Annotated in this window: 44 protein-coding genes and 6 pseudogenes; 29 read left to right on the forward strand and 21 right to left on the reverse strand. The window is 51.8% G+C overall.

The window, feature by feature from the left end; translation table 11 throughout:
• Positions 1-116, reverse strand: a pseudogene (locus tag D8U82_RS28635) (YebG family protein); the annotation flags it as partial.
• Between the two features lie 466 nt (positions 117-582).
• Between D8U82_RS28635 and D8U82_RS00005 the strand changes: the two are divergent.
• The 6 genes from D8U82_RS00005 (at position 583) to D8U82_RS00025 (ending at position 8,607) form a co-directional block, all read left to right on the forward strand.
• A complete protein-coding gene (locus tag D8U82_RS00005; RefSeq protein WP_177434090.1) occupies positions 583-1,743 on the forward strand; it encodes a tyrosine-type recombinase/integrase in 1,161 nt (386 codons plus the stop codon).
• Positions 1,733-3,208: a site-specific integrase gene (locus tag D8U82_RS00010; protein ID WP_177434091.1), complete on the forward strand. Its 1,476-nt coding sequence runs from the start codon at positions 1,733-1,735 to the stop codon at positions 3,206-3,208. The genes D8U82_RS00005 and D8U82_RS00010 overlap by 11 nt, the downstream gene beginning before the upstream one ends.
• Before the next feature lie 8 nt (positions 3,209-3,216).
• Positions 3,217-5,367 (forward strand): hypothetical protein, encoded by a 2,151-nt coding sequence (locus tag D8U82_RS00015; protein WP_130901411.1) that lies wholly within the window; start codon positions 3,217-3,219, stop codon positions 5,365-5,367.
• A 1,232-nt stretch (positions 5,368-6,599) separates the two neighbouring features.
• Positions 6,600-6,728 (forward strand): hypothetical protein, encoded by a 129-nt coding sequence (locus D8U82_RS28570; protein WP_277751184.1) that lies wholly within the window; start codon positions 6,600-6,602, stop codon positions 6,726-6,728.
• 255 nt (positions 6,729-6,983) lie between these two features.
• A complete protein-coding gene (locus D8U82_RS00020; protein WP_130901412.1) occupies positions 6,984-8,102 on the forward strand; it encodes a hypothetical protein in 1,119 nt (372 codons plus the stop codon).
• Positions 8,103-8,238: 136 nt separating this feature from the next.
• Positions 8,239-8,607: a hypothetical protein gene (locus tag D8U82_RS00025; protein ID WP_130901413.1), complete on the forward strand. Its 369-nt coding sequence runs from the start codon at positions 8,239-8,241 to the stop codon at positions 8,605-8,607.
• Between the two features lie 280 nt (positions 8,608-8,887).
• Here the strand turns inward: D8U82_RS00025 and D8U82_RS00030 are convergent, their stop codons facing one another.
• The 4 genes from D8U82_RS00030 to D8U82_RS00045 form a co-directional block, all read right to left on the reverse strand.
• Positions 8,888-9,487, reverse strand: a complete 600-nt coding sequence (locus D8U82_RS00030) for a DUF6088 family protein (RefSeq protein ID WP_130901414.1) — start codon at positions 9,485-9,487, stop codon at positions 8,888-8,890.
• A 239-nt stretch (positions 9,488-9,726) separates the two neighbouring features.
• Positions 9,727-10,941, reverse strand: coding sequence for a cytochrome c biogenesis protein DipZ (locus tag D8U82_RS00035; RefSeq protein WP_130901415.1), 1,215 nt, complete (start codon positions 10,939-10,941; stop codon positions 9,727-9,729).
• 77 nt (positions 10,942-11,018) lie between these two features.
• The gene (locus D8U82_RS00040; protein ID WP_347238732.1) at positions 11,019-11,480 is read right to left on the reverse strand and encodes a hypothetical protein; all 462 of its coding nucleotides are present in this window, start codon (positions 11,478-11,480) and stop codon (positions 11,019-11,021) included.
• Entirely contained in the window at positions 11,467-11,736 is a 270-nt protein-coding gene (locus D8U82_RS00045; protein WP_130901417.1) for a DUF2790 domain-containing protein, read from the reverse strand. Before D8U82_RS00045 ends, D8U82_RS00040 begins: the two co-directional genes overlap by 14 nt.
• 304 nt (positions 11,737-12,040) lie before the next feature.
• Here D8U82_RS00045 and D8U82_RS00050 point away from each other — a divergent pair, with 304 nt between their 5' ends.
• Positions 12,041-12,781: a response regulator gene (locus D8U82_RS00050; protein ID WP_130901418.1), complete on the forward strand. Its 741-nt coding sequence runs from the start codon at positions 12,041-12,043 to the stop codon at positions 12,779-12,781.
• On the forward strand, positions 12,778-14,115 hold the full coding sequence (locus D8U82_RS00055) for a HAMP domain-containing sensor histidine kinase (RefSeq protein WP_130901419.1): 1,338 nt from the start codon (positions 12,778-12,780) through the stop codon (positions 14,113-14,115). Before D8U82_RS00050 ends, D8U82_RS00055 begins: the two co-directional genes overlap by 4 nt.
• Before the next feature lie 376 nt (positions 14,116-14,491).
• Here D8U82_RS00055 and D8U82_RS00060 read toward each other — a convergent pair whose 3' ends face one another.
• Entirely contained in the window at positions 14,492-15,043 is a 552-nt protein-coding gene (locus D8U82_RS00060; protein WP_130901420.1) for an XRE family transcriptional regulator, read from the reverse strand.
• Positions 15,044-15,193: 150 nt separating this feature from the next.
• On the opposite strand from D8U82_RS00060, the gene D8U82_RS00065 reads away from it, so the two are divergent.
• Positions 15,194-15,976, forward strand: coding sequence for an aldolase (locus tag D8U82_RS00065; RefSeq protein WP_130901421.1), 783 nt, complete (start codon positions 15,194-15,196; stop codon positions 15,974-15,976).
• 24 nt (positions 15,977-16,000) lie between these two features.
• Positions 16,001-16,885 (forward strand): dihydrodipicolinate synthase family protein, encoded by an 885-nt coding sequence (locus D8U82_RS00070; RefSeq protein WP_130901422.1) that lies wholly within the window; start codon positions 16,001-16,003, stop codon positions 16,883-16,885.
• A 124-nt stretch (positions 16,886-17,009) separates the two neighbouring features.
• Here D8U82_RS00070 and D8U82_RS00075 read toward each other — a convergent pair whose 3' ends face one another.
• Complete coding sequence (locus tag D8U82_RS00075) at positions 17,010-17,213, reverse strand: YbdD/YjiX family protein (RefSeq protein ID WP_130901423.1); 204 nt, start codon at positions 17,211-17,213, stop codon at positions 17,010-17,012.
• A gap of 632 nt (positions 17,214-17,845) precedes the next feature.
• Between D8U82_RS00075 and D8U82_RS00080 the strand changes: the two genes are divergently transcribed.
• The gene (locus D8U82_RS00080; RefSeq protein WP_206663318.1) at positions 17,846-18,352 is read left to right on the forward strand and encodes a RidA family protein; all 507 of its coding nucleotides are present in this window, start codon (positions 17,846-17,848) and stop codon (positions 18,350-18,352) included.
• 2,029 nt (positions 18,353-20,381) lie between these two features.
• Here the strand turns inward: D8U82_RS00080 and D8U82_RS00085 are convergent.
• Positions 20,382-20,798, reverse strand: a complete 417-nt coding sequence (locus D8U82_RS00085) for an organic hydroperoxide resistance protein (RefSeq protein WP_130901424.1) — start codon at positions 20,796-20,798, stop codon at positions 20,382-20,384.
• A gap of 1,430 nt (positions 20,799-22,228) precedes the next feature.
• Between D8U82_RS00085 and D8U82_RS00090 the strand changes: the two genes are divergently transcribed.
• Positions 22,229-23,545: an epoxide hydrolase gene (locus D8U82_RS00090; RefSeq protein WP_130901425.1), complete on the forward strand. Its 1,317-nt coding sequence runs from the start codon at positions 22,229-22,231 to the stop codon at positions 23,543-23,545.
• A gap of 228 nt (positions 23,546-23,773) precedes the next feature.
• Positions 23,774-25,093, forward strand: a complete 1,320-nt coding sequence (locus D8U82_RS00095) for an acetamidase/formamidase family protein (RefSeq protein WP_130901426.1) — start codon at positions 23,774-23,776, stop codon at positions 25,091-25,093.
• Between the two features lie 811 nt (positions 25,094-25,904).
• Here D8U82_RS00095 and D8U82_RS28320 read toward each other — a convergent pair.
• A pseudogene (locus D8U82_RS28320) lies at positions 25,905-26,067 on the reverse strand (cupin domain-containing protein); the annotation flags it as partial.
• Here D8U82_RS28320 and D8U82_RS00105 point away from each other — a divergent pair.
• Both D8U82_RS00105 and D8U82_RS00110 read left to right on the forward strand, forming a co-directional pair.
• Positions 26,067-26,276, forward strand: a pseudogene (locus D8U82_RS00105) (low affinity iron permease family protein); the annotation flags it as partial. The pseudogenes D8U82_RS28320 and D8U82_RS00105 overlap by 1 nt on opposite strands.
• 68 nt (positions 26,277-26,344) lie before the next feature.
• Complete coding sequence (locus D8U82_RS00110) at positions 26,345-26,710, forward strand: histone-like nucleoid-structuring protein, MvaT/MvaU family (protein ID WP_130901428.1); 366 nt, start codon at positions 26,345-26,347, stop codon at positions 26,708-26,710.
• 103 nt (positions 26,711-26,813) lie between these two features.
• On the opposite strand, the gene D8U82_RS00115 is transcribed toward D8U82_RS00110, so the two are convergent.
• The 3 genes and pseudogenes from D8U82_RS00115 to D8U82_RS00125 form a co-directional block, all read right to left on the reverse strand.
• A complete protein-coding gene (locus D8U82_RS00115; RefSeq protein WP_130901429.1) occupies positions 26,814-27,506 on the reverse strand; it encodes a YetF domain-containing protein in 693 nt (230 codons plus the stop codon).
• 152 nt (positions 27,507-27,658) lie between these two features.
• A pseudogene (locus tag D8U82_RS00120) lies at positions 27,659-27,885 on the reverse strand (DUF6555 family protein).
• 164 nt (positions 27,886-28,049) lie between these two features.
• Positions 28,050-28,460, reverse strand: coding sequence for a response regulator (locus D8U82_RS00125; protein ID WP_130901430.1), 411 nt, complete (start codon positions 28,458-28,460; stop codon positions 28,050-28,052).
• A gap of 188 nt (positions 28,461-28,648) precedes the next feature.
• Between D8U82_RS00125 and D8U82_RS28325 the strand changes: the two are divergent.
• Positions 28,649-28,893 (forward strand): annotated as a pseudogene (locus D8U82_RS28325) (hypothetical protein).
• Here the strand turns inward: D8U82_RS28325 and D8U82_RS28330 are convergent.
• Entirely contained in the window at positions 28,884-29,108 is a 225-nt protein-coding gene (locus D8U82_RS28330) for a hypothetical protein (protein ID WP_241668022.1), read from the reverse strand. The pseudogene D8U82_RS28325 and the gene D8U82_RS28330 overlap by 10 nt on opposite strands.
• Before the next feature lie 496 nt (positions 29,109-29,604).
• Here D8U82_RS28330 and D8U82_RS00140 point away from each other — a divergent pair, with 496 nt between their 5' ends.
• The 4 genes from D8U82_RS00140 (at position 29,605) to D8U82_RS00155 (ending at position 33,296) form a co-directional block, all read left to right on the forward strand.
• The gene (locus D8U82_RS00140; protein WP_130901431.1) at positions 29,605-30,444 is read left to right on the forward strand and encodes an alpha/beta hydrolase; all 840 of its coding nucleotides are present in this window, start codon (positions 29,605-29,607) and stop codon (positions 30,442-30,444) included.
• A 187-nt stretch (positions 30,445-30,631) separates the two neighbouring features.
• Positions 30,632-30,856, forward strand: a complete 225-nt coding sequence (locus tag D8U82_RS00145; RefSeq protein ID WP_130901432.1) for a DUF2188 domain-containing protein — start codon at positions 30,632-30,634, stop codon at positions 30,854-30,856.
• A gap of 114 nt (positions 30,857-30,970) precedes the next feature.
• The gene (locus tag D8U82_RS00150) at positions 30,971-31,774 is read left to right on the forward strand and encodes a hypothetical protein (protein WP_206663319.1); all 804 of its coding nucleotides are present in this window, start codon (positions 30,971-30,973) and stop codon (positions 31,772-31,774) included.
• Positions 31,775-31,784: 10 nt separating this feature from the next.
• The gene (locus D8U82_RS00155; protein ID WP_130901433.1) at positions 31,785-33,296 is read left to right on the forward strand and encodes a diguanylate cyclase; all 1,512 of its coding nucleotides are present in this window, start codon (positions 31,785-31,787) and stop codon (positions 33,294-33,296) included.
• Between the two features lie 573 nt (positions 33,297-33,869).
• On the opposite strand, the gene D8U82_RS00160 is transcribed toward D8U82_RS00155, so the two are convergent.
• Together D8U82_RS00160 and D8U82_RS00165 are read right to left on the reverse strand one after the other, a co-directional pair.
• The gene (locus D8U82_RS00160) at positions 33,870-34,751 is read right to left on the reverse strand and encodes a manganese catalase family protein (RefSeq protein ID WP_130901434.1); all 882 of its coding nucleotides are present in this window, start codon (positions 34,749-34,751) and stop codon (positions 33,870-33,872) included.
• Between the two features lie 185 nt (positions 34,752-34,936).
• The gene (locus D8U82_RS00165) at positions 34,937-35,446 is read right to left on the reverse strand and encodes a DUF892 family protein (protein ID WP_130901435.1); all 510 of its coding nucleotides are present in this window, start codon (positions 35,444-35,446) and stop codon (positions 34,937-34,939) included.
• Positions 35,447-37,173: 1,727 nt separating this feature from the next.
• Between D8U82_RS00165 and dsr1 the strand changes: the two genes are divergently transcribed.
• Positions 37,174-41,007: an anti-phage defense-associated sirtuin Dsr1 gene (gene dsr1 / locus D8U82_RS00170; protein ID WP_130901436.1), complete on the forward strand. Its 3,834-nt coding sequence runs from the start codon at positions 37,174-37,176 to the stop codon at positions 41,005-41,007.
• 390 nt (positions 41,008-41,397) lie between these two features.
• Positions 41,398-41,724: a hypothetical protein gene (locus tag D8U82_RS00175; protein ID WP_130901437.1), complete on the forward strand. Its 327-nt coding sequence runs from the start codon at positions 41,398-41,400 to the stop codon at positions 41,722-41,724.
• 217 nt (positions 41,725-41,941) lie between these two features.
• On the opposite strand, the gene D8U82_RS00180 is transcribed toward D8U82_RS00175, so the two are convergent.
• The gene (locus tag D8U82_RS00180; protein ID WP_130901438.1) at positions 41,942-42,292 is read right to left on the reverse strand and encodes a hypothetical protein; all 351 of its coding nucleotides are present in this window, start codon (positions 42,290-42,292) and stop codon (positions 41,942-41,944) included.
• Between the two features lie 210 nt (positions 42,293-42,502).
• Positions 42,503-42,868 carry a hypothetical protein gene (locus D8U82_RS00185; protein WP_130901439.1) on the reverse strand — a complete coding sequence of 122 codons (366 nt, stop codon included), beginning with the start codon at positions 42,866-42,868 and terminating at the stop codon, positions 42,503-42,505.
• A 353-nt stretch (positions 42,869-43,221) separates the two neighbouring features.
• On the opposite strand from D8U82_RS00185, the gene D8U82_RS00190 reads away from it, so the two are divergent.
• On the forward strand, positions 43,222-46,125 hold the full coding sequence (locus D8U82_RS00190; protein ID WP_130901440.1) for a winged helix-turn-helix domain-containing protein: 2,904 nt from the start codon (positions 43,222-43,224) through the stop codon (positions 46,123-46,125).
• A 42-nt stretch (positions 46,126-46,167) separates the two neighbouring features.
• On the opposite strand, the gene D8U82_RS00195 is transcribed toward D8U82_RS00190, so the two are convergent.
• The 3 genes from D8U82_RS00195 to D8U82_RS00205 form a co-directional block, all read right to left on the reverse strand.
• On the reverse strand, positions 46,168-46,785 hold the full coding sequence (locus tag D8U82_RS00195) for a response regulator (protein ID WP_130901441.1): 618 nt from the start codon (positions 46,783-46,785) through the stop codon (positions 46,168-46,170).
• 73 nt (positions 46,786-46,858) lie between these two features.
• Positions 46,859-47,230: a response regulator gene (locus tag D8U82_RS00200; RefSeq protein WP_130901442.1), complete on the reverse strand. Its 372-nt coding sequence runs from the start codon at positions 47,228-47,230 to the stop codon at positions 46,859-46,861.
• Positions 47,230-50,073, reverse strand: coding sequence for a PAS domain-containing protein (locus D8U82_RS00205; RefSeq protein WP_130901443.1), 2,844 nt, complete (start codon positions 50,071-50,073; stop codon positions 47,230-47,232). The genes D8U82_RS00200 and D8U82_RS00205 overlap by 1 nt, the downstream gene beginning before the upstream one ends.
• Positions 50,074-50,422: 349 nt before the next feature.
• Here D8U82_RS00205 and D8U82_RS00210 point away from each other — a divergent pair, with 349 nt between their 5' ends.
• Positions 50,423-51,388 carry a quinone oxidoreductase gene (locus tag D8U82_RS00210; RefSeq protein WP_130901444.1) on the forward strand — a complete coding sequence of 322 codons (966 nt, stop codon included), beginning with the start codon at positions 50,423-50,425 and terminating at the stop codon, positions 51,386-51,388.
• A gap of 70 nt (positions 51,389-51,458) precedes the next feature.
• On the opposite strand, the gene D8U82_RS00215 is transcribed toward D8U82_RS00210, so the two are convergent.
• The gene (locus D8U82_RS00215) at positions 51,459-52,715 is read right to left on the reverse strand and encodes an MFS transporter (RefSeq protein WP_130901445.1); all 1,257 of its coding nucleotides are present in this window, start codon (positions 52,713-52,715) and stop codon (positions 51,459-51,461) included.
• Between the two features lie 293 nt (positions 52,716-53,008).
• On the opposite strand from D8U82_RS00215, the gene D8U82_RS00220 reads away from it, so the two are divergent.
• From D8U82_RS00220 to D8U82_RS00240, 5 genes and pseudogenes are all read left to right on the forward strand, one after another.
• Complete coding sequence (locus tag D8U82_RS00220) at positions 53,009-54,361, forward strand: epoxide hydrolase family protein (protein WP_130901446.1); 1,353 nt, start codon at positions 53,009-53,011, stop codon at positions 54,359-54,361.
• Positions 54,362-54,427: 66 nt separating this feature from the next.
• Complete coding sequence (locus tag D8U82_RS00225) at positions 54,428-55,501, forward strand: alpha/beta hydrolase (RefSeq protein WP_130901447.1); 1,074 nt, start codon at positions 54,428-54,430, stop codon at positions 55,499-55,501.
• 24 nt (positions 55,502-55,525) lie between these two features.
• On the forward strand, positions 55,526-56,035 hold the full coding sequence (locus D8U82_RS00230; RefSeq protein WP_130901448.1) for a cytochrome P460 family protein: 510 nt from the start codon (positions 55,526-55,528) through the stop codon (positions 56,033-56,035).
• A 25-nt stretch (positions 56,036-56,060) separates the two neighbouring features.
• Positions 56,061-56,837 carry an alpha/beta hydrolase gene (locus D8U82_RS00235; RefSeq protein ID WP_130901449.1) on the forward strand — a complete coding sequence of 259 codons (777 nt, stop codon included), beginning with the start codon at positions 56,061-56,063 and terminating at the stop codon, positions 56,835-56,837.
• 55 nt (positions 56,838-56,892) lie between these two features.
• Positions 56,893-57,642, forward strand: a pseudogene (locus D8U82_RS00240) (3-oxoacyl-ACP reductase family protein).
• Positions 57,643-57,671 lie beyond the last annotated feature (29 nt).

Consider the following 57,671-nt stretch of genomic DNA (forward strand, 5'->3'; position numbering starts at 1 on the left):
TATTCGGCCAGTTCGAGCATTTTGTCATGACGATCAGCTTCGGCTTTATCCATGATTTACTGCAATCTTGGGTGCCTAGATATTCGGTAGGAGTGCTTTGGAGTCTCTCTAACCATTGATCAGAGGGGGTTGATTATCACTATTCGACGGTCTACCTTGAACAACAGTGCCAATGAAGCACCTAGGGTATTTGGATAGCAGATAGACGACGGAATCATCCGCGGCTTCGCATCTGTGCCCCCATGACTGTAATATTGTCGGGGTGCAGATTCATGAGTAAATATTGGCCCGTATCGATTCGCTGTTTTTTTCGGGTACTATCCTTTAGCGTCTCGCCGCTGATTGTCAAAGCTTACAAATTCGTTTTTTCTCTCTTAAAGTTTCGGATCCCGAAATGTCCTTTATTCTCTAGCGTTTGCTTGCAGGATGCGAAAATTTGCCATCTGGTTAGGTGTGTGGCTTTAGCTGGCTTATGCGAGGCAAAAGTTTATGCTTGAGTTCGCTAGCAATAACCTATCCACTAGGCTCTTCGGTCTAAAGTACAAAGTTATAAAGTACTCAGATGGTCGCTTGGCTAGATACATGTTAACGTCAGTTGAAACATGTGTTCCAAGTTTAAGTGCAAGTGTGTACGAAGTGGCGTATTCAATGGGTGGTCGGAGATATAAGTCAAGTATAAGGGCAATATTTTATCATATTGCATTTTTGTTCACTTGGGCAAAAGTAAGTTGTATCGATATAGAGGTAATGCTGCTAGAAGGAATTGGTCTAGATTTTAAAAGCATTAAAAATTTTTCTCGTTGGCTTGAGAAAGGTATATCTCCTCCCCAAGACGGCGACCAGATAAATCGATATGTAACCAAAATTCTTCATAGCTGTAGCTCATTTTGCTTATGGTTTGTTGAGAACTATACTCCGCTTGTAAGCAGTCTCGTCGACAGTAATATCAATTATATGAAACTAATAGAGAGTCATAAGAAGGCGTGGAGTGATGTGATGAGTGGCCGGGAATCTGATCCCGTTGCCCAAGATCTTACTGATGCTGAATTACGCTTGATTGAAGAATATCTGAAAAACAGGTTGCATAATGCTGCTGATAAGCGGGGCATGCATTTGCGGAATTATATTTTATGGCGTCTGGTTCTTAGGTTTGGTCTAAGGATTGGTGAAGCGCTCGCTATTCGGCTTCAGGATCTAGACCTAACAGGGCCTCATCCGTCTTTGGAGATCATTCGTATAGAGGAGCGAGGTAGAGATTATGTGGATCCGCGGACGCCAAATAACCCGCTCGTCAAAACCTATGGGCGGTTACTTTATTTCGCTCCGGAAGATGAGGATATCATCGGGTACATCGAAGCATACGTTTCTGAATATAGAGTAAAGGCTAACAAAATAAAACGCTCTACCATATTTCTGTTGCACGATTTTCTGTTCGTTTCTCATGGCCCATCCAATGCTGGCAGCCCACTTTCATGCTCTTCGGCGAGCAAGATATCAAAGGATATACGCTTGGAGTGCGTCAGTGTTTTTCACTGGCATATTGTCCGACATGCTGTCTTCAATCGACTTTACGAAGCGGCAGCCTCAATCGAAAATAATGCTACCGAAATTGATCATATAGTTTACATGGGGGGCTGGGGCAGTCCGAATTCACTGAACCGTTATGCAAAGCGGGCGATCAGAGATCTCACTAGAGCCCGGTTGCTTAAAAACAACAAGGACAGGGTTGAAAATGGCCATTGAGTTGAATGATCTCGGAGAGTTTCTTGATGAGTCTGGCAGGTTATACATTGAATGCAGGGCGGACTCGTTAAATCCATTTTTTATCGACGTTACTACGCATAAAATCGAAGCGGTGTGGAGAAGGCGGAGGCGCTCAATAGATTTGAGTAAGTATAGTCTACCAGACCCGATCATCAATGCAGCAAAGGAATACTTGAAAGCTAAACTTGTGTCGGTCAGTCCTGGTATTTTGGTTGATTTTTGTTCTGTTCTGTCGGATTTGGAAACTAAATGGAATGCATCGTGGGCGGATTTTTCATATTTGTCCTTAGGAGATTTGTTTAATATAACGTTGACATCATCGCATGGGCGGTCGGGATTCAGATCGTTTTATAGGTACGCAGCGTTGAAAGGCTTGGCCGGTGCGGATGAAGTCCACGCTTTAGAGTTGGATGCGATTAAAGTTAATAAAAACAATGCGTCGAAAAAAATAGTTCTTGAGTGGCATGAAACTAGAGGTGCTCTGACCAGTTCGGAGATTGAAATAGTCCGGCGCGCTATGATGACAGGGCCTCCAGATGAGTCCATATCGGATACAGCGAACCGGCTACTCACGTGGATTACTTTCGAAACATTAAAGCGACCCATTCAACTTGCTGAAATGTTAAATGACGCTTTATGGGTGCCAGATGCCACGGCAGTTGATCAGCAGTTTTTTCTGAGAATTCCAAAAGCTAAGAAACAAAGAGGGCAGACGCCAGAGCTCTGGCCTATTACTGAGCAATTAGCTTTAGCTATACGAACCTATTCAGCTAAGCCTTGTATAAAGATCTTGCAAGACAAGTATAAAACCTTGCTTGTAAATATGAAGGAGCGTCTCACACCGGGCTTCGGGCGTGGCTTATCGTCGTGGAGCAGAAGGCTAGGGCTTATTAGCCCTCGAACCAAACGGCTTTTGGTTTTAACGCCATATCGTGTTCGTCATAGCGGAGCTACTCAAATGGCTGCTCAAGGTGCGTCCAGAGACGAGATTCAATATGTGTTAGAACATGATTCTGTTACTTCGGCAGATTGGTACATTGATTGTTTAGCATCGGAGTTCTGCCCGCTGCTAGAGCGAGCAAACAAACAGCTCGGTGGAGTATTTTCAGAGCTAAATGGAATTTTTTTTAACGGCCGAGTTGGTGCCCGAGGGGTAGGCTCACCCATTCTGATTCCCGTCGTACAGCAACCAGCACTTGTCGGTGAATGTGGCAATAGTGGAATCTGCGGTCAACATCCTTTTTTTAGTTGTTACAACGGTTGTAGGTATTTTGTTGCGTGGCGAGATGCTGACCATCAAAAATCGTTGGAATACTTGGGCGCGGAGCTTGCTAGGTGGGATAGCGTTGAAGGCGGTAAAGAGAGAAGTAAAATTCTGAAAGATCTAGAAAGGGTTTACCAATCCGTGAAGGATGTTATAGACAGAATAAAAAATGGGGAGTGACTGTTTACATGGAATCCATGATGACAAACGTGCCTAGCGCACTTCGCGAGCTTGCAGATTCACTTGCGTATGCTTTAAGCCCAGAGATAGATATCTATAGTGACGAATGGGATATCTTGGATTGGGTAGCAAGGCCAGGAAATTTGACGAGTTTAAATCTTCGCTTCGGGCGGATAAAAAATCTTGATCTAAGGATGGTGACCAAAATCTACATTGCCGCAAAGCGAGTACAAATAGGAATTGCCGATGGTGGAGCTTTTGGCATTATTGAAGCGCTCGTAAGGCTAGATTCAGTAATAGGTATTAAAGATATTTACAAGCTGAATCTCCTTGATTTTATTGCTGTTGAGAAAACTTATATTGAACGTGGTGTTGTGGGTAAGGTATCAAGCTTGTCGGTTCTCCAAGCTTTCTCTAAATGGCTGCAGATGAGGCTTGGCTTAAGGATATTGTATGCGGCACCAAAGGCTCGCCCTAAGTACGGTAGACATGGCTCTGAAGAGGGAAGGCAGAAGAAGCTGCTTCCAACCGAAGTTCTACGAGATATCGTGGCGCTAGCAAATCACCAGGAGCTGTCACTCCGTGACAGGTTTTTCATAAATGCCTTAGTCATAAATATTGTGTTGGGCGGTAGGGTCAATGAACTAGCTTGTCTCCCTCTAAACTGTCTAATTAAACTTCAAGGAAAATGGGTGCTTAAAGTTTTTCCTGAAAAAGGGGGGGCGCTTTTTTATAGGCCGTTCCCTCAAGAAATGTACCCCGCTGTGAAAGCGGCCGTAGATTTCATCACCCAGCATACTTCTGAGGGGCGAGAAATAGTAAAAATGTTACGGGCAACTCCAGGGCTAAATTGGAAAAAAATATTCAGTACCGAACGATCTCTACGTTATTTTTTACAAAAATTTTCCTCGGAATGGACACTGGAACATAGTTTGTTTACTCCAAAAGGAAGCTATTTTTTTCGCACTGGGCAATTTGTTGACGCTATAGGGCTACTAGTTCGGTTCAAAAAACCGTGCAAGGCAGCCGCGTATCTGAATACGACAACCAGTGTGTTTAACAGGTTGTATTACAGCCAGATAGCGATGTCAGAGAAGATTTATTTATATCAAGATGAGTCGAATAAGCTTTCTCCTGTGACCTTTGAAGTTAAAAATTGGCAGAAGAAGCTTCGGAATCATCCACATGCCATCACCGCGAAGTGTATGGAGATGAGTTGTGGAATTACTCTCTCTGCGAATAGTTTTATGCGAAATGTAGTGGCTGATGTCTTTGAACAGGCTTTGTCATGCCAACTTCAAGATAAGGTTTTTCCATTTGAACGCGATCTGGAGTACGAGAAGGGTTTTTGTTACTCCATTTCACCCACAGTTAGAGTTGGTTCGGAAACATTGTTAGAGCCAGAAAATTCGTTGTTTGTTATTTCGCGGAACCTTTTATCGTTTTCAAAGTCCACACGGTCTAATCAGTTTAGAAAGGTGAGTGATAAAGTATTCATCCAGTGGCTAAACGGTACTTCAGGAAAAGAAGATTCTTTATTCAAAAGGTTCGATGTTCTTGATCCTCGGACTGGCGCCGTCGCGGAATTTACTTGGCATGATATTCGTCATTGGTTGAACACCGCATATAAACAGGGTGGTTTATCTGACGCTCAGGTGAATGTTATCTTGGGGAGGACCGAATATGCTCAAGCTCACGTATATGACCATACTTCAGCTCTAAGTAGGTCGTTGATGCTTCAACAGATGATGCAGCGCGTTAGGGAGGACAAAACGGTAGGGCTGATACAGACTACATTCAATAAGCTTAAAATAGCAGACCGTGAATCGGCCGAGAGTTATTTGACTGCTGCTATTCGTGTTATCAATCCGATGCCTCATGGTGGATGTGCACATAATCTCGCGCTTAAACCTTGTCATAATCATCTTTCATGTTTGGCTAAGGGTAAAGATGGTAAACCATGTGAGGTGCTGATCGTAGATTCGCAAAGTGATAAGCAAAGGTCCGAAATACAGCAGATTGCTCACGCAGCTACTTTGTTAAAGGTGCACATAGTAGATGCTGGAGGAGAATCAAGTCCACAGTTTAAGCACTTTGAAAATGTAGAGGACTCTGCTAATTATTTGTTGGCAGAGATTTTTAAGAAAATTGATTGCTGAGGCTTTTGGGAATGCACTGTAGAGGCGATAGACTAAAAAAACATTTAAAATTTAAGCTGCTTGAGCTTGTTGAAAGATATAGCGATCGTAAGCAGGGGTACACATATAGTCAAAAAGAGTTTTCCGTTTATGCCGGCGTATCGAGAGAGACGGTCAGAAAGTATCAGGCAGAAATTGATATCGTATTGGAGTCTTCACGTGTCCCGAAACGCACATTTGATAGGGACGCGAAATGTAGGAACCTGCAACGGAAGAATTTGAAGCTCCAAAGTGATTTGCTCAGGAGTGAAGCTATGTATTTTGCACTGCGACATCAGTATATTGCTATCTTAGAAGCGCTATTAAGTAACTCAATTGACGTTCGTGCCCTAGTAATTCGCACCCCTGCAGCGCTTAAGGTCGAGCAAGCGTATCGCGAGTGTATCTTATGTAATTCTGTTGTTGGTAATGGACATCCTTTGTGTTGAGTCAACATGCGATTTCCATTGCCTCATGCAGCGAGGTGTTGCCCCCGTTTTTGTCGAGGTTTTTGACGATGTGTCTCTTATCACACAGTATTACCGGGTACCTGTTTTGGCAGGTTGATGGGTAAATGCATAGCCCACTAAACATAGACACCAGATTCAATCTGGGTTGAGAGCGTCTCCCCACGCATATACCCTGATCCTGATGTAATCATGCTGTGCCATCAAATTACCCTGTCAGTATGCTGGGTCGTGGAACCAGCGGTCGGCGTTCTTCCGTGTTTCAAATACACGTACGGCGAGCCTCAATATATGCTTACACCTCCGATAAAGCACCTGTGCGTGATGCTCCAGCACCCAGATGGAGGGGAAGGGCAAACGCCGGTATTTAAGGCTGATTCATTCAGGATATCTCGGGGGAATTAACCTTTTTACGCCGCATACAGCCCCAACCGACTCCAACTCTTGCCCTATAGCACAGCAGTATCCGCGGTTTCGCATGCTTACCGGACCTGCTCAGCAATCGCTTCCGTGTCTCGATCTCCAACGCGAATCTCGTATGCCACTGATGCTGGGGCGAAGGCTTGACATAAAACCCACCAATCGGTGGTTTTTTGTTGATGTCATGCATTGTGATAACCGTGGAATTTTAGTCTTGCATGTTCTTCGCCAAAGCTGCTGTCTCTTCGATTTATCGGTGCAAGAGGCTTCAGCAAGATCGATGCAGGTCTTTTGCTGCGGCGCTCTCTGCTTGGAAGCTGATTTTCGATGCTTGTCGCTGCACTGATCTTCTCAGGCATCCTGTCTGGCGTTGGCTTCCCGATTGGCGCCACCATCGACGGCTTGGCGCACGCAATTAATGCGGTGCTTGGTCTGGCCAACAACCGTCTGATTTAGAGTTATGTCGTAGCGGTCACCAGGCTCTCTATACGGCCAATCACTGGCTCAAACATGTTGATCGTCAGAGCTATAAGAATGAGCGGTGCACAGACACGAGAGGATTGAAATCAGCTTTCGGTGAGGAACGCAACTCCGGTATTGAACTAATAATATGCCATCATTGTGCCAAGCTTTTTACCGTTCCCCTCCATAAGACACAGACATTGCCACCTGACCGAATATTGGCAACATCACGTAACGAGGAAGCAATACATGAAGGATCTCGGAGACATCACCCGGCAGTTCTCGATGGAAGGCGCTACACATCTCTATTCCAGCTTACCGGCCATAATCACGCCGGCGGATCTTTATCGCGTCAGAGACAATCTAGCGCATACAGAAGCGCTTTTAGCCTGCAACATCTACCTCATCGCTCGCCGGCCACGGATTTTCATCAAGCCGGAAGGATGTTCCTTAAATGGTCGAACGTTCATTGGCGAGTTCTTGGTGTTGCGTGAAAACGGTATGACCGCGGTTCCCTTTGCCTACGAGATCAGTCCTTCGTCGATCCCTGTAGACGTACCCATCGAAGATATAGCGGTAGCTCTCAACGGCACGTCACTCATCATCATTACGCCAGCGGGAAAACAATTCATTGCGGTGAACGCGATTATCGCCGTGGCAAGGAGCTTGCTCACGCCACACGACACCGATCTTGAGGTGCTCTATGTGGGTCAGGCTGTTGGCCGGACCAAGCCTCGCAATGCTCTGGATCGTTTGCTATCGCACAACAAGCTTCAGCAGATCCTCGCCGAAACCTCAACGCATTTTCCCGAACGAGAGGTTTTGCTGTTGCTGTATCGATTCGAACATGGCAGAACGATCATCAGTAACGGAGGCGATTTCAATGTCGAGGCACAGGCGTCTGACGAACAAGATGCTGCTCATATGGAGCGCTTGCGAAACGTTCAGTTAAGTAGAAGGGAGGTGGTGTCCCTGGCTGAAGCGGGGCTGATCAATTACTTTAAACCGCACTACAACACCCTGATCAAGGCGACGAACTTCTCCTCTAAGGGCAAACTTAAGGTTTTGACGCAGCTGCTGACGAAGGGAATTACCGGCCTGGTGGTGGAGCTTTGCTCAATAAACTTACGATCACGGATTGGTACAGTCCACGCGCAGCCCATCGACCTTACTAATTTCATGCCGGCCGAGGTCTTAGACGGCCGCAATCTTGAGAGTGAAGGCTTGAAGGAGCAGTTGCAAGAACAGTTGAGGCAGATGGCACACACGCACTACGCCAGGTTTCCTCTAACCACCACGCACGAAAGGAACACGTTCCTGCATGGCACTGCCTTCATCGGACAAACCGAGGAACCGTTGAGTTGGTAGGTCTATGGCAATTTTAGGCTAGCTCTTTCAGTCCTGCAGCCAGCTTATTCTTGAAACAGCGCCAGACGCCCTTTCTTGTCCGGGTTTTGGCGCTCGTCTATTTCTTGAGCTAGAAACACATCAAAACGGGGAGCCAATGGAAGAAGAGACTCAGCGCGCGTTGAGCTATAACGCCGCAGTTGAGGCTGGGCTAGAGCTCGCCTCGTATGAATATAAGAATGTTCCAGAGGGTGTGTGGGCAACACTACTCGACTTCGAGGTTTGGCCAAATCAGACTGCAGCCGGCCACCTTAGGTGCTACTTCACATCACTTGCTGACGATTGCCGTTATCTGCTTCCTGCATTCCGTCCAAATCAGCTCGGCAGCCCGCGCTATTCGCCTAGGGATGACTGCATGGATTTCTTCCAGCCTGGACTAAATTGGCAGACGTCTCTGTTGGAAGTCGGTAGAAATGCGAAAGGCAATGTTTTATGGATCGGCGCGGAGTTTGATGAACGAGCCTGAGGTATTTCTGAGGGCGAGCATGAGCTGGCGACTTGTGACGAACGACGCGATAGTGCTGTAGCCGTATCACAACATGTTGAGGAGATGGTTGTTTAGAACCTAGGTGGGCGTCGTCTTGAAAACACCGCCTACCCGTTGACTGAGCGGACGGCACCTTTCTATCAGTCGAAAACGTGTTTGTAGGGTGCATCAGCGAAACGACAGTAGAGATAGTTTCCGCTGCACGCCCGACTAGACACAATCCCGGCTGCTCAGAAACTGTCTTGTTCGCGGTTATTCTCTAGCGCGAATTTCTAGCGCAGTTGGACAGTGCTGAGCGCATCCATTTAGGCATTTTGCATTCCATGAGTTTGTTGAACTCTTCATCATTGAGCGAGTTTGCAATTTTGCTTGCGACCTCCTCATTCACCCCATTTTTTCCAAGATAAAAAAATGCGGTCAGGGCCGTCCCTATTCGCGTTCCTGCCCGCTGGAGTCGTTGCTGAGACGCATGGCGCAGCCGGACAACCGCGTTACCGACCTTGATCTCACGGGTCGCTCCGCTGGTATAGAAGGTAGGCAGAACCTGCATCTGAACACTTAATCCCAGTCGACGAACAGCCTCTGCACCATGGATCTGGATAGTCTCGCCTCTTGCCCTGGCAACGGCTTCCAATACAGAAATCGGGTTGGCTCGAACCCTTTTGCCAGAATATTGGCTGTACTTGGGACGCATGTAAACTCCGCGGGAAATGCGCTCCAGGATACCCCTAAACACCATCTGAGACAGAGCTTTGTTTACCGCGGAGCGGGAGCCCGTTCGCTGGAATACCGCCCTGACAAAGGGCCTCCCCTTGGGCATACGCTTGATACGTTTTGAAATACATTCTGCAATAGACACAGCTAATCCAATATCAGACGGGTTGTGGACACTTCCTTAGGCATGGAGCCTAGCGACGTTAGACGCAGACACCATGCTCAACTTGCCCTAGAAGCGCACTACTAGCCTGATCACCTGTCAGTGACGGCAAGCATTGCCAGCACGACAAATGAGGTTGAATCGTGCTGGCGCAGCTTCTTGCGTATGACAGAGTATAAGGGCTCACGACGCGATGCCTGTGAGCCATTGATTTTGCCAGTTTACGTATTGGCTACTTTGGCCTCTTGCAGTAATTGCTGGATCATTTTCTCTTGCGCGTCGTAGCGGCCTTCGCCGAAGTGGGTGTAGCGCACCTGACCCTTTGCATCGATCAGGTAATGCGCCGGCCAATATTGGTTATCGAAGTTGCGCCAGATCGCGTAGTTGTTGTCGATCGCCACCGGATAGGTGATCCCCAGCTTGCGCACTTGGTCCTTGACGTTGTCGATGATCCGCTCATAGCCGTATTCAGGGGTGTGCACGCCAATCACCACCAGTCCGTCCTTGCCGTACTTCTTCTCCCACTCTTTCACGTACGGCAGCGTGTGCTGGCAGTTGATGCAGTCGTAGGTCCAGAAGTCCACCAGCACCACTTTGCCTCGCAACGATTTTGCACTCAGCTCCGGGGAGTTGAGCCATTGCACCGCACCGTTGAGCGACGGCATAGCGCCCTTGCGGGCCTCGTCCTGAGTAGAGTCGGCGCGCACTTTGCTGATGAAGTAGTCGATGATTTTCGGCGCGTTCTTCAGCACGCTTTTCTCGACACTGGCGACGCCTTCGGACGACGTGTTCGCTAGCAGCGTCTTGTCGGCACCCGTTGCAATCACCGCGGCGCCAGCCAGCACCGCGACGCCAGCACCCCGACGGAACAAACCGGTGAAGGGGATTGAGCGTTTCAGGCGATGGAGCAGTCCGTGACCGGCGAAGATCAGTGTGCCCAGCGACAACGCACTGCCTGCCGCATAGGCCAACAGCAACAGGCTGGTCTGGGCGTTGGCGCCTTGCAGCATCGCGCCGCTCAGGATCACGCCAAGGATCGGCCCGGCGCACGGCGCCCATAGCAAGCCGGTGGCGACACCGATCATGATCGAGGTGATCGGCCCGGACGGCTTGCGGCTGTCCGGATCGAGGCGATTGCCCAGCCGCACAAACGGCCGCGCTAGCCATTCACCGATCCGCGCCGACACCAGTGACAGGGCGAAGAGTACCATCACGAACAGTGCAATGTGGCGGCCGGTGTTATTCGCCTGAGTTACCCATTCGCTGCTGACCACCGCCAGGCTGGAAATCAGCGCGAAGGTCAGGGCCATGCCGACCAGGGTCAACACGATCGAGGAACGCGTGCGATCGGCACCAGCAAACAGAAAAGGCACTACCGGAAGAATGCAGGGACTGAGGACTGTCAACAGACCGCCCAAGAAAGCGATTAGAAACATGATGTCCACCTTTTAAATGAGGGATGATCTGTTCACTGGATTGCGGGCTGACCGCAACGGTCAGGTCCCATCAATACTCAGGCCGCCTGGTTATCCAGCCACTGGCTTTGCGGCGTACGGCTGGCACTGTTTTCAGCCAGCGTCTGCCCCAGGGGTGTGCGGCTGGAACCGTCGGCTGCCAGTGTCTGGCCCAACGGGGTCCGGCTGGAGCCGTCGGCGGCCAGGGTCTGGCCCAACGGGGTGCGGCTGGAACCGTCGGCGGCCAGCGTCTGGCCCAACGGGGTTCGGCTGGAGCCGTCGGCGGCCAGTGTCTGGCCCAGCGGGGTGCGACTGGTGCCGTCAGCGGCGATCACGCTGTCGCTGCCCTGCTTGACCACCGAAGAAAGTTGAAAGCACGAATTGTTGCCACATCTGTTCTGTTCGACGGTAGCGTTGGCGTGAGCGGCGATGCCGGCCAGAGAGAAGGCAATAGCGGTCAGAAAGCGCAATACGTTGTTCATAATGATTGTCCTTTGAAGTGCGTAATCAGTTGTCTTCATTGCAGCCATCGGCAAACTTGCGGTAGTCGAGCACTTGGGTCTTGCCGGCTGAATCGAGGTACGTCAGGCGGGCGTCGACGATGCCGCAAGTCATCGAGTTATCCTGCGTCAGCGACACCACTTTCTGGATGTCTAGGTGGCTGCCGTAGGAGTAGGTTTGCGGAGCCACGTCGACTTCGGCGCGGGCTGACAGCGTGCAGATGTTTAGCGCTGCAAACAGGCAGGCGGAAGCGATCGATTTGGCCTTGGTGTTCATGGTGTCTTCCTCAGAGCTTCATGGTTAAGTTGTTGATTGGGCCGAGGGGCTGTATGTGCCTCGATGAACGCTATTTAAAGCTCGCGACGTATCTCGTCTGTGTCGGAAAACACCGGGTATAAATCGCAAAGTATCAATACCTTTCGGTAATACACCGCGTTACAAAACCCTGTAAAAATCGTGGCTGCCGCCGGCTTGTATTGGCGGTGAATCAAAATAGAGTTATTAGAAATGCAGCGAGGGGCGGGTGGCTGGCATTTAGCGACTGCACGGCGTCCTTCCCCCTGAATTGAGGTTTGGCCCGATGGAACATGTCGATCACATCCTGATTGTCGACGACGACCGCGAGATTCGTGAACTGGTAGGCAATTACATGAAGAAGAACGGCGTGCGCACTACAATAGTTGCCGATGGCCGACAGATGCGTAGTTTTCTGGAGGCCAACACCGTCGACCTGGTCGTGCTCGATATTATGATGCCCGGCGACGACGGCCTCGTACTATGTCGCGAACTGCGCTCGAGCAAACACAGGGCCACGCCGATCGTCATGCTCACCGCGCGGAATGATGAAACAGACCGCATCATTGGTCTGGAAATGGGTGCCGACGATTACGTAACCAAGCCGTTTGCTGCCCGCGAACTGTTGGCGCGGATCAATGCCGTGCTGAGACGTACGCGCATGCTGCCACCAAATCTGGTTGTGACCGAAAGCGGCCGGCTGCTAGGGTTTGGTCGCTGGCAGCTCGATACCTCCGCTCGACATCTACTGGACAAGGACGGCACCCTCGTCGCCTTAAGTGGTGCTGAATACCGTTTGTTGCGGGTGTTCCTCGATCATCCGCAACGGGTGTTGAGCCGCGATCAACTGCTTAACCTTACCAAGGGGCGCGAGGCCGATCTGTTCGACCGTTCCATTGACCTGCTAGTAAGTCGTCTGCGTCAGCGTCTGCTCGACGACGCCCGAGAACCGGCTTACATCAAGACTGTGCGCAGCGAGGGGTATGTGTTCTCGTTACCGGTCGAAGTCCTCGGAGCCCCTGCATGAATTTCGCTATGCGCTGGCCGCGCACCCTCGCTTCCCGACTGTCGCTGATTTTCCTGATTGGCCTGATCCTGGCTCAGGCGCTGTCGTTTGGCGCGCAATACTACGAGCGCTACGAAACCGCGAAGGACACTATGCTCGGCAATCTGGAAACCGACGTGTCTACGTCGATTGCAATCCTTGACCGTTTGCCAGCCGAGGAGCGTCCGGCGTGGCTCAACCGTCTTGCACGTCGAAATTACGGTTATGTGCTGGGCGAGGGTGATCCAGGCACGCCGATGGCGTCGGGAGATGTGCCGATCGCCGTGACGTCGATTACCGATGCCATAGGGGAAAAATATCCGCTGACATTCACTGATATTCCTGGTCCACGGCAGCGTTTTCAGGGGCATCTTCGCCTAAGCGACGGCAGTCCTGTGGTCATCGATGTCCGTCCGTCAATGTCACCGTTATCGCCATGGTTGCCATTTGTATTGCTCGGGCAACTAGTGCTGATGATCGCGTGTACCTGGCTGGCGGTGCGCATCGCTATCCGCCCCCTCACGCGCCTCGCCAATGCAGCGGAAACCCTCGACCCCGATGCCCACGCTATACACCTAGAAGAAAATGGGCCGAGCGAAGTGGTTTACGCCGCTCGCGCGTTCAACGCAATGCAGGCGCGCATTGCTACTTATCTTAAGGAGCGCATGCAATTGCTCGCAGCGATTTCTCACGACCTGCAAACCCCAATAACACGAATGAAGCTGCGCGCAGAATTCATGGACGATTCGGCCGAGAAAGACAAGCTGTGTAACGACCTTGGCGAAATGGAGCATCTGGTGCGAGAAGGCGTGGCTTATGCTCGCAGCGTCCACGGATCCACCGAAGAAAGTAGGCGCACCGATCTGGATTCCTTCCTTGACAGCTTGGTGTTCGATTATCAGGACATGGGCAAAAAGGTGCGGTCGAGTGGCAGAAGTGGCGCGGTCATCAATACTCGCCCCCATGCCTTGCGCAGGGTGCTAGTGAACCTGACTGACAACGCGCTGAAATTCGCCGGCGCCGCCGAGTTAGAGATTCAACGCGATAATCGCGGCTTTTCGATCAAGGTAATGGATCGCGGTCCGGGTATCGCCAAAGAAGAACTGACGAAGGTGATGGAACCGTTTTACCGAGTGGAGAATTCGCGCAACCGCAACACGGGCGGCACGGGCCTTGGGCTTGCCATCGCGCAGCAACTAGCCATGGCCCTCGGCGGTTCCTTGCTTCTTAGCAGTCGCGAGGGTGGTGGACTGTGTGCGGAATTAAGGCTGATGTTCGATAGTAGCTGTCAGGAAAAACCGACGCCTATGCCATGAGTTTTCGACAAGTTTCTTTTGATCGCGGCTTCGCGGCTAGTCGGCAACAGGTGAGACCACTATTTTTCATGCTTCGGCAGCAAATCGATAGATCTGATGTAACTGGTTGCCAGTAACATCTTTTCCGGTCGGCCTGTTCGGGACATAGCGCTCTGATCGGTGAGCGTCATTATGAGTCGGCTGCACTAAGAAATGTTCCCGGCCTCCATGATGTCGACTTGGATTCTGACGGCTGCAAAAAAGTATTGGTGTTGACGTTTAACGTGGGGGTGGTCAGAGGTACCCGGAGGAGGCGGTGCATAACAGCGACGGATAAAGAGATCTTGCGACGGTCGCGGAGGTCGCTTAGCGCCAAAATCGTGTGGATCATTAAGCCTTAATCGGATGTCGCTTCCTTACTGTGTACAACCACTAGCAGTTGAGCTTGGGCTTCCCCGACTGAGCGTAAACGATGGGATTTTTGGGCATTAAAGTGCAGAGCATCACCACGCTCAAGCACCACGCTTTCATTCAGGAAGTCTACCTCGACGCTTCCTTCATGAACGAACAGAAATTCCTCGCCCACGTGCTCTTTGAAAGCGGTGCCGGCGAATTCGAAGGGGGGGAAAACTAGGAATGGCAGCAGATTTCGATCGCTGACTTGATGGGCTAGCAACGCGTATTTGGAGCCGTGCTCGCCATTCGCCAGCAACGGCTGATTGTTACTGCGAACCAGGCTGTAGCCGTCCAGATCACTAGGCGCATCGTTGAATAACTCCTCGACGTTGACATGCAGCGCTCTTGCGAGCTTAAGCGCTGTAGAAATCGAAGGAGTGCTTAGCCCGCGCTCGACTTTGGAAAGATAGCTTTTAGTGAGACCAGAAGTATTGGCCAGCGCTTCCAGTGTCACTCCCATTTTCTTACGTAGAAGCTTCAAACGAATAGACATGAGAAAGGTTTTCCGTAGAGGATAGAAATTTGCGTTGCCAATGACACTGTGTGTCATTAGTATGATTTTGTGTCATTCTCTTTCCGAACCTGTCAAGGGGTTCGCCACGTTCCACACAGCAGCGACTTTCATCCTGCGAGGAGGTATGCCATGGCAACAACATTAGGACTCACGAAAGATCATCTTAAAACTCAGGCGAACGCTCATATGGATCGTGTCTTAAAAGACAGTAATTGGACGCGACGACAGCAGTTAGCACTCACATGCCGGATCCTTTTTGAAAATGGACATGACTCTGGGTTAGCTGGGCAGATTACCGCACGAGGCCAGGAACCGGGCACCTTTTACACCCAACAACTTGGGCTCGGCTTTGACGAGATCACTGCCAGCAACCTTCTGCTGGTCAATGAAGACTTGGAAGTTCTCGAAGGCTACGGCATGCCGAACCCGGCTAACCGTTTCCATACATGGGTCTACCTCGCCCGCCCAGATGTCCAATGCATCATCCATACACATCCCATGCATGTTGCAGCGCTGTCGATGCTCGAAGTTCCACTGCAAATATCGCATATGGATATGTGTCCTCTTTTCGATGACTGCGCATTTCTCAAGGAGTGGCCAGGTGTTCCCGTTGGAAATGAAGAAGGCGAGATCATTTCCGCTGCTCTAGGGGATAAGCGCGCCGTCCTGCTCTCGCACCATGGGCAACTCTCCACGGGAAGTACCGTAGAGGAAGCCTGTGTGGTTTCTGTGCTAATTGAGCGCGCAGCCGAATTGCAATTGCTTGCGATGTCCGCTGGAGAGGTCAAGCCTATTCCCTACGAGCTGGGTGCTGAGGCGCATGACTGGATCTCCAGGCCTCGCCGCCATGCCGCTGCATTTAATTACTACGTGCGCCGCGTCTTGCGCAAACACGCTGACTGCCTCAACTAATGTTTGATCACTCGGAAATCTAAAATGTCCTCTTCTATCCACGGCATCATCGGCTACACCATCACTCCCTTCACCAAAGACGGGATCAGTCTTGACTTACCTGCCCTGGCCCAGTCAATTGATCGTCTTATTGACGGAGGTGTCCACGCGATCGCCCCGCTGGGCAGCACGGGTGAAGGTGCCTACTTGAGCGATCATGAATGGCAGGAAGTCGCCGAATTCAGTATGGCTTACATCAACAAACGCGTTCCTGTCATTGTGAGCGTGTCCGATTTGACCACCGCAAAAGCTATCCAGCGCGCACGCTTTGCCGAATCCCGCGGCGCTGATGCAGTCATGGTATTGCCTACCTCATACTGGAAGCTGAGCGAGAAAGAGATTTTGCAGCATTACCAAGCGATCGGTGACAGCATTGCCACACCCATTATGCTTTACAACAATCCGGCCACCAGCGGTACCGACATGTCAGTTGAGCTGATTCTTAAAATCGTTGGTTCCGTGGAGAACGTCACGATGGTAAAGGAAAGCACAGGGGACATTCAGCGTATGCACAAATTGCAGCTGCTTGGTGAAGGTCAAATTCCATTCTATAACGGTTGCAATCCTTTGGCACTAGAAGCCTTTGCCGCGGGTGCCAAGGGTTGGTGCACCGCTGCACCTAACCTGATACCAGCGCTCAACCTCGAGCTTTATCACGCTATTTTGGAAGGCGATTTGCGCCGTGCTCGTGAATGCTTTTACCGTCAACTGCCGGTGCTGGATTTCATTCTCAAAGGCGGGTTGCCCGCCACCATTAAAGCAGGACTAAGACTCAGTGGTCTGGACGTAGGCGCACCACGCCTTCCTGTGTTTCCGCTGGGTGATGAAGGCCGCCAGCAACTGGTCAATCTTCTCGCTGACCTATCCTGACTCAGATGATCGTGGAGGAAAAGAAAATGCTCAATGGCGGCCACCACGGCACACTTTAATTGTCAGTTTGCAAAAAAAACCGCTCATCCGAAGCGGTTTTCTTTTTGGTAATCGCTGGCTGATATCAACAACAGCGAGTCGTGCATTGACGCTTGCTGTAACGCGCTTCTTGTCGATCTCGGAAAAATTGTTCGTAAGTCATTACCGGCTCGCCTGGATGGCTGACGGCTCTGAGCTGCACGTAGTTTTCATAGTCCGGTATACCATTCATTAGGCGCGTTAACTGTCGGAGCCATTTGAAGCTTCGGCGTAACTTTGATTCAGGCATGGGCTAGGCTCTATATAGGAGGGGAGGACTCTGTGGACGATATCGAGAAACTGCCTCGTAAAAAGTCTCTGTCGTTGCGATGAGGGCGTTATCGCACTTTGACCAGTGATTCCGAAGGACTATCCAAGTCATTCAGAATCAGCACGGGAATACCAGGTGAGTGGTAAGTTGATATATTCGATTAAAATTACATCATTTATGCTGCCCAGCATCTTACTGTGCAGCCAAAGAGATCCCGGATCAAGTGCCGCTTGTGTTCTCGTGCCAAAAAAAAATGCCGCGTGGTTACCAAAAAGCATCATCCGACTAGCTTACGTGGCATATGCGAATTCTTTAGCAGGACGCGAGACCACCCTTGCATTGGGCGCTGCTTGCGGGCAGTACACCAACAGCATCACTGCGATATGGGCACTATACTTATATGCGAGAAAACAGATCATGAGGTTTCTGAGCAGAGTCTAATACTTTCTGGGCTTGAAGCGCAAGAGAGCAAAGAGCAGAGAGCAGAGAGCAGAGAGCAAGTTTGCTAGATTTCAAGAAATAACAGCTTACTAAATGCGCGGATACAGACATAATTCAGATACTTTGATGAGGTGGAATAGAGTCCGATTTAATCTCAGAAGGTTGCCGCAATGATCACATTCTCCAAACCCAGGACCGTCCGTATTCTCATGGACTGGATCTCGACCCGAGCAGTTGTGGCGATAATCGCATTCCATTCACAATTTTCAGCAGCAGTGACGCAATCCGAACAGGATGTGGTTCTGACAACCATAAATGCTCCAGCAGCCTTAGGGCCATATTCTCAAGCGATTCGCTCGGGAGGTACGTTGTACCTTTCAGGGCAGCTCCCGATAGACCCAGCTACCGGAAACTTGCCGGATGAAAAGAATATCGAATCGCAGACCCGGCGATCACTAGATAACATCAAATCTATTCTTGCAGCTGACGGATTGGATATGAGCGATATCGTTCAAACTACGATCTACCTTACTGACTTGAACGATTTCGAAAAAATGAATGAGGCGTATAGCAGCTATTTTTCAGCTGCCTATCCAGCAAGAGTCACTGTAGAGGTCAGGCGTCTACCGAAAGGAGCGAGTATTGAGATCGCATCAGTTGCTAAGCGACATGATTAATCTAGGAATTCACTGCTATGTTCGGCGTAGCTATACGCTTGGCTGGCCATCGACCGTCCTGGGAGTAACGAGGCTTTGCGCTGCAAGGTTCTCGTGACGAATCAGTGAGGTCTGAGCCGGTAATTGTGAGCTTTTTTGTATTCAACGCTTTTCCATCGCAGTAACGAATCCATCGTTATACTTCCTAGATTGCCGTACTCGCTTGTTCTAAGCATCAGTTTGTGCAATTAGCGATCCTAAATTAGATGGCGTTAGAACTAATAAATAGCTGGCCGAAGACGGTTTTTGGCTAAATTCAAGCTTGACTCGATATGTGCGACCGCTGAGGTAGATGAAATATGTGAATCAGCTTATGTATGAATGATGTTGATTAAATGAAAAGCTCGATATTCGTCGTGATGGTAATTGCGGATCTCTCTAGTTTGGTTGCCACTCTGTGGTAACAGACAGACTGTGCCAATTCAATCCAAAGTTCCCGTGGATCCAAAAATAACTAGCGAGCCTTTGGAGTGCGCCTCTTAATCCTCTAAAGGTTTATCTCATCCGTTCCCATATCACGCCATTGCGCACCAACCTTCTAAGGTTAGCTATTTATATCGCAGAAATTTTATTTATAGGACTTGTCGTATCAGCCCTTTGCGATGAGTGACATTAAATGGCGCTCTGAAATTTTTATAATACAAAGGGCATATAATCCATCCTCAAAAATACCTGCTTAGTTGAGCTTAGTGATGCGACGAAGCGTTGATATGAAATATTTTTTCCGAGTTGTCCATTGGGATCTAATGAATTATACGGTTTTGCACCGATCTAGATGTTATACCAACGGGTTGGTATGGAACGAGAAAACAGGCAACAACGTAAACACGTCCAGCCGACCTATTATTCGCAAGGCTCACCAACACCTAAGTACAGTCGTAGCTTCATTACTATCCTGTTCTAATGTGCCTTAGCTCATCGCGAGTGAAGCGCAGCACGTGGTGGCAACGGAGGTTGGGCGTCGGTCACGGGTACTATGCAACACCTTGAAACATTTGTTACTGGAGCGAGTGCTACCCGTAGCCCCCTCACAGTCCCTCGCAGTGACGAAGGTTCTCTAAATGTCAGCGATTTTTGCTGGGGCATTATACGGCTGGGAGGTTCTGAGCAATGGTTTCAGCAGATGTCTCGGACCTTTGAACTGAACGCTTGATGGAGCTGCGTGGGCGTAAAATCACAGCTTCAACAGGCGTACCTATTGACACTAAAGTCAACTCGTGTGAGTAAGGCATTGCTATTTTCTAATTGTCCATTTGATATTTCTCATCCTTCGACACGGCCGACGACTGCAGAAAATTTATAGCGAGCACTCTAAACTTATTTATATTATTATGCGGTGATGTTAATGTAATGCCTTCCTAGTGCATTTGAGAACCTAGCTAAAATAGTTCTTCTGTGTAATATTTTTCGCGACGCGCAGTCAATTGCTAATTCGACGCACGGTACATCCCTTAAGAGGTCATTCTCTAAGCCAAGCTTTGCTTGGTTTTTTTTTGCGTTTTTCACGGCAACGGCCAAGATGCCCGCTGCGGACGAAACCATGCGGATAACTAAGACGGCATTCTGATGTTTTTTTTACCATGATCGGGTTCCGCTGGCCTCACTTCAGAATTCTTAGTAGCAACAGAGGAGGGCTGCTCCGGACTTCGTTCTATATTGAATATTACATTCGCGAAAGGGGGTCCCGCTGTGCAGGTTGGCGTTCACAGCGCCAGGCTAGATCGTGTGAATGGCAGGCAGGCAGGCATTGAGTTGATAATTCATTGTACCTTCGGCGTCTTCTTGCTGCGATCCGAGCTTTGTAGGAGTGAGTATTACTCCAATGTCGCTGTCCCTACAGCGAAGGTAAAAAAAACCCAGGCCAAAGCCTGGGTTCGAAGAAATAGCTCTTATCTTACGGGTTGGGGGCATCAAACATCATTGCCATAACTAAAGCGAGCTGTTCGAACTCTTCCCAGCCATTGATGCTGCTATCCATAGCTAACTTTCATCATACGAGATTAAGAGTCACTTCAATGTTGTTGCGTACAGCCTTGGAGTATGGGCATGTTTGATGTGCAGCATCAATTAGCTTAAGAGCTACATCACGATCCAGTCCTGGTAGGGAAATGTCCAGTCGAGCGCTCAGAAAGTAAGCATCGTCATTTTTGCAAAGCGCGACTCGAGCATCAATCGTCACGTCTTCAGGTAGTTTAATTTTTAATTTTCCCGCCGCAAGACCCAGAGCCCCGTCAAAACAAGCGGACCAACCAGCGGCGAACAGCTGTTCGGGGTTGGTACCTCCGCCTTTGCTGCCAGGCAGCGAATGTCGAATATCTAAAGCACCATCGTCGCTACGGGACGTACCGCCGTCGCGAGTGCCATGGGTGCGAACGTTCGCGACATATAGAACTTTTTCAGCTGTCATATACTGCTCCTGATAGGATCGGCCGCAAATGGGCGCATCCAATTCCGATTATTCAACGTCTTAAGTCACGGGGGATAAATCAGAACAGAATGATTTTTGTCTGACGATTGCACTAAGGTATCGACCCTAATCGGACCATGATCCAGGCTGCCAGTGCATGGTGTAGGGGCGTGTTGGGTTAACTAGTCCAAGATGCGACGCTAGCTCGGCCTGAGCGGATGTCATCCGTTTATCGAATTGGTGTGGTCTAAGGCAGTTGTGCCGGAGCATCAGGTAGTGACTGGTGGCGGTGCGCTTCTTGAGTTGGCGTGTAGCCCATGGGCGTAGCAAGTCAGTTTTCAAGCTGCGAACAAGCGCTATATCGACGCACTATCAACGATATCCGCGATGGTTCATGCTCTGGAGCATTCTTCACTTGTTTGTAGGCATCTTATCTGGGTCGTTTAGTAACTATAGATTCTGCATGAGGTTCCCTACCTGGAACCGACCGATTTGCTCGCGGGCGGCCTGCATCAAAACACGATGTTGCGGCACCGACGACGCTTCGATTTGGCGTAAATATTTCAGCGACCCGACCGCGAAACAGAATCCGTTTTAACGTCGGAGTTCGGTGCCTGAGGCGGTGGCCGTAGTAACTCGCGCGAAGAAAGCTAAAGACTGCGCAACTCCAATCGACCGTCTCTTGGGGTGGTAATGGTTCAATCCGTGCTCGTGCTCCTCAGTCATCAAGAGTGCGGTAGTCTTCTTTCAGTATAGGCTTCTGGCGCTTAAGGCTAGCGATTCCAGCTTCTAATTCTTAGTTTGCCGCTGGTCAATCGTCCGCGCGTCACTCTGCGGGGTAACGGCGTTGCGTCCTCCTGGATTGATTCACTCAGCGACGGAACGCGGACTCGGGCGCCCCAGGCGAACGGCTCGCTTCGATAGGGCTTTAGCCTTGATCGAGTTCGAGACCTGCGGCCTTCCGTTTGGATGTAGCGGCAAAGCAGCGACGTTGCTTGGTCAGTAGGCACCCCTATTCGGTGGGTATTCTCGTCCGAAATTGGTTCCCGGTTTCGTTTGACCACGGCATCTTAGATTGCAAAGCTAACGCGTATATCGGGTTAGCGAGAGGAACTGCCTTTTCTTAATCACAATTCATATTAAAAACCGGGTGTGCTGAATATCTGCCTTAGCTGGTATCAAAAGGAAATATGCGAACCGCGCGATATGCTGATACAGCCTCTCACTCCGTAATTTCGTGAGCTCGGTGAAAAAAATTACATTGTTGAACAACGCTGCTTAATCACTGCTTAGATTTGCTAGATATCTCAAACTGGGTGGAGGTTCAGCTAGGTGAGCTGATACCTTGGTGTAATATCTCGCGTGACAAAGGAGTGTAGGATTTAACCGCACGTTCAAATCACTTAGAATTAACAAAAAGGATAATAGGTATGTCGACACGTCATGTCTCGTCGCTAAGTAGTATTGCTGTTGCGGTTTTGCTGAGTACAGGCACTCTGATGATGGCCTCGCCGTTCGCGCACGCGCAAAGTGGCACGACCACTACGCCAGGCGCTGTTGTAAGCGAAACAGCGATTCGGCCATTCAAAGTGGATGTTTCGGAAGATGCGATAAGCGACCTGAAGAAGCGCGTCTTGGCAACTCGATGGCCCGACCCAGAAACCGTAAAAGATCAATCTCAAGGCGTTCAGCAAAATAAACTAAAAGCTTTGATTGATTATTGGGGTAAGGATTACGATTGGCACAAGGTGCAAAATAAGCTAAATGCACTTCCCATGTATATCACGCGGATTGACGGTGTGGATATTCAATTCATCCATGTCAAATCTAAGCATTCTAATGCGTTGCCGTTGCTTTTGACTCATGGGTGGCCAGGATCGATTTTGGAATTCACCAAAGCGATTGGACCTCTTACGGATCCGACCTCCTACGGTGGGCGCGCAGAAGATGCGTTTGATGTGATAATCCCTTCAATGCCTGGGTATGGATTTTCACAACGCCCAACTGAGGGTGGTTGGGGGCCGGAGCGTATGGGAGCCGCATGGGATGTGCTGATGAAACGCTTAGGGTATAAAAACTATGTTTCTCAGGGGGGAGACTGGGGTTCTGTAGTGGCGGATGCAATGGGGCGCCAAGCTCCTTCGGGGCTGAAGGCGATCCATGTAAATATGCCAGCAACCGTTCCGCCTGAGATTGCTCGGGCAATCAATGATGGTACGCCTCCTCCTGCCGGAATCAGTTCCGACGAAAAGGCGGCTTACCAATCCCTGAAAGATTTCTTTGGTAAGAATGCTGCTTACGGTTCGATGATGAGCACGCGCCCTCAGACAGTGGGTTATGCCTTGAGCGATTCACCCGTAGGGCTCGCCGCCTGGATTTTTGATAAATTTAACCAGTGGACTTACAGCGGCGGGGATGCGGAAAAGTCGTTGAGTAAGGATGAGATGCTGGACGATATCTCTCTCTATTGGCTCACTAATAGTGCAGTGTCATCAGCGCGTCTATATTGGGAGAATAATAATAACAATTTCAATTCTGTTGAACAGAAAACGCACGATATTAAAGTCCCAGTGGCGATTACTGTTTTTCCGGGTGAGATCTATCAAGCACCAAAGACCTGGGCTGAACGAGCTTACCCAACGTTGAAATATTACAATGTCGTTAACAAAGGCGGGCATTTTGCTGCGTGGGAAGAGCCAGAGCTTTTTGCTACTGAACTACGTAAAGCCTTTAAGCCTTATAGATAATTACTGATATATCATGCCTCTCGCAGAGTCGGTCGTTTGCTTTAGCGACTGATTTCGCACGGGGCGTGATATTAGGTTTTATTATTTAGCTAAAAATCTAATTCGGTAGGTATCAATCAGTCATAACCAAACTCAAATATTCGTGAGCGGTGTAGCGGACAATTTCGCCATGCGACTCGACGATACACACGTTTCTTATCGAGATAAACATTGACAGAGGGTTTTTTCATGCCTGAACAAGCTAGCAAAAAAGAACCTGTAGACCGGTTGGTCGTGGCTTCTTATACCAACGGAATTATCGGCCCCAGCCAGGCTATGCTAGGTCCGTTGGCGGATCGGGGTACAATCGTCACAAGCACGCCACCTGGGTGTTGGGGGCCGATGATCACTCCAGCCTTCCAAGGTGGCCATGAAGTTACGAAGCCTGTTGCGATTGTCGGCGCTGAAATCGGCGATGCGGTAGCGCTGAAAATAACTCGAATGCGTGTCACCTCTATTGCGACTTCGTCTGGAGTAATGAGCTTTGTCGAAGGGCGCTATCACGATGATCCGTTTGTCTCAAAATTTTGCTCGGAGTGTGGCACGGAGCGCCCCGCGAGTCATGTAGAAGGAATTGGGGAAGGCGCGATTCGTTGCAATTACTGTGGAGCGGAGGTCAATGCATTTCGCTTCAGCAATGGCTACGTAATTGTTCTTGATCATGAAAATCAGGTTAGCGTAACTGTCAATCAAGAAGTTGCTAATCGTCTAGCTGGAAAAGCGTCTGAGATGTCGGCGCTGCCGGAGTTGGCTCAGCAGCACTCGATTTTATCGCTGGCTCGGGCCGACATGCCGGGTGTTGCTGCTCACATGCGCCCGTTCCTCGGCAACATAGGCACTACGCCGTCCAGAGATCTACCAGACTCTCACAATTGCGCGGATTTTGGCCAGTACCTTGTAGGTGCGAGCCATCAATATGGCATGACTCGTCAGGAGCTGCATGACGCTAAAACCGACGGCCATATGGACACCAATTCAGTACGTGAAGGCTGCATTCTCATATGTCCGGTTAAAGTGCCTGGTGCCGGTATATATATGGGGGATATGCATGCTCAGCAGGGGAACGGAGAAATCGCCGGCCATGCCACTGATGTTTCAGGTGAGACTGAACTGACGGTGGAGGTGATTAAGGGGTTAATGATTGAAGGACCGATATTGCTGCAGAACATTGATGATCTGCCACCGATGGCTCGGCCAATGGATACTGTGCAGCGGCAAAAGGCCAGTGAGCTTGGATCAAGATGGGGACAGATTGAGCTCGAAGAAAATGGGCCAATTACTTTTCTAGGCAGTGGAGAAAACCTCAACGCTGCGACGGAGAATGGGTTAAGTCGCGCCGCCTCCGTGACGGGCCTGTCCTACGATGAGGTGCGCAACCGAGCAACCATCACAGGTTCTATAGAGATCAGTCGTCTTCCCGGAACTGTACGGGTCACGTTCCTTTGCCCCCTGTTTATTCTCGACCGCATTGGGATCGGTCATCTTGTACGTGAGAAGTATCAACTATGATTTCGTAAGTCGTTACAGTTCCCGCAAATGCGTTGTGCTATGAAACCACGACCAACGGAAATTAGCGCTCGTTTTCGCTAAGCTAAATCTTCTTTTATATAGTAGGTGATCCTCAGCGGAGGATCACCTGTCCCGACATCGCACCTCCAAGGGTGTTCCCATCTCATCAATACGTGCAGAGTCACATCAATTGCTACGGCTGTCTAAATCAAGCGGAAGGCTTTCCAGTTGGTCAGTGCGTACACAAGGTCTCTCTCAGACATATTTTAATTAGAGATCGTCCAGACTAATGAGATACGTGAGCGGTTCAACACGCTCCTGTTAGTGTACCGTCCACTGCGCCCCATGCCTGCCATATTCGCGGTAGCCCAAACGCAAGCAGATCACCCGCAAGATCGGCGCAGAGCGGAAGCAATCTGAGAATCTCCGCCATGGTTTCATGGCGGAGATCGATCTGGGCGCTTAGAGGATAGGCGAGCGTTTCGATGACATCTTTATTTTAGACACAGGTGCGGTCCCACTGCGGCAGGCTTGGTCGGGATCATCCAGTAGCAGTCTTGAATGCTCTTAGTTGCGGCAGCGTAGGCAAAACACCGTCTGCAGCCGCATTTACTCAAGTCATATTGCAGAAGGTGCTCGCCAGTCAAAAAAACCTCTGCTGAAGGTCAGGTATTGAGCATTGACGCCCTATCGATGAGGCTGGAGTACTGACGCCTGCCAGATTCTGCCGATGTACGAGCCGCCACGTCTGTAGGCGATTGACGATGATTTTTTAGTATAAAACGAAGTATTTTCTGAGGGTTTCCTCTATCTACCAAGTATGTGAAAACCTGGCTCGATAATAAATTTATCGCCTGCTTTAAGGTGAAGTGGCTGCATTCCGTCCTGGGTAATTACACAATAACCCTCTTGCAATACTCCAATTTTGCGTACGTCACACGCCATTTGCCGGATGTGGAAATCCAAGAATCCATTGAGTCAAAACACCCAGAACCGTGACAACGACATCCTCCACTTGAAGATTGATGAGCTTATACGAGCTACTCACGATGCGCAGAATGCCACGCTCGGTTTGGAGCAAATGGGGTCGAGTGAACTCAGAAAACTTCGTGAGCAATACCGCACGTTAGGTGAATCGGGTCAGATTAAGGTTGATTCTGCACGCAGTGATGATGATCGCTAGATTATCCATCTGTAAATCTGAGATATTATTTCATACAGACCTTCACCAACCGTCCAAAGAGAATGTCCATGTCCAAGCTCGCAGAATACCGCCAATTAGAAAGACATCTCGCAGAACAACTCAAGGCGCTGGAAGCGCTTAAAGGCGACGCTGATCTTAAAAAAGAAATTGAGTTTGAGACTAAGCTGCGTGATCTCCTTGCGAAATACGGTTACAGCCTGAAAGACGTAATCAACGTGCTTGACCCACGAGCTGGTCGCCGCGAACCCGCTGTCCAATCGAGCTCTGGGCTCCGCAAGCCTCGCCAAGTCAAAACCTATAAAAATCCGCACACTGGTGAAGTGATCGAAACCAAGGGCGGTAACCACCGTGGCCTCAAAGACTGGAAAGCTGAGCATGGTTCTGAAACCGTTGAGTCATGGCTAACCAGATGATTGTGCGTTGAGATATGAGAGCCCTACGGGGCTCTTTTTTAAGTAGGGTGGGGAGTAGCAGCGTTACGCGCGCTGATAGGGCAAACGATATTGCGGGACGGTGTCACCGACACCGTGGTCTATTCAGGGCAGTTGACCAAATGTTGCGGTTGCACCGAGGGCAGTCTGCTCGTTGAGCTTCCACAATCTGCTGACAGAAACCGCAATTCACACAGCAATACAGTCCCGACGCAGGCGCAGTTTCGAACTCGGCACGATGCTCTAAAGGTAGGACTGACAACCCAGGGCGCAGGTCTTTCTGTTCGAAAAAATAAAGGCTTACGTCGCCGTCGGTCTCAACCAGCCCGAGCCTTACTTGTCCGAGATGTTCAACCCCTTGCTGTCGTAATTCCATCAATAACTCGTTAGATGAGATGTTCAACGTTTCTAAAGATTTGAGCTCGTAGAGACCGTCACGAATGACCGTTACCGGAAGCCCATCCATCCAGGCTTCAAATTTTTTGCTCTTCGTCATTACCAGGACGGTAAGCCGGTAGAGAAGCAAGAGCGTGAGAAAGACTACGGCGACCGGCAAAAGCGGAACGTCATGGTAGAAGGACACGTCTCCTGCTGCGGAGCCCAATGTCAAAATCACCACCAGCTCAAAAAGTGAAAGCTGCCTGATCCCTCGTCGACCGCTGGATTTCAAAAAAAGAAACACTGCGAGAAAAGCGAAGGTGGCCCTGAAACCTACCTCCAGCAAAAACGCTAAGGGAAATTCGTCTATCAGCATCCGCTGGATATCAAAAGGCGACATCTTGTCCTCGATTTTATTTCAAAGTAGACGACAGATCGAAACAGTCTTTGGTTTCAAAAGCTGGTACCACCTATTCAGCCGGGAATCGAACTGTGCGATGAGGCTGCGACGCGTAGCAGCTTTATCAAAGATTCGCGCCATATCACGCGCTGCTACGTGGAGCTGGCTCGCCATCTGACATCGGTAATGCCGTATTTTCGGCTTGAGGTTGGGACACCATCTTCAGTGGCGGACGACCAGGTCTGGGAATGGGTGCTACACCCGCATCGCAACTAGCCCAGTGCCAGGCATCAGCGTTTTGCATCGCTTTGCTACGGATGATGAAGGACTTCGGCACACCATGAATCTTGTAGTTGATGACGAATAGATTGTTTTCCATGACTTACTCCGTCTGCTCATTGTTAACGGAGTCATCGGGCGCGGAAAAAAATACAAAAAATCAGGGACTTCAGCACCGGATTGGTTTCATGAGCAGTAGTGTTGCAGGCCTACAGGCTCAGCACCAACCATGTCCTGTCTCGTCTTACCATTTCGAAGCCAGACTTAGCGTTTGCTAATCGGTTCACCGGGCTGCAAAAGCTCCGCAACTGCTGTCACCAATTCATCGAGTGACCAGGGTTTGTGCAGGTAAATGGTATGAGCTGGCACTGCTGTGCTCTCGATCAGATATCCCGAGGTAAGTATCGCAGCGATGTGGGGCCACCTGCCTTTAACCATCTCTATGAATTCAATGCCTTGAACTTGTCCGGGAACGCCGTGATCGGCGATCACTAAGGCGCATTCACCATGTGCTTCGAGCAGATAGGTCAACGCATCATCCGCCGTCGCGAACGGGACAGTCTTCGCGCCAATCTCATCCATGATATCGGTCATGAGCAACTGTAAAGTTGGGTCGTCCTCAACGACGATGACCTCACCGCGAATCGGCAGCAATCCTTCCCAGTTTACGTTCAAACAATCCTCCTCTAATCCGAGAAACCGACCGAACGGGCGGAACGGTTTGCATGAGTGTAAGCGAAAATATCGCGTGTGCCTTGAAAGCGCTTGGAGCACGCGGGATTCTCGACACACGATATGGTCCTTGCAGACGTCCTCGCAGAACATGCTGGAAGCAGGGATGCACCTCAAAATGCGGAGCGCACATGGATTACATCGATTTGATTCAGTGGCCAGCGATGGCTGTAACAGTCATCTCAGCCTGGTTCATCGGCTCGCAACGAGCGTACCGCCGGATGATCGCTTTTTGGGGGTTCATCCTAAGCAATACGCTTTGGGTGGCCTGGGGACTCATGCTGAGGCGTATGCTCTGATTATTCTTGAGTGCGTACTGTTGGGAATGAATGCCCGAGGTTTTAAAAAAAACTTCGACGGGCACCGTCATTCTTGAATCTTCTGATCTTCTTTGCCCTTCGAATTTTTCCTCAATCCACGAAGGTTCATCAGAAAAAGGCAAACCTGCAATACGATCAATGCATAAGCGCCCGCGTATGCGCCCCAAATGACCCACAAGACGTTGCTCACGCTGAAGCACACAAACCCAGTCATTCGCTTTTTTGGTCGCTGCGATCCGATGAGCCATGCGGCCAGAACGGTGACGACCATCGCTGGTCACTGAATCCAATCCCAATAAGACAAATTATTCTCTCAATACATTATCGTGAGCCGGAGTGCTGCTTGGATGCCAGGCTGATCAGTCAGGCTTCTCATCGTCGGATTAGGGGTTTCGACTTGCCGAGAACGTAGCAGGGATGGAGCTGACCATTAGGATGTGTTGTCACAACAACAGATATTAGTGACCAACCCTCAGCAAGCTTTACGTTTACTTCATTGGTCGAAAGGGCTTCCATGATTTGCGTTGCCTCGGACATAAGCATTTGCCTATCTCAAGCTGAGGAGTTCAACTGTTATGCGCCCGTCCCGGATGAGGGTTCCTCTACCTAGATCGTGGCCCTGAATTGCATGATCACCAACCGTTGGAAAACCTTTATCAGAATGTGTTGGGCCTAGACAAATATCGAGATGTTAGGAGGACATGCGGTGGTCAAGCGCCTCATAGCTGCTCGTCTACACTGCTTCACGGATGACGGAGGAGGTGTTCATGCCGAGCCGAATGTTGACCGTTAAAGACTTGCAGGTGAATGTCTCAATCGCCGGCCAAGGCCCTCCGTTACTCCTACTCAATGGTCTGGGAGGTTTGATTAAAACCTTCGATGCTCTGCGCAACGAACTAGGTGACTACACAACGATCACTTTGGATGTGCCTAGTGTCGGTAAATCGCAAATGCCCCGCTGGCCGATGCGATTGCCAAGTCATGCCGGTCTGATCGCCGAAATGCTCAAACAATTGGGTATCGACCATGTTGATGTATTTGGCGTGAGTTGGGGCGGTGCGTTGGCGCAAGAGTTGGCTCTTCGTCATCCCACCATGGTACTACGGCTTATTCTGGCGGCGACTTCAGCGGGCCCGGTTCTACTGGTGAAGCCCGCTGACATCCTGGAGTTCTTGAGAGGGAGCGCAGGCGCCAAACAGCCCGAACGAGATGGTTCAGCCGATTCGACACAGGCGCTGCTACGTTTCGGTGTTGTAAAGCGAATGCTAACCGTACGCCTGCGAACCTATCATCACCAGCTAGCCGCTTTGGTTGGCTGGACAAGTCTACTGCGGTTATTCCGTCTGCGCTCGCACACGCTTATTCTGATCGGCGACCGTGACACTTTGGTACAGCCTTACAACGCGCACATCCTGAAACGCTCAATTCCACGATCCGAACTCCGCGTGCTTAAGGGCGAGGGGCATTTCTTCGTAGTGACTAGTGCCAGGCGAACCGCTGCCTTGATACGCGATTTTCTTTGTAGGCAGCAGAAGGGCGAAGGCCCAGCGCCCGAGATCACAAACCGCGCCAGAAAGCCCTGCTTACAGCGAACCATGACTGCTTAACCTCTGCCATGCCAAAGCTTTTCCTGGTGTGTAGCGGCAACAGCTCCATGCTACGGGTTTTCCCCACGTCCCTTAGAAACTTAAGGGAATCTCCGTAAGCATCCAGAATGCCGCCAATCCGTTCAAACTCTGCGGTTCTCCTACGGTCAACCTGACAGGTATTAATCGTCATGTCAGAGGTGAGCCAATGGATAACTATCACATCAAAAAAACGGAAAAACTTTGGGAGCTCGTCAAAGAGGGCGCGCAACGCGCCTCCAAGACCGCATCCACCAAAGCAGAAATTACCGAGATAGCAAGCGAATTTCTTCAGGGCAAGACAGCCTCTCTCAAAATCCACAAAGAGGATGGCACGATCCAAGAGGAACGTACATTTCCTCGGACAGCAGATCCTAGAAAAACCAAAGGCTGAACGGCTAATTGCCCAAGGAGGGCAGTGCCCATTGCACCGGACTGCAGTGGACGCGTTTGACTATAGGGCTGGAGGCATTGCGAGTGAACTTCGTCTCAAACACAGGTGCTGACCATGGTAATTGCATGTCTAGGATGGGGATCATTGATCTGGAAACCGGGCACCTTACCGCTTGCGAGCGAGTGGTTTATGGACGGCCCTGTGTTGCCCATCGAGTTCGCGCGGGTCAGTGATAACGGAGACCTGACGACAGCCATCTGTGCGAACGCGCCTGGGTGCAAAGTGCTTTGGGCGGTATTGGATCTGGACAAGCTGGATGAGGCACGCGAGGCTCTTAGAATTCGGGAGGGGGTTCCTCAAGACCGGGAGGATGGCATCGGTAGTTTCGTGGTCGGGACGAACCCAGCGGGAGTCATCGCTCAATGGGCGATCGCCCGCCGATTGGACGCGGTAGTTTGGACAGGGCTGCCTCCAAGGTTCGGAGGCGTTGAGGGGCTCGTCCCCGCTGCCGAGGACGCTGTTGCCTATCTCGCCGGCTTGAGCGGAGAAACACTGGAGAGCGCGCGCGACTACATCAAACAAGTGCCGTCTCAGATCGATACGCCTTACCGGCGAGAAATCATTTCAAGGTTAGGGTGGCAGCAACCTGTGCTGAAAGCCCGGAACGATTCCCGCCATCATGCCCATTCGTGGGTTTGCGGTATCCAAGACAGGGATCCCTCTTCGTTGAAGAAAATGGACATCGCCGCCTTCACAGACTCCAGCCGATGGGTATATGAAGCATCTAGGTGTGTAAGTGCGAAACTGGGATGCATGAAAAAGTCTGCGCAGATTTTCAGGGATTCCGAAGCTGCGGGTGAACGCTTTGATTTCCACGCCGGTATAAAAATTGCTCGCTTGAGCCCACCGCCAATTTGAAGACGTATATATGACGCTCTCCTTACCGATCTACGCAAGGCTGACACCTAGAGCGTTGTCCCTTTCGCTGATAGGTTTCGTCCTTTTAGTTTGTTTATCGTTGATCCTTGCTACTGCTTGGCAAATTGTGCAGTCGTCCGGTGAGCGAGTAGGCGCGGCCGAAATAACTGTTTCGAACATTGTACTTGCCGCTGAACAGCAGGCCCGTGACACGATGCTGCAGGCCGACAATACCTTGCGAGATCTTGCTGAGCGTGTGGCGCACGATGGAAGCGGCCCTGATCAGCAGGAGCGGTTGGCGAAGCTGATGGCCCGCCAAGTGAATGACATTGAAGGCGTTCAAGGTCTATTCATCTTCGATGCTCAAGGCAATTGGATGGCCAATTCGTTTTCCGAAGGTTTGCAAACCAAAAACAACGGCGACAGAGCTTACTTTCGATATCACCGTGAGCACGATGACCAGTCCATCCACGTTGGCTCGATAGTGGAAAGTCGAACGACAGGGGATATGGTGATCCCTATAAGTCGGCGTATCCAAAAAGCCGATGGAGCCTTTGCAGGGGTTGCGTTAGCCACGGTTCCGGTTTCATATTTTCAAAGCTTTTTCAAACGTATGGCCGTGGACGACGAAGGAGTAATTTTCCTAGCACTCGATAACGGTGAGCTCCTAGCCCGACGCCCGACAGTCGCAGCATTGATGACAACCAATCTTTCCAAAGGTGAAATTTTTAGCCGGTATTTACCTGAGAGCGATAGCGGGACTGCAGTCATTAAATCTGTCGTGGATGGTATCGAGCGGATCTACGCTTATCGTCGTCTGGCCGGGCTTCCTATCGTCGCAGCAGCTGGCGTGTCGTACGAGCATGTTTTTGCCCCATGGTGGTCATATGTTTACCAATCGATTGCACTGGTAGGTTCCATCATACTCGCGTTGGCATTTTTAGGTAGCTTGCTATATCGGCAAATTCAACAGCTGCTGGTTGCAGAGGACGAGCTAAAAATAATCCGAAAAGAGTTAGAGGTGATAGCTCATACAGATGGTCTCACTTCTCTAGCCAATAGGAGAAGCTTTGACTTTGCTATGGATAAAGAATGGAAGCGTGCCACGAGAAATCAGACAAGCATATCCGTAATCCTTTTGGATATAGATTTGTTCAAGCAATATAATGACCATTATGGCCACTTAAGTGGTGATGATTGCCTTGTGCGCGTAGCGAACGTTCTTGCTGACAACGTCAACAGGCCAGGTGATATCGCTGCTCGTTATGGTGGGGAAGAATTTGTAATTCTGCTTCCGGACACTGAGCTTGCAGGTGCGGTCATGGTTGCAGAAAATATTAGGCTTTCGCTTTTTAACGCAAAAATTCAACATTCATTGAGCCCATTTGGCGTTGTCACAATAAGCTCAGGTGTTGTCTCGACTTGCAAAACAGGGGAGGAGAATTACAAGGATTTCCTGCTCAAAGCTGACCGTTTACTTTACGCCGCGAAGTCAAAAGGGCGCAATCGAGTAGAAAGTTAGAATGTTTACTGTGAGACCCAATTCCACCCCTGTACAGCTAGACTTCTTGGCGTACTCGGGTGGCACGCCGGGTCGTTGGTTTAAAACAATTTTCCTACGAACTTAGAAAAGATGATCAGCGTGCCAGCATAGAAGATTGCGCTACTGAACAGAAATGTAAGGTCGCTGAGCATTTATGATTCCGCTTCGAAAATCCCGCATTCCTTGTAAGCCTCATTTTTCGCCTCTCCTCGCTGTGGATAATCAGTCCCACCCAATAGTGTCCTCACCGCCGTTAGACGGATAACCGTTGCTGTCATTTTAAGTACGGCCAGGTTAACTCTAATCGTGAACTGGTTTCAGAGCCGCCCTCGCTCGCGAGGTGTTTGGGTATCAGCTTCCCCATTCCGAACGCATTAACTGCCATGCTCACCCTTAAACCTCGACAGGCCTGTCGGCAATCGTGTTCAAAACCAGCGGAGGCTGCTTCCATCAAATTTTTGAAAAGGTCAGTTGTAAGCCAAGTTACTTTAACGTTTTTCATTTTGGTCATCTGAGGTTGTGGCGGCCCCGGTGTGGGGCCGCTGTACTGAGTTAGGCGTTTTTGCCTTGAACATACCCCGACCCAAGGTCGGCGCCCGTGACGGGTTCACTGAGCGGATCAGAGGCCGTGCGGGCCTTCATCGCTTCCAAGACTTCTACATCCTCGGCAGGCAGACTGACCGTCGCCAGCCCATCGCCTCCGTCGACCGCCGGCTCAGGATTTTCCACGTATTCCCAAGCACCGCCCTCGTTCCATGGGCCGCGTACGTTCGGCTCGCCCGACATGTTGAAATACTTGTTGGTGAATTCGGGCATGCCCGGAAGTTTGCCTTGCGGAAAGTTCGGCTGGATCGAATGCAGAGCTTTCTCGAACGATTGTTGATGGGCGATTTCTCGCGTCATAAGAAAGCCTAGTGCTTCTTTAACGCCCGGATCGTCGGTGACGTTAATCAGTCGCTCGTACAGGATTTTTGCGCGCGCTTCTGCCGCGATGTTCGAACGGAAATCGGCGGTAGGCTCGGTGATCGAGTCGACGTATGCCGCCGTCCAAGGTACACCCGCAGAATTCACAAGGGGGGCACCAGCGCCGTACAGTAGGCTGGTGATGTGCGAGTCGTTGCCGTTGCCATTGATGGCACGATACAGCTCACCTTCTTCTTGAACGCCCTCTGCAAGCTGACCTTTGGCGCCTCGATTAAGCATGACGATTATCGAGCCCACGATTTCGAGGTGGCTTAATTCCTCAGTCGCAATATCCATCAATAGGTCTTTGCGACCCGGATCTTCTTCCGCCAATGCTTGGGTGAAATACCGCGCTGCCGCAGCAAGTTCGCCGTTAGCGCCACCGAATTGTTCAAGCAACAGGTTGGCTAGGCCAGGATTAGGCTCTGCCACACGAACGGTGTATTGAAGTCGCTTATTATGTAAGAACATTTGAGTTTTCCTCAGACTAGCCTATGGGCGCGTTCGCTACTGCGGGGAATACGCGCATGCATAAGTTGTGAGGGGCGTGAGTTACAAAATTTTCTATTATCGCTACCAATCAAGACCGGCGGTACAACGCTGAGAGTTCAATAAATTCCAACCAAGAGCGCGGCCTTGCAGGCCGCGCATTCACCTCATTTTTTTGCTTCAAGGTGTGGATCTTCTGAGCGGATGAGGAACGCCTCCGTGATTTCTGGCAAATGTTCAAGTAGCCATTCGGCCATGGCAATTTCTTGCGGAAGAATCTGCTCGCACGCAGCTTTGGTTTCAAAGTCCCCTGCTGCTTCTGCGGCTGCAATCAGAACGGTGTAAGTAGCTATTTCTACGTTTTCGAAAACGTATCCAGCCATTGCTCCCTTCACTACTTCATCGCTCATCAGCGAGCCGCCGGCCGCTTGCCCGAATGCCATGATCTTGCCCGTCATGTCTTTGATAGTTGAAGAGCTACCACCAAGACGTGAGAGGCATTCGTCGATCAATTTTTGTTGGCCAAGGGTTTCTTCGATGTGCTGATCGATCCGAGCTTTTAATTCAGGGTAGTGCTCCAACCGCTTAGACTGAGCCTTGAGCATATTTTCAGCCTGTTGCTCCATCGCGTGCGCGTCGCGCAGCCAGTCGAGTAGATTTTCTTGTCGTGTAGTCATGTTCGTTTCCTCCATCATGGGTGTAATGAAATGGACGGCTTTGATGGGAGAACAGTTCAGGAATTTTCGATTATCCAGACGGCGCGGCGGCTCAGCTGCAATTCGTCAGCGGTTCGATACGACAAGTAATGTAGTGCTGTGGCTTGTATGGCTTGCAGAAGTATTCGCCGATCTGTCCAAAGTGTAGTAACTGAACGCTCATGCGATTTTCTCAGTGGCCGACTCAAATGATCGCCGGGCAAGTTCTCGTCCGTCTGCTCCCGCTCTAAGCTCAACAATCGCTGTGAAGAGAGCGGGGTGAGGGCTTCTTCAAGGTCGTCACGGCGGTAGCGAACAGTAGACCAAGCCAATTCATCACGTCACCCCCAACGCTCACAACCCTCTGAGTTCCACAGAGACCGTGTGTCTGACGCACAACCGTCATGTCGAAATAAATGAAACGTCCTCCATCTCGACGCCTTCCTACGTATAGGCCTGCCACGGCATCGCAGGCTGCTCATGTAACTCCTCCTGTTGCCCTTACACAGTACGGGCTTTTTCAACCCCCCCCCCGCACGAGTCGCTCATCCTTACAGACTTGTTGGAAAGAAGGTGGTGCGCCGATGAGGCCCGCAAATGATCCAAAAAAAGGGACGAAAAGGTGCATCCATCCTTATATCAGGAAGGGCTACTATCTCGGGTTATCAAGCGACGTTTATGTCTGTGTAAGTTGCGGAGAACAGCGAACAGCAGAGCAATGGGATGACTTCGAGCTCCGCTCTAGACCGCCTCGTGGATTATCTCCAAAATAGTTGAAGCGACGCTCGGCGGGATCAGCAAGACAGCACATGCCGATGTCGACATCACTCCCACATGTTGGATGGAGGGAGGATTCCGGCAGTCAAAGGCCGTAACGCTTATTCCCTCCTGAAGTGATGCAGTACCTACGTAAGCGGATGGCAACACACCTAGGTGCGGCTTTTAGTGGAGAAGAATGCCGGTAGTGAAGCAGCAGCGGCGGGTCTCGATAGAACGGCATCCTTTTACGAGTCACGTTGGCATTGATGCCGTGGTTTATGGCGACACTGGCCACCGTTGCGGCAGGTTACAGGCATTCCTGAACGACTTGGGCTTTGAAAGGCTTCGGATAAGAGCTTCGTTGGCGCGTGGAAATCCTGGCGATAAGGAGATCGCGTCCGCTTAAAAATACGCGGACACTATCGCCCTTGATGCTGGGGTTTGGTAGGTAAGTTCGGCGGACTCTTACACTGCTGACGCTCTGACATTGCTTTTGCACGATCAGCATGCATTGGAGGCGGTCGACGTTTGGCTTTCGGCCGATGGCGTGGAGGTTGTTGCAGATAACGCTGTGATGGCGGTGAAGACCTTAGGCACGAATGCAAAAGCGATCACAGATGCGATTACGCGGATAAGGCAGTCCTAATATTGCCGATGCAGTCCGCTCTCGGCCAAAAGCGGACATCGGCAAGCAACCGCTGTCGGCCAAAAGCTGTCGTTCGTGATTGTGGAAAGCCATAAAAAAGTGGATTTTCTTAGCTACCTGAAAAGCGCATTTGAGAAGCTCCACGGATGCGCCAGAGAGGCGTGGATGTTGCGACGTTTATTTGCGATTTTATTAGCTATCAAGCAAGCTACATTTTGCCATTATTGGTAGTTGGCTCAATGAAATGTAGCTATAGATATTTCATATATGTCAAGTCCGTTAAAGTGCTCAAGGAGGACGTCGAATGCAGTTTGTCACCAATGGGCCTGAGATACCGAGCGAATTACTGCAGGCTCACGAAGAAGGACGAGTAGTATTTTTTTGCGGCGCAGGTATTTCCTATCCAGCAAATCTGCCTGGTTTTGATGGACTGGTAACTAAGGTATACGAAAATACAGGAACAACCTTCTCAACAATTGAAAAACTTGCTTTTGAAAAAAAGCAATTTGATGCGACCTTAGATTTGCTGGAAAGACGTCTTCCAGGGCAGCGAGTAGCGTTGAGAGAGGCATTAGCGATTGCATTAAAGCCAAATCTTCGCCTTAAAGGTGCAACGAAGACTCATGAAGCATTGTTGCGGTTGGCTAGAAACCGTCAAGGGATTCTTCGGCTTGTCACGACAAATTTCGATAGAATTTTTGATGCCGCCGGAAGAAGAAGCAACCAAAAATTTATTGAGCATTCTGCACCGATGCTGCCTATTCCGAAAGCAAGTCGTTGGGATGGACTTGTTTATTTACACGGAGTTCTTCCAAAGCGACCTGATCCTACTGCCCTGAACCGCTTGGTTGTAACTAGCGGGGACTTCGGTCTTGCATACTTAACTGAACGATGGGCGGCACGTTTCGTGGGTGAGCTTTTTCGAAACTACGTTGTTTGCTTTGTTGGATATAGCATAAACGATCCTGTGCTTCGGTATATGATGGACGCACTCGCAGCGGATCGAATGCTAGGTGAGGCTACCCCAACTGCGTGGGCATTCGCAGACTGCAATCCCGGTAAGGAGAAGGAGAAGACTACCGAGTGGGAATCTAAAGGTGTTTCTCCAATACTTTACGAGGTGCCAAAAAACTCGCTCGATCACTCCGCATTACACAACACCTTACATGCATGGAGTGAAACTTATCGGGATGGCGTGACAGGTAAGGAGCGAATAGTAGTTAGTCACGCTTTAGCTCGACCTTCCGCTAGTACACGTGACGATAACTTCATAGGGCGAATGCTTTGGGCTTTGTCAGATATGTCTGGATTGCCCGCTCGCCAATTCGCAGAAGTGAATCCCGTCCCCTCACTTGATTGGCTAGTGGATGCTTACTCTCCAGCAAACTTCAAGCACAAACATTTAAAGCAATTTGGTATAACACCCAACGAAAGGCCGGACGAAAAGTTAAAGTTTAGCCTCGTTGTACGTCCAACACCCTATACTCTTGCACCATTAATGACCTTTGCAACCGGGGGGGCTGAAAACAGTCGGCTCGACGCTGTAATGTTTCAGCTTGGGAGATGGCTAGTTAGACATCTAGACAACCCTGAGTTAGGTATTTGGATTGCTCAGCAAGGGGGCCAGCTGCACTCACAGATGGCAGGTTTAATCGAAGATCAACTAGATTTGATTGCGCGTCTTGAGCGTGAAGAAAAAACATTTGAGTTGGATGAGATTCGCCGGGGCGCGCCGAACGCAATACCTCGTCCCCTCATGCGTGTTTTGTGGCGTTTAATTCTAGGTGGCTGGGTCAAAGGAACAGAGCACCAGTTGGGGCTATATCTATGGGTTCAACGTTTGAAACGCGATGGGTTAACTGCGACAGCGCGTATAGAGCTCAGAAGATTACTCGCGCCTCGTTTAACGATACAAAAATTGTGGAGATGGGGAACTGAGGAAAACCTAGAGCCACCTCGAAACGAAACTCGCTTAGCGCACTTAATAAATTATGAAGTTGTTCTTGTTAGCGATCATGTTAAATCAACGCTGGGAGACCTAGATAGTGAGCAGTGGCAGTCTAACTTGCCACTTTTGATTTATGATTTCGAGCAAGTTCTTCGTGACATATTGGATTTATACTCCGAGTTGGGAGAGGCCAATGAACAATACGATCGATCGCACTGGGATATGCCTTCCATTTCTCCTCATTGGCAGAATCGAGACCACCACGAATGGACTTTCATTATTGAGTTATTGCGGGACTCGTGGAACGCTCTGAATGCAATTGATAGTTCGATGGCTGGGCGCCAACCTCTCTCATGGTTTGAATATCCATATCCAGTCTTCAAGCGCTTAGCCCTTTACACAGCTAGCCAGAGCACAAATATACCTGCTGCTATATGGATAAGCTGGCTAGCGCGAAACGAGGGTGAGTGGTTGTGGAGCATGCAGACTAAACGTGAGGTTCTTAGGCTTTTCGTATTGCAAGGTAAAAAACTTAAGCAATCTGAACAAAAGTCACTAGAAAATATTATTTTAGTCGGGCCACCCCGGAAAATGTATAGGAGTGAATTAAGTGACATAAGCTGGAAAGAGATTTTTGACGAGTCTGTGACTCTTTATCTCTCTAAGCTTAAAGAGTCAGGTTTGACGTTGTCTAAGTCTGCTCAGCGCCGTTTTGATAATCTTCGTGATCCTGGCGCAGAATGGAAACCTGAGCCCCACGAACGTGACGAGTTCTCCCATTGGATGAGTGGAACAGGAGATCCTGACTATGTATTTACTAGAAAAATAGATATTGCCCCGGTCAAACGTGTTGAGTTAGCACCCTGGCTTAAACAGAAGCCAGAGCCAAATTATCCGCGTGGCGAAGACACCTGGCGTGAAGTATGTCAAAAACATCTTCTTAACGCGTTATTTGCACTGCAAGATTTAGCCGACGAAGATATTTGGCCTATTCAAAGATGGCGAGAGGCTTTTCATGCTTGGTGCGAAGGTCGGAAAATAATAAAATCTTGGCGCTATGGTGCTCCTTTAGTTCTTCGGATGCCAGACGACATTTTATTACAAGTGGCAGATTCGCTATGTCGATGGCTTGATGCCGTATCTAAGGGTTTTGTTTTGGACGAGCAGGCTCTATTGATGCTGTGTAATCGATTGGTAGAATTGCATGGAGCAGCTGCAGAAAATTCAAATAATGTCGAAGGTGTCGCTCAGGAGTCAGTAATTGGGGCAATCAATAATCCAGTAGGAAATGTTGCGCAAATCATTATAAATGTATGGTTTAAGCGTAAGCCAGGAGATAACGAGAGGCTGCCTACCGACCTTGAACCAATATTAAGCACGCTCTGCAATCCTCAGAAGTATCAATACCGGCATGCAAGAGTAATACTGGCATCTAACTTAATAGCTCTTTTTCGGGTCGATCGTTCTTGGACCGAAAGCCACTTGATCCCTTTTCTAGACTGGAAGCACCACGCAGAAGAAGCGAGGGGGGTCTGGGAAGGGTTTCTTTGGTCGCCCCGGCTTTATCAAAGCTTGTTAGCAGTCATCAAACCTTATTTTCTCGATACGTCAAATCACTACAGCAAGTTGGGTCAGCAGTCCCAGCAGTTCTCAGCATTTTTGACTTACGCAGCTCTTGGCCCCATAGAGGGTTTTACGAAGGTAGAATTTCGATCAGCTATAGCAGCATTACCTGTTTCTGGTCTCGAACAATCAGCTCAAGCATTATATCAAGCGTTAGAAGGCGCGGCTGATCAGCGCGAAGATTATTGGAAACATAGAATTGAACCCTTCTGGCAAGGCGTTTGGCCTAAATCAAGAGATTTGGCGACACAAGCAATAGCTGGTTCACTTGCTCGAATGAGCGTTGCCGCAGGGGGTGAGTTTCCTGCGGCGTTGGCCGCTGTACGAGATTGGCTGCGTCCATTACCACATGCTCACTACTTAATAAAAAAACTATTGGACTCGGGCCTTTGCTCAACATTTCCAGACACAGCTTTAAGCTTACTAGGACTGGTGATAGATAGTGAGTCATGGCTTCCCCAAGAGTTAGGAGCGTGCTTGGATAGGATTGTAAGCGCCAATGAATCATTGCGTATAGACGAAAATTATCGGCGCTTGTCTGAAATCTTTCGTCGTCAAAGGGGGTGAGAAACGCTATTTTCTGAGTTTGGAGAGTTATCTAGGATAACCAGCGGCGATTCAATCTAGATATCAAAAGTTGAATTGGCACACAAAGATTAGTGCCGGTCACTAATAAGGAGTAGCAATGAAAATTGAAGAAGCTCAAAAGTATTGTGATTTAATGCAAGAATCCAAGCATCGCACAGAAGTTATTGGATTTCTTCTTTAGGGCAAAATAAACATGGGCTTTTTGCCGATAAACGTAGAGTCGCTATATTTGCAATTTAGAAAAACTCTGGAGCTTATAGCTTTCGGGTCATTAATTGCCAATAGAGAGAAATACTCTGAAGCGAGAGCGGAATACGCTAGCGACTGGAATGCAAAGCGGGTTCTCAAATTAGTGAGCGTCTTAACCCCATGTTTTATCCAGAGCCAATTAATCAGATTCCCGTAACTGGAGAAAAATACAAGACAGAGTTGAAGCCTATTACAGAGGGTTTTTTGAGTCGAAGCGAATTTGAAATTTTATATGATAGATGCGGTGGCGTGTTACATAGTGAAAATCCTTACGGCGACACTTATAAGTATGACGAGCTCTGGGCGGAGGGGCTGGGTTGGGCGATAAAAATTAGAAACCTTCTTAACTGCCATAAAATTCACTTGGTTGATGATGCCGAAAGGTTTTACTTGATTCAAATGGGCAGAGAAAAACCGACATACACCCTTTTTGAAGCGGTCAAGTGATCTCGTCGAGCCCTCAACCTTAAGAAAGGTTGAATATCGCCATTCTACATTGCCGGCTCTGCCATGTGACCGGCAGGAACTGTCGTTGGCTGTCGTTTGCCTATGTCCGCTTTTGGCCGAAAGCTGCCGATCACGACTCGCCGCTTTCGACCCGTAGCCGCCTGTCGATTCGGCCAGAAGCTATTGTTCCGTGAACCACGCCGAGTGCTGTCAGTGCTTAAGACTTACTTGGCTTTTTCACGAATGCGGACTCCAGTTCCATCTCAATCTCTGTAAAGGTGCGTGCTGGTCTTGAGCCCACAGTTCCGGTTTCATTGGCACAATCAATAAGGAGTTCGAGATGGGAAGGACTATGATCGCCAGGAAATTTTCGAAGAGTTAGGTGAACGACTGTACCGCTGCACCACGTGATCTCGTCCGCCGACCAATAATTATCGGAGAAAGTGAGAATGACCGCTCCGGCATGAGTATTAATGATTGAAGGTGAGTATACCCACTGCGAGTTTCTCGCTTCCCAAGCAACTGTCCTGACAGCGAATTCGCCGGTGGGGCATTCAATCACTTCCATCTCGTCCATCCAGTAATAACTCCAAATTTGGATCGAAGTGGGCGTTACCTTTGCAACGCCGCGCTGCTATTTCGGGCCTGCTCTATTAGCAGAAAGCCTGGCATCACTGGCGCATGCTTCGGGCCGAGGGCTGCACCTGGCATCTGGCCGAAGCCGCCCCATGGCAGTCATCTGTACCGCATTGATCGACAGAAATGTCCGCCGTCAATCCTAAAATCGTGACGGTGGCTCGTTTCCGGCCTTGATATGCGAAAAAACCTGATCTGGATCTGCCTGGCACCAATATCTGAACAGAAGGCGAGGTTCGGTATTTCCGAAATATTGATCCACGATGCTCTCGGGCGGCACGGTCAATTCAGGTTCTGACCATTGCTGCGCTAAAACACCTACTGGTTTGTCAGACGAACAAATAATCCAAGTAGCCTTGCCTCCATTGATATTAGGTACGTAGCCCGCATTTTGTATCTTTTCGATTAAGGCACTCAGCGTTGCTGATGGATCGAGTGTGATCGACGTCGCATGGCTTCCCAGATCGTCTCCTGCATGAACGCTATCTCGATCAATGGCAACTTCCAACGTGAATACTCCTTTTTAGCGCTGTGCCGTCACTAGGTCGCCTGGCGTAGAGACATCACCGGCTACCTGTCCACAGTCTGCTCTTGGCCGGTACCTGCCTGTCCTGAACGCCTGAAATCGCCCCAAAGCCGGCATTCAGCATGACATGTGGGTATCTTCGTTGCACGGTGCCAAAATCGAATCTAATGGCTTTTACGCGCTCCACTTTCCCCACCATGCCACTCGCTTATTCGGCCAATAACAAGCGATTGTTGGAATGATCTGATTTAAAAGATCGTGCAATATACCTATGATTTCGAAGCCTATACGAACGGCTTCCAACCGGCGAACGCCCTATTTTGAGAGAGATCCTCGTGGAGACCTTTCCAGACGAATCGCACGAATTAAACACTACCCATTATATTTTCGGCCCGTTCTGCGTCGTGCCCGCGAAAAGGTTGCTTGAAAAAAATGGAGCTCCAGTTGAAATCGGTGGGCGAGCATTGGATTTATTGATCGCCTTGCTGATACGACCGGGCAGGGTGCTGACCAAGAGCGAACTGATCAAGCAGGTATGGCCCGATATCATTGTCGAGGAAGGCAGTCTGCGCTTTCACATGACTGCCCTGCGACGCATTCTCGGTGATGGTGACGTCCATGCGCGATACATCGCCACGCAGGTAGGTGTGGGATATGCATTTGTGGCTCCGTTGGAAGTACAACTTGCCGGGAGCCAACAAGCGCTTATCGCTGCAGAAACCAGCGGCAGCGGCCCAGTGATCAACCTAAGTCATCTACCTCCGCGTGCGAAGCTGTTCGGACGCGAGATCGATCTGCAATTAGTTGTCGATCACATGCTACAGCCCAAACTGTTTACCATCGTCGGCCCCGGGGGCGTTGGTAAAACCAGCCTTGCCATCGAGGTGGCGCACCGCATTTGCGCACAGGGTTACCAGACTGCCCGTTTCGTCGATCTAGCGCAGGTCGAAGATCAATCACTAGTGCTCTCGGCGCTGGCCAGATCCCTAGAGATACCTGTTCAGGCCGAGGACTCCCTTTATGTACTGCTCGCGCATTTGCGCACGCAGAGGGTGTTGCTGATACTCGACAACTGCGAACATTTGATCGATGCGGTTTCAGCGATCGTTGAACAAATCAGTGATGCGGCCCCGAATGTCGGGATTCTGGCGACCAGTCGGGAACCACTGCGAGCCCGTGGCGAATACGTGCACTGGCTCAATCCTCTCGAATTTCCCCGCGAGCCCAAACACCTTTGCATCCAACAGCTGCTGGGTTATTCAGCAATAAAATTATTCTTCGAGCGCGTATCATCAGCTAACGCAGCATTGATGTTGAACGATGCTGATGCGCAGTTAATTGCCGACATGTGCCAGCGTTTGGAAGGTATGGCATTACCGATCGAGCTGGCGGCAATGCGTGTAGCCAGCCATGGACTGACCTCCACCCACGCGTTGCTGGGCGAGCGTTTTTCTCTAGGCTGGTCTGGGCGCAGGACGGCCTTGCCGCGGCATCAGACGCTGCGTTCCATGCTCGACTGGAGCTATGACTTGCTGTCGCCGCTGCAGTGTCTTGCGCTGGAGCGGCTTTCGGTCTTCGTCGGACCGTTTTCTCAGGAGGCGGCTTCCCAGGTCATCGCCGATACTCAGATCGAGATAGCCGCTGCCGCGGCGATTCTGGATGAGTTGGTCTGCAAAGGGCTGGTCACCATTGATCAAACCGATTTGAGGTGGACCTACCGTCTGCTGGAGATGACTCGCGCCTACACCCGGGAGAAGCTGGCCACCAGGGGGGATATCGAAGTCAACGCTCTGGCGTTCAGGCATGCGGCTTTCTATATGGATCTGCTGGGGCACCTGGGTACCTCGCCTAACGAGATTTTCGAGAATTCGGCGCGCCTGGCAAGCCAGTTGGGCAATGTAAGAAGTGCTCTGGAGTGGAGCTTCGGGCCACAAGGTGATCCGGGACTCGCGTTGCCACTGGCCGCCGGCAGCGCACCGCTGTTTTTGCACTTTTCATTATTGGTCGAGTGCCGGACCTGGTGCACCAGGGCGGCTGAGTTACTGGAACTGGGGTACTTCGGCACTCCTACTGAAATGGAGTTGCAAGCCGCGCTCGGCCTGGTACTGATGTTTACCCGTGGCAACAGCGAGGCGGCAGAAAAAGCGCTGCTCAGGGCACTCGACATCGCCGTTGCGTTGTCAGATTACTGGTCGCAACTCAGGTTGCTCGGACGGCTACAGATTTTCTATGAGCGCATCGGCGATTTTGCTTCTTCATTGGCATGGGCCGAACAGGCCAGCGAGGTCGGCAACCTTTTGAACAAACCCGAGGCGATTGCCATTGCTGCATCACTGGCCGGTATTTCGCATCATCTGCTTGGTAACCAGCCACTTGCTCGTCAGCAACTGGAAAATTCATTACGTAACAGCTTGCCGTCACAACGCAGTGGCACGATCTACTACGGATTTGACCATCGTAATCGCACCGGATTGGCATTGGCTCGCACACTCTGGCTGCAGGGCTTTCCTGACCAAGCCCGACACTGGGCCGAACAGATAGAGGCCGAGGCCTCCGCTCTGCAGCATTCGGTCACTTACTGCATCGCGATGGTTTGGATCCTTTGCATTTACATCTGGACCGGAGACTTGCAGAAGGCTGCAGCGAGTCTTGAGCGCTTCGCCACGATCGCCGAATCCAATGCACTTGGCCCTTACATTGCAGCAGCCCATGGCCTGCGTGCGGCGATTGCCATCCGCGCCGAGCAGTCCGACAACTCCGTCGCGGTGCTTGAAGAAAGCCTGACGCAGCTGCACGGCATGCGCTACGAACTGCTCACGACCTCATTCGAAATCGCGCTGGCCGAAGGCTTGATTCTGAATCAGCAATATGAAAAAGCCCGGAAATTGGTGGACGGCACGATCAGCCATTGCCGCGCCAGCGGTGATGCATTTGCGCTGCCTGAATTGCTGCGAATCAAGTCGGGCCTTATCAGGGTCATGCACGGCGATGACGAGCTCCAGGCGTTGAACGTGCTCCAGCAAGCGTGCGTATTGAGTCGGGAGCAGGGTGCCTGGGCCTGGGAGTTAAGGATATCAATGGACCAGGCCAAATCATGGCTGGAACAGGGCAATCGGCTGCAAGCGCAGGAATTGCTCAGGGAATGCCGTGAGCGGGTAACGGAAGGCTTCGACACACTGGACGTGCGCCGACTGGAAGCACTCTGGCAGAAAGCTTTGGGCGACTCGCACCCGTCGTGATCAGGCGGTCCGGAGCGAAACGATCGATTAGCGTGGGCAACCTCAATTGATGGGGGTAATCAGTGCGGCCATCTTTACCAATTCGGCGAGCGAACGGGCTTTCATTTTGCGCATGACTTTGCCTCGATGAGCCTTGACCGTGATCTCGCTGATATTGAGGTCGGCGGCGATGATTTTGTTCAATCGTCCGCTGACCACCGATGCCATTATTTCTTGTTCGCGAGGCGTCAGGGTTCGGTAGGCCTGCAATAAGGTGCGCAGGTTTTTTTCGCCCTCGAGTGCAGCTTCGCTGCTCTCTAGCGCATCGGCCATGGCCTTTAACAACACATCATCGTTGAAGGGTTTGGTCAGGAACTCCACTGCACCGGCTTTCAATGCCCGAACCGTTAGCGGGATATCACCATAGCCGGTGATGAATATGATGGGGATCTTGCGCCTGTCGCCGGCGATCGTTGTTTGCAGTTCGAGGCCATTGAGGTCCGGCAGATTGATGTCCAGCACCAGGCAGCTGGGCACGAGCGGCCGAGGCGCATTAAGAAAATCCTGAGCTGATTCGAAAAGCCGCGGCTGCCATCCCGCGAAGCGAATCAACAGCTCTAGCGATTCACGCACGGAGATATCGTCATCTACGACGAATACGATGGGCGTGTCTTGGTGCATCGGTGATGCTCCGTATCTAGGGCCGAAGGCGTTTTTCGGGTTCAAGAGACAATCCTTGGGTATTCAGCCCGGTTTAATCAAACGGAAGCGCGGCGCTCAATGCCTTGACCAGTTGCGCCTCGCTGAAAGGTTTAATCAGACACTCCACGACGTCACCGTGGCGAAGTTGAGAATGTTCGCTGGTGTCTTCAAGAGCGGTGATGAAAATTACCGGAATACGGTACCCGCGCCGCAACAATTCTTTCAGTAGATCCGGCCCGGACATGCCCGGCATAGCCACGTCCAGAATGAGGCAGCGTGTGAGGTCGGGATAATCGGATAACAGGTATTCCTGCGCAGAAGCAAACGCCTGAACTGCGAAGCCGAACTCCTTGATCAGGTCTGGCAACGATTCACGAACCGACTCATCGTCGTCGACGACTGAAACGAGCAGAGGAATGCCCATCAATTACCCTCCATAGCGTGGTCGGAGATGTCATTAGCGTTCGGCTTGACGAGGGATTCCATAGTTCCTGCGAGGGAAGCAGACCGAAGTGGGATGGTAAAGACGAAAGTTGCCCCCGGTCCGTCGTTGGTGCGAGCCCAAAGCTTGCCAGCGTGGCGTTCTATGATGGAGCGGCTGATTGACAGGCCAACCCCCATTCCGGCACTTTTCGTCGTGTAAAAAGCGTTGAAAATACGTTCCATGTCATGAGGGTCAACACCGATTCCGCAGTCCTTGACCGCAAGGAACACGCTTTGATCCTCCGTCAGACCGGTACTGACAATCATCTGCCGGGAGCGGCCGGTGGTGGTGTTCATTGCCTCCGCAGCGTTAATGATCAGGTTGAGAATGACCTGCTGGAGTTGAACTCTGTCACCTTTAACCAGCGGCAATGCATCGGCGAATTGGGGACGAAGCACGACACGACTACGTTGCAGTTCACCCAGCAGCAAGGCGATGACTTCCCGGGTCGCGTCGTTGAGGTCGACGTTTTCGATCGTAATGCTCTTTTTCGAGAACAACGCCCGCAATCGGTTGATCACATCGGCGGCTCGATTGCCGTCGCGAATGGTGCGTCGCGCGGTTTCCCGCGCGCCATCAACATTCGGCGGATCGGCCCCGAGCATGCGCAGGCAGGTACTGGCATTGGTGATGATCCCGGCGAGAGGTTGATTAACCTCGTGGGCAATCGAGGCGGTAACCGCTCCGAGGCTTGCCACCCTTGCCAGATGCGTCAGTTCGGAGCGGGCCTTACTCAGGACTTCCTCGGCTTCCCGGCACTGAGTGATATCTTGTAGCGCGGCAATATATTCAAGGCCTTCTTCAGGATCCTTGATCGAATGCGCGACCAAACGCACATATTTAACCCTTCCATCGGGCATCAGCAGTCGATGCTCGTGCTCGAAGTCACGGCCCCTGCGGCGTTGCCGTCTGATCATTTCGCGGTGGCTCGATATGTCGTCCGGGTGAATGCGCCGGTAGATAGCGTCGAAGCTTGGCGTGGTTTCCGAGTCCAATTGGAGGATGCGATAGACCTCGTCGGACCAGGTGATTTCATCTGTGCTGACTCGCCACGAAAACGTACCAGTGGCGCTAAGGCGTTGGGCTTTGGCAAGAAAGGCTTCACTCTGCTTGAGCGCAGCTTCGGCACGCACACGATCAATGGCGATACTGGCCAGATGAGTGAACTGCCCGATCAAATTCAGCTGTTCCGGTGAAAACGGTTCGGGGGTCCTGTGCAATACCGAAAGAACGCCAGCAATCCTTACATTGTTAGAGGTAATCGGCATTGAACAGTATCCCCGGAAACCATAGGCGAGGGCCGTCTTGCACCATTCACTCCATCGTGATTCGAGAGACAGGTTATTGCAGATGATCGGTGTGTTGGAGGTGGCCGCCATGACGATCGGGCAGCGCTCGGCTCGAAGCGGCTCGTCGTTCGTACCCGGCAATAATTCGGCAGGCATATTTGTCGGCGCGGCCTGATGCATCCGCAATGCCGTCTCGTGTGCACCTTCGGAGCGCTTCAAGTCAACCAGCATCACACTGGCTGCGCATGGCTCGAGAAAGACGTCCACCAATTCACAAAGTGTCTGCAGGATAACCGACAATGACGAGCCTCCAGCCATCAGACCAAGCAGGCGCTTCTCACCATCGAGCAACATTTCGGCCCGTTTGCGGTCTTCGATGTCAGTGTTCTCGCCATACCATCGCAGCACTTGGCCAGCTTCGTCCCGTTGCGGCACAGCCCTGATCAAAAACCACCGGTAGGTGCCATCGAAGCGACGCAGGCGCGCTTCGTGTTCACCGGCGTTACCCGATTGCAAAAGCCCTCGCCAGTAGAACTCCACTTTTTCCGCGTCGTCGGGATGGATTGAGGCGAGCCAGCCGTTACCGCAAGCTTCGCTGAGCATTATACCCGTGTAGTCGCACCAGCGTTGATTGACGAAGCTCACGCTTCCTTCAGGCGAAGCGCTCCAGACAAATCCGGGAACGGCATTGATGATGTTGCGCAGGCGATCCTCTGAGGCGCTGACTTCTGCAAGAGCTTTTGCAATCAGTGCCTTGTCGCGCCGGCGTTCATCGATATCGACCTGCAACACACACCAGCGAATAATGTTTCCTTGAGTGTCGCGCAATGGCAGGCCACGAACATGAAACCAATGGTAAACGCCGTCTGAGCGACGGATCCGGTGTTCGATCATATAGGGTTCGCCGGTCGTGACCGAGTGCGTCCAGGCCGCTATAACTGTTGGTAAATCTTCAGGATGCACGGTATCGCTGGCTGCCCAGTCCTTCAGGACATCGAGGGGGGAACCAATGTAGTCCTGGATTTGGCGATTGACTTGTTCCAACTCACCCGTCGGCGTCATGAACGCGACCATCGCCGGGATGCTGTCGATGATCAGGTCGACATCAGAAGGCTTTTCCACGTCGCCTGTTCCGACTGGCTCGCGGGACTGGGTTTCAATGGCCAGCGCACACCACTTATCCGGATGGTCGGAGGTCGCTTCGAGTCTCGAGAAACGCCAGGCGAACTGGCGATAGATACCGTCATTGCCCAAGAGGCGGGCGGCGACCTGCCGAGATGTGTCCATGCCTGCAGCGATACGCAAGCGCTCGAGCAATTCAGCGCGATCATCTGGATGAATCGCCGACTGCCATCGGTTCGCTAGCGAATCGTCTTGATTGCGTCCGGTATAGTCTTGCCACTGCCGGTTGACGTAATCGACAAAGCCATCCGGCCGTGTGGTCAAAACCACACCCGGCAGCGCGTCGATGACGCGCTTAAGGTCAGTTGTCATACCCTTTCTCATAGTGCTGTCGCCATTGAACAAAGATGCGCTTTTGGCCTGCGCTCGCCCATCATACTTTGGTGTCGCTTAACGCGAACACTCTTCACGTTACATCTTTGAAGGCAACGTGCACCCTGCGCAAAATTCCAACGTCACTCTGTATGTCAGTGTATCGCTGGCGACTGTAGTTACATCAACATGCAAACCCAACGCTTTGCGAAACACCGCAGATACACCCTCCGAGCAGCATAGGCAACGGTTTCAACGTCACTCGACGATTGAATGAATTCAACGTGACGTGTGTATTCCTGCCATTACCTCGGCAGGGCAGAGCGTCCACGGAGCAGGCTCGGCAATTATGAAAGCGGTGGTAATGCATGCGTTTGGAGAACCTGGAGTCATGTCACTGGAGGACATTCAGTTGGTAGCACCAGGCCCTGGTCAAGCGCTCGTCACGGTCAAGGCGGCGGGAATCAATTTCATGGACATCGGCACTCGGCGGGGACTGGGCTCAGGGTTGTCGTTGCCACTCACCCCCGGTGTGGAGGGCGCTGGCATCGTCATGGCCATTGGGCCCGGCGTAAGCGAAGTCCAGCCCGGTGATCGTGTGGCCTGGCACTACGTACCTGGCAGTTATGCGCAGCAAGTGCTGGCGCCCGTAAGTCAACTGGTGCCTCTACCTGACGCCATCGACTTTGACACGGCCGCGACTCTGATGATGCAAGGCTTGACGGCCAGCAACCTTGTTCACCGCGTGTATTCCATAAGCCCGGGTGATATAGCCTTTGTGCACGCCGCCGCTGGTGGAGTAGGGCAGATGCTAACTCAAATGATCAAATTGCGCGGTGGTAAGGTGATCGGTCGCGTTTCGCAGGCCCACAAGGTCGACGCGGTTATTGCTGCCGGGGCCGACTATGTTGTGATCGGTCGTGCAAGCCAGGTCGCCAGTCAGGTGCTGCGCCTGACAGAGGGCCGGCGGGTCGATGTGGTGTACGACGGTACCGGTGCAGAGGGATTCGCCGACTCGGTCAGCCTGCTCGATTACTTCGGCACGTTGGCGCTGTATGGCCCGTTCATGGACCCAATTGCGCCTCTCGATATTTTTTCCCTGCCGCGCAGCATCAAACTGACGTATCCGTCGGTCATGCATTTTGTGCGCAGCCGTGAAGCCCTGTTGGAGCACTCCCGGGCGTTGTTTGACTGGGTGTTAGCGGGCAAGTTGAAAATCGTCATCGGGCGGCGTTATTCGTTGGCGCAAGCCGAGCAGGCGCATCGTGATATCGAGTCACGGCAAACGTCCGGCAAGCTGATCATCAACCCGTAAACGGCCTCGTCTCACTTATCAATTTTGCCCGGAGCTACCACCATGAACTGGTAAATACTCGAGCATTGGATCACTGCGTGCTGCACGTCTTCGGACCTTTGTAGCCACGCCAGACCAGCAAGGCGGCCAGAACCTGGCTGCCAGCGAAAAACATGAACAGATCGTGTGCGGTCCATCGCGCATCCAAAAGCACGCCAGCAATAAACGGCGAGATGATTGCGCCGATGCGCCCCGTGGCAAGGACCACACCAACACCCGTCGTTCGAATGGTTGTCTCGAATGCCTGCGGCGCCAGAATGAAGATCGCCGCGATAGCACCATTGAGCAATAGCCCCGTGGTTACGCACGCACCTATGGCCAGGTCCGCCGCACCTGCGGCCGGCACGATCAGCATCATCACGCCGCCATTGAAAAGCAGAAAAGTCAGCAGCAATCGCCGGCAGCCCAGACGGTTGGCGGCCAGCCCCATCAACAGCGCCCCGGACATACCGCCAAGACAAAGCAACACGCCACTGACTGCGCCCTGCTTTTCGGAAAACCCATTTTGGGTCATCAAGATCGGAGTCCAGCTCATCACAAAGTAGAAGCACGCCATCAGCAACAGCAGAGCCATTGCAAGGGCTATGGTTTGCATCGACTGGCCTGCGATAAACAATTGCCGATATTTTACATAGGGCGAGCTTGCGGTGATCGCGCGAACCGATCGTTGATCAAGCTGGAGAAACTGGCGCGACTCACTCAGCCAGATCGCGCCCGTCAAGGCTGTCGCCAACGTGATCAACCCACCCAGCAAAAAAACATACCGCCAGCCGGCGCTGGCATTCAGCGCGTGAGCCGACAGGCCGCCGAGACTGGCGCCGAATGCGAAAGCCATCGACTGCAGAGCGAGTGCAAGATGTCGGCGGCTGACACTGGCACGCTCGTAAGTCATGACATTGGCAGCTACTAGCACTAGGCCGGTACCGACCCCCGTAAACAAGCGCAAGACCATTAGCCAGCCGTGGTCCGGGCTCCAGAACGATAGCAGCATCGTCGCGCCACTGAGTACCAACCCGGTCAGCAATATCGGCCGCCGCCCGTAACGATCGGCCCATGGCCCCGCTAGAAAGGAGCCGAGCGCCATGCCCACCAGGCTTGAGCTCAGCAGCATGCCCATTTGCGCCCCCGACAATGCCCATTCTATGGCGACGCTGCTGGCGGTGAACGCCATGGCCATCACATCCATGCCGTCAATCACATTGAACAGCATGCAAAGGCAGATGATCCGCCATTGCGAGGAGGACGCGGTACTGTCATCGGCCCTCCTAGACATTGTTTTTGAGCGCATCGATGTTTCCTGGAGGTTCTTGTTTTCGAAAAGACTCACATGCTGGCAACGCGCGATAGCGCCGTCGAGCTTTTTTATTCGCTGATATATAGGCGGAGCCAGTCTCCACTCGCCTTAACACCAAGGTATCGACCAACACCATGGTGCAATCGTCCCCTAGTTCTGCCGGTGATTTGATCGGCTTGCGTCGACTGCGCTGTTGTAGATGACGTCGCTCAGACCTGCGATCTGGCACCCCAGGTCAACCGACCCGGTCGTGGCAGCAAGGCACCGATATCCAAAGGAGATTCATTATGCATGTGGCTTCCCCCGTTATTACATGGCGCAAGCGCGTCCAGGCAGGCGTAATCGGTATTGCGACCTTGGCGGCCAGTTGCGGTGCGTGGGCGGCCAGCATTGCTGCTGAACAGCCGAGTGCCACTGCTGTTATGGCTCAATCGCAAGCCATTCGTCCGTACCGAATTCATGTCGACGAAGCGCAATTGACCGACCTTCGCAAACGCATCGCCGATAGCCGCTGGCCTGATAAAGAAACCGTGGGTGACGTCTCCCAGGGCGTGCAACTGGCGCAGGTTCAGGAATTGGTCAAGTACTGGGGCAACGGTTACGACTGGCGGAAAGCCGAGGCGAAACTCAATGCGTTGCCTGAATTCGTCACCACCATCGACGGTGTCGACATTCAATTCATTCACGTGCGCTCACGCAACCCGAATGCCATGCCGCTGATCCTGACCCACGGCTGGCCGGGCTCGCAATTTGAGTTCCTGAGCACCATCGGCCCGTTGACTGATCCAACGGCTTACGGCGGGCGGGTGGAAGATTCTTTTGATGTCGTCATCCCGTCGATTCCTGGCCATGGTTTTTCCGGCAAGCCGACTGAGCTTGGTTGGGGCCCTGACCGTGTGGCGAAAGCCTGGGACGTGCTGATGAAGCGCCTTGGGTACAGCCATTATGTTTCGCAGGGGGGCGACCACGGCTCGGTCATCTCCGACGCCTTGGGCCGCCTCGGGCCGCCCGGTTTGCTGGGCATTCACCTAAACATGCCAGCCACTGTGCCGCCAGAACTGATCAAATCGATCAATAGCGGTGATCCGGCACCGGCCGGTCTGACCGAACCAGAGCGTAACGCCTACAACGCCCTCAGTACGTTCTTCGGTCGTAATGCGGCTTACGGCGCCATGATGGTGACTCGTCCGCAGACTATCGGTTATTTGCTGGCCGATTCACCCGCCGGCACTGCAGCGTGGATGTATGAAAAGTTCGCTGCCTGGACCGACAGTGACGGTCACCCCGAACGCGTCCTCAGTCGCGATGAGATGCTTGATGACATCAGCCTCTACTGGTTGACCAACACCGGCGCGTCGTCCTCACGCTTCTATTGGGAGAACAACAACAATAACTTCAGCGCTGCCGCGCAGAAGACCGACAGCATCAAGGTGCCCGTGGCGATCACTGTGTTCCCACATGAAATCTACCGCGCGCCGAAAGTCTGGGCAGAGCGCGCCTACCCATCGCTGTCCTATTTCAAAGAAGTCAGCAAGGGCGGCCATTTCGCCGCGTGGGAACAGCCTCAACTGTTCAGCGAAGAACTGCGCGAAGCCTTCCGGCCCCTGCGGACCGGTGCGCAGAAAAACTCGACCCATTGAAACGTTCCATCACTCTGATCTGAGCACAGGGAGCCGCGCCAGCGCGGTTCTCTTGGGAGACCCATCATGAAAACCGTCGCGTTGAATCACAATGCAGTTTCACGGCATCGCACGCTCTCCGCGCGATCCATTCTGGCGATTGTCTTGTTGCAAGCGGGTGCACTGAGCATGGCGTCCTCGGCGGCGTATGCGGCTGAAGTACCAGCCGCAACCATCGCGCCAATCACTGCCGGCAGTAATGTTTCCTTCGGGCCCTTGAGGCACGTCAAGGCTGGATTGCTGGATGTTGCTTATGCCGAAGTGGGTCCGGCTGATGGCCCGGTTGTGATCCTGCTGCATGGCTGGCCTTACGATATCCATAGCTACACCGACGTCGCCCCGGCGTTGGCAAAACAAGGCTATCGCGTATTGATTCCCTACGCGCGTGGTTACGGCGAAACGCGTTTTCTTTCCGCCAAGACTGTGCGCAACGGCCAGCCTGCCGCGTTGGCCAGCGACCTGATCGACTTCATGGATGCGTTGCACATAAAACAAGCCGTCCTCGGCGGGTATGACTGGGGCGCGCGCACGGCTGACATTGTTGCAGCCTTGTGGCCTGAACGAGTCAAGGCCTTGGTGGCGGTGAGCGGCTACCTGATCGGTAATCAGGACGCCGGCAAGGCACCGTTGCCGCCAGCCGCCGAATTGCAGTGGTGGTATCAGTTCTATTTCGCCACCGAGCGCGGGCGCCTGGGTTATGAAAAAAACACGCACGATTTCGCCAAGCTGATCTGGAAGCTGGCCTCGCCGCAATGGAATTTCGACGACGCGACCTATGATCGCAGCGCCGCTGCTTTGCAGAATCCAGATCACGTTGCAGTGTCGATTTTCAACTATCGCTGGCGCCTGGGGCTGGTCAAGGGCGAGGCCAAATACGACGCGCTGGAGAAGAAGCTCGCGGCCTCTCCATCCATCAGTGTGCCAACCATCACCATGGAGGGTGACGCCAACGGCGCACCGCATCCACCTGCCGAGGCGTACGCCAAGCGTTTCACTGGCAAGTATGAGTACCGATTGATCAGCGGTGGTGTCGGCCACAATTTGCCGCAAGAAGCGCCGCAAGCCTTCGCCCAGGCCGTGATCGATGCCGATCACCTTTGAGAAACGGCTGAAAGGATGGCAACGATGAAGCTCAAATATCTGGCAGTGATGTCGGCTGCCATTGCAACCGCTGCAGTGACCGCCACCGGTGTCGCCCTGGGCGACGCCGGTAATGGCGACGCCTCACCGATCTATGGCGTGAAGCTGCCTGAAAACTATCGCTTGTGGCCGATGATTGCCCCGGCGCAGGAAGCGGCACCTTTGGACGAGTTGCGCGCGGTGCTGGGAAATGACCTGGCCATCAAGGCTTATCAACATTCAACGCTGCCATTTCCTGACGGCACGATATTGGTAAAGCTGGCCTGGAAACACGTTCAGTCACCGGAGTTCGAGCCAGCGTCCATCCCAGGGGCGGCCACGACCGTGCAAGTTATGGTCAAGGACTCGAAAAAATATGCGGCGACCGGTGGCTGGGGATTTGGGCGGTTTATCAACGGTAAACCGGTCGACGAAGCCCAGCACCAGACGTGCTTCGCCTGTCATCAGGCGCGAGTACGCAATCATGATTATGTCTTCACTCGCTTTGCCCCTTAATTCCTCGTCAAACCTGGAGTCTGCGATGAAAAAAGTATGGGTCGCGCTGGTCGTTGCCGCCAGCCTGAGTATGGGTACACACGCCTGGTCGCAAACTGAAAAACCGACAATCGTGCTCGTCCACGGCGCGTTTGCCGATGCGTCGAGCTGGAATGGGGTGGTGAATATTCTCGAGAAGGATGGTTATGCGGTGGTGGCGGCCGCTAATCCTCTGCGCGGTGTAAAAAGCGATGGCGCGGCCATCTCGGCATTGCTGACGAGCATTCGTTCGCCTGTAGTACTGGTCGGCCATTCCTATGGAGGCAACGTCATCAGCGACGCTGCCAACGATCATGCCATCGTCAAAGCGCTGGTTTACGTCAGTGCGTTCGCCCCCGAGGCCGGTGAAACCGTCGCGGGGCTGGCTGGCAAATTTCCCGGCAGCACGCTGGGCCCAACCCTGGCTGCGCCTGTCCCGCTTGCCGATGGCGGCAAGGACTTGTACATCCAGCAGGACAAGTTTCACGACCAGTTCGCCGCTGACGTCCCCGCAACTGAGGCTGCATTGATGGCCGCCACCCAACGCCCGGTGACGGAGGCGGCGCTCAATGAACCGTCCGGCACACCCGCCTGGAAGCATATTCCGTCCTGGTACATCTATGGCGACAAGGACAAGAACATCCCGCCGCAAACCATGGATTTCATGGCCAAGCGCGCCGCTGCCAAAGGAGTGGAAGTCGTCAAGGGCGCGTCCCACGTCGTGATGGTTTCGAACCCGGGATCCGTGGCCCGCCTGATCGAGAAAGCCGCCTCGGCAAAGTGATGACCGTCGGCGTGCGGATGCGCACTTGGAGTGAACCTCAGTGGTAAGTCAGAAAATGAACAGCAACTTACAACGATTGGCCGGCAGGACCGCGTTGATTACCGGGGGTTCGCGCGGTATCGGCGCGGCCATTGTGCGCCGACTCGCCCTGGAGGTGCCACCGTGGCCTTTACCTATGCGGCCTCCGCTGCACAGGCCGCAGCGCTGGTTGCCGATATCCAGGCACACGGCGGCAAGGCGCTGGCGATCAGAGCCGACAGCCGGAGCGCAGAGGATATCGAACGTGCCGTCGGAACTACGATTGAGCATTTCGGTGCGCTGAATATCCTGGTGAACAATGCCGGGATTCTCGGGCTCGGCTCAGCCGACGAATTCAGTGTCGAGTCGCTGGACAACATGTACGCGGTGAACGTTCGCGCCGCCTACGTGGCGAATCAGGTGCTCCAGAGTCATGAGTCGCGGTGACCGAATCATCACCATCGGCAGTGTCGCCGCGGCGCGTACCGGCTTCCCCGGGTCCAGCGCCTACTCGATGACCAAGGCTGCACTGGTTGGTCTGGTGCGTGGTCTGGCCCTGGATTTCGCCGCGCGCGACATCACCGTCAACAACATCCAGCCGGGCCCGACGGCGACTGACATGAATCCGGCCGATGCGCCTTATCTGGATCATGTGATCAAACTGGTGCCGCTGGGACGGCTCGGCACCGCTGATGAGATCGCTGGAATGGCGGCGTACCTGGCCAGTGACGATGCTTCGTTTGTCACCGGCGCGAGCCTGACGGTCGACGGCGGATACCTGGCCTGATCCCGGCTGTTTTGCGGTATTGCCCTGAT

The organism is Pseudomonas sp. Sample_23 (genome assembly GCF_004307595.1).
Taxonomy (GTDB): Bacteria; Pseudomonadota; Gammaproteobacteria; order Pseudomonadales; family Pseudomonadaceae; genus Aquipseudomonas; species Aquipseudomonas atacamensis.

What these genes read in the sequence shown, in the direction of transcription:
- D8U82_RS00005 (WP_177434090.1), top strand. Translation starts at nt 583, where the DNA reads ATGTTAACGTCAGTTGAAACATGTGTTCCAAGTTTAAGTGCAAGTGTG.
- D8U82_RS00010 (WP_177434091.1), top strand. Translation starts at nt 1,733, where the DNA reads ATGGCCATTGAGTTGAATGATCTCGGAGAGTTTCTTGATGAGTCTGGC.
- D8U82_RS00015 (WP_130901411.1), top strand. Translation starts at nt 3,217, where the DNA reads ATGGAATCCATGATGACAAACGTGCCTAGCGCACTTCGCGAGCTTGCA.
- D8U82_RS28570 (WP_277751184.1), top strand. Translation starts at nt 6,600, where the DNA reads ATGCTTGTCGCTGCACTGATCTTCTCAGGCATCCTGTCTGGCGTTGGC.
- D8U82_RS00020 (WP_130901412.1), top strand. Translation starts at nt 6,984, where the DNA reads ATGAAGGATCTCGGAGACATCACCCGGCAGTTCTCGATGGAAGGCGCT.
- D8U82_RS00025 (WP_130901413.1), top strand. Translation starts at nt 8,239, where the DNA reads ATGGAAGAAGAGACTCAGCGCGCGTTGAGCTATAACGCCGCAGTTGAG.
- D8U82_RS00035 (WP_130901415.1), bottom strand. Translation starts at nt 10,941, where the DNA reads ATGTTTCTAATCGCTTTCTTGGGCGGTCTGTTGACAGTCCTCAGTCCC.
- D8U82_RS00040 (WP_347238732.1), bottom strand. Translation starts at nt 11,480, where the DNA reads ATGAAGACAACTGATTACGCACTTCAAAGGACAATCATTATGAACAAC.
- D8U82_RS00045 (WP_130901417.1), bottom strand. Translation starts at nt 11,736, where the DNA reads ATGAACACCAAGGCCAAATCGATCGCTTCCGCCTGCCTGTTTGCAGCG.
- D8U82_RS00050 (WP_130901418.1), top strand. Translation starts at nt 12,041, where the DNA reads ATGGAACATGTCGATCACATCCTGATTGTCGACGACGACCGCGAGATT.
- D8U82_RS00055 (WP_130901419.1), top strand. Translation starts at nt 12,778, where the DNA reads ATGAATTTCGCTATGCGCTGGCCGCGCACCCTCGCTTCCCGACTGTCG.
- D8U82_RS00060 (WP_130901420.1), bottom strand. Translation starts at nt 15,043, where the DNA reads ATGTCTATTCGTTTGAAGCTTCTACGTAAGAAAATGGGAGTGACACTG.
- D8U82_RS00065 (WP_130901421.1), top strand. Translation starts at nt 15,194, where the DNA reads ATGGCAACAACATTAGGACTCACGAAAGATCATCTTAAAACTCAGGCG.
- D8U82_RS00070 (WP_130901422.1), top strand. Translation starts at nt 16,001, where the DNA reads ATGTCCTCTTCTATCCACGGCATCATCGGCTACACCATCACTCCCTTC.
- D8U82_RS00075 (WP_130901423.1), bottom strand. Translation starts at nt 17,213, where the DNA reads ATGCCTGAATCAAAGTTACGCCGAAGCTTCAAATGGCTCCGACAGTTA.
- D8U82_RS00080 (WP_206663318.1), top strand. Translation starts at nt 17,846, where the DNA reads ATGATCACATTCTCCAAACCCAGGACCGTCCGTATTCTCATGGACTGG.
- D8U82_RS00085 (WP_130901424.1), bottom strand. Translation starts at nt 20,798, where the DNA reads ATGACAGCTGAAAAAGTTCTATATGTCGCGAACGTTCGCACCCATGGC.
- D8U82_RS00090 (WP_130901425.1), top strand. Translation starts at nt 22,229, where the DNA reads ATGTCGACACGTCATGTCTCGTCGCTAAGTAGTATTGCTGTTGCGGTT.
- D8U82_RS00095 (WP_130901426.1), top strand. Translation starts at nt 23,774, where the DNA reads ATGCCTGAACAAGCTAGCAAAAAAGAACCTGTAGACCGGTTGGTCGTG.
- D8U82_RS00110 (WP_130901428.1), top strand. Translation starts at nt 26,345, where the DNA reads ATGTCCAAGCTCGCAGAATACCGCCAATTAGAAAGACATCTCGCAGAA.
- D8U82_RS00115 (WP_130901429.1), bottom strand. Translation starts at nt 27,506, where the DNA reads ATGTCGCCTTTTGATATCCAGCGGATGCTGATAGACGAATTTCCCTTA.
- D8U82_RS28330 (WP_241668022.1), bottom strand. Translation starts at nt 29,108, where the DNA reads ATGGTCGTCACCGTTCTGGCCGCATGGCTCATCGGATCGCAGCGACCA.
- D8U82_RS00140 (WP_130901431.1), top strand. Translation starts at nt 29,605, where the DNA reads ATGCCGAGCCGAATGTTGACCGTTAAAGACTTGCAGGTGAATGTCTCA.
- D8U82_RS00145 (WP_130901432.1), top strand. Translation starts at nt 30,632, where the DNA reads ATGGATAACTATCACATCAAAAAAACGGAAAAACTTTGGGAGCTCGTC.
- D8U82_RS00150 (WP_206663319.1), top strand. Translation starts at nt 30,971, where the DNA reads ATGGTAATTGCATGTCTAGGATGGGGATCATTGATCTGGAAACCGGGC.
- D8U82_RS00155 (WP_130901433.1), top strand. Translation starts at nt 31,785, where the DNA reads ATGACGCTCTCCTTACCGATCTACGCAAGGCTGACACCTAGAGCGTTG.
- D8U82_RS00160 (WP_130901434.1), bottom strand. Translation starts at nt 34,751, where the DNA reads ATGTTCTTACATAATAAGCGACTTCAATACACCGTTCGTGTGGCAGAG.
- D8U82_RS00165 (WP_130901435.1), bottom strand. Translation starts at nt 35,446, where the DNA reads ATGACTACACGACAAGAAAATCTACTCGACTGGCTGCGCGACGCGCAC.
- dsr1 (WP_130901436.1), top strand. Translation starts at nt 37,174, where the DNA reads ATGCAGTTTGTCACCAATGGGCCTGAGATACCGAGCGAATTACTGCAG.
- D8U82_RS00175 (WP_130901437.1), top strand. Translation starts at nt 41,398, where the DNA reads ATGTTTTATCCAGAGCCAATTAATCAGATTCCCGTAACTGGAGAAAAA.
- D8U82_RS00180 (WP_130901438.1), bottom strand. Translation starts at nt 42,292, where the DNA reads ATGGAAGTGATTGAATGCCCCACCGGCGAATTCGCTGTCAGGACAGTT.
- D8U82_RS00195 (WP_130901441.1), bottom strand. Translation starts at nt 46,785, where the DNA reads ATGCACCAAGACACGCCCATCGTATTCGTCGTAGATGACGATATCTCC.
- D8U82_RS00200 (WP_130901442.1), bottom strand. Translation starts at nt 47,230, where the DNA reads ATGGGCATTCCTCTGCTCGTTTCAGTCGTCGACGACGATGAGTCGGTT.
- D8U82_RS00205 (WP_130901443.1), bottom strand. Translation starts at nt 50,073, where the DNA reads ATGACAACTGACCTTAAGCGCGTCATCGACGCGCTGCCGGGTGTGGTT.
- D8U82_RS00210 (WP_130901444.1), top strand. Translation starts at nt 50,423, where the DNA reads ATGAAAGCGGTGGTAATGCATGCGTTTGGAGAACCTGGAGTCATGTCA.
- D8U82_RS00215 (WP_130901445.1), bottom strand. Translation starts at nt 52,715, where the DNA reads ATGCGCTCAAAAACAATGTCTAGGAGGGCCGATGACAGTACCGCGTCC.
- D8U82_RS00220 (WP_130901446.1), top strand. Translation starts at nt 53,009, where the DNA reads ATGCATGTGGCTTCCCCCGTTATTACATGGCGCAAGCGCGTCCAGGCA.
- D8U82_RS00225 (WP_130901447.1), top strand. Translation starts at nt 54,428, where the DNA reads ATGAAAACCGTCGCGTTGAATCACAATGCAGTTTCACGGCATCGCACG.
- D8U82_RS00230 (WP_130901448.1), top strand. Translation starts at nt 55,526, where the DNA reads ATGAAGCTCAAATATCTGGCAGTGATGTCGGCTGCCATTGCAACCGCT.
- D8U82_RS00235 (WP_130901449.1), top strand. Translation starts at nt 56,061, where the DNA reads ATGAAAAAAGTATGGGTCGCGCTGGTCGTTGCCGCCAGCCTGAGTATG.